The 51957-nt window shown below is 56.9% G+C and carries 72 protein-coding genes (2 of these 72 only partly in view); 23 read left to right on the top strand and 49 right to left on the bottom strand.

Going from position 1 to position 51957, the window contains the following annotated elements:
- On the bottom strand, positions 1-333 hold the beginning of the coding sequence (locus tag JOE39_RS04795) for a GntR family transcriptional regulator (RefSeq protein ID WP_003423803.1). The gene continues 390 nt to the left of window position 1, outside the view; only the first 333 of its 723 coding nucleotides appear in the window; the start codon lies at positions 331-333; its stop codon lies beyond the left edge, outside the window.
- A 309-nt stretch (positions 334-642) separates the two neighbouring features.
- A complete protein-coding gene (locus JOE39_RS04790; RefSeq protein ID WP_003319072.1) occupies positions 643-921 on the bottom strand; it encodes a hypothetical protein in 279 nt (92 codons plus the stop codon).
- An 877-nt stretch (positions 922-1798) separates the two neighbouring features.
- Here JOE39_RS04790 and JOE39_RS04785 point away from each other — a divergent pair.
- The 3 genes from JOE39_RS04785 to JOE39_RS04775 all read left to right on the top strand — a co-directional run bounded on the left by JOE39_RS04785 (position 1799) and on the right by JOE39_RS04775 (position 4173).
- On the top strand, positions 1799-2746 hold the full coding sequence (locus JOE39_RS04785; protein ID WP_210077760.1) for a DUF2971 domain-containing protein: 948 nt from the start codon (positions 1799-1801) through the stop codon (positions 2744-2746).
- 205 nt (positions 2747-2951) lie between these two features.
- Positions 2952-3566: a hypothetical protein gene (locus JOE39_RS04780; protein WP_210077762.1), complete on the top strand. Its 615-nt coding sequence runs from the start codon at positions 2952-2954 to the stop codon at positions 3564-3566.
- Between the two features lie 235 nt (positions 3567-3801).
- The gene (locus JOE39_RS04775; RefSeq protein WP_210077764.1) at positions 3802-4173 is read left to right on the top strand and encodes a hypothetical protein; all 372 of its coding nucleotides are present in this window, start codon (positions 3802-3804) and stop codon (positions 4171-4173) included.
- A 36-nt stretch (positions 4174-4209) separates the two neighbouring features.
- Here JOE39_RS04775 and umuC read toward each other — a convergent pair whose 3' ends face one another.
- A complete protein-coding gene (gene umuC / locus JOE39_RS04770; protein WP_210077766.1) occupies positions 4210-5490 on the bottom strand; it encodes a translesion error-prone DNA polymerase V subunit UmuC in 1281 nt (426 codons plus the stop codon).
- Positions 5477-5908 (bottom strand): translesion error-prone DNA polymerase V autoproteolytic subunit, encoded by a 432-nt coding sequence (umuD, locus tag JOE39_RS04765; RefSeq protein WP_032661965.1) that lies wholly within the window; start codon positions 5906-5908, stop codon positions 5477-5479. Before umuD ends, umuC begins: the two co-directional genes overlap by 14 nt.
- Positions 5909-6029: 121 nt before the next feature.
- On the opposite strand from umuD, the gene JOE39_RS04760 reads away from it, so the two are divergent.
- On the top strand, positions 6030-6719 hold the full coding sequence (locus JOE39_RS04760; RefSeq protein WP_210077769.1) for an SOS response-associated peptidase family protein: 690 nt from the start codon (positions 6030-6032) through the stop codon (positions 6717-6719).
- A 28-nt stretch (positions 6720-6747) separates the two neighbouring features.
- On the opposite strand, the gene JOE39_RS04755 is transcribed toward JOE39_RS04760, so the two are convergent.
- The 12 genes from JOE39_RS04755 to JOE39_RS04700 all read right to left on the bottom strand — a co-directional run bounded on the left by JOE39_RS04755 (position 6748) and on the right by JOE39_RS04700 (position 19327).
- On the bottom strand, positions 6748-7992 hold the full coding sequence (locus JOE39_RS04755) for an SGNH/GDSL hydrolase family protein (RefSeq protein ID WP_210077771.1): 1245 nt from the start codon (positions 7990-7992) through the stop codon (positions 6748-6750).
- Positions 7989-8207: a hypothetical protein gene (locus JOE39_RS04750; protein ID WP_210077773.1), complete on the bottom strand. Its 219-nt coding sequence runs from the start codon at positions 8205-8207 to the stop codon at positions 7989-7991. Before JOE39_RS04750 ends, JOE39_RS04755 begins: the two co-directional genes overlap by 4 nt.
- 47 nt (positions 8208-8254) lie before the next feature.
- On the bottom strand, positions 8255-9049 hold the full coding sequence (locus JOE39_RS04745; RefSeq protein ID WP_096136982.1) for a DNA adenine methylase: 795 nt from the start codon (positions 9047-9049) through the stop codon (positions 8255-8257).
- Between the two features lie 288 nt (positions 9050-9337).
- Positions 9338-9868, bottom strand: coding sequence for a DUF2514 domain-containing protein (locus JOE39_RS04740; protein ID WP_210077775.1), 531 nt, complete (start codon positions 9866-9868; stop codon positions 9338-9340).
- Complete coding sequence (locus tag JOE39_RS04735) at positions 9865-10398, bottom strand: glycoside hydrolase family 19 protein (RefSeq protein WP_210077777.1); 534 nt, start codon at positions 10396-10398, stop codon at positions 9865-9867. The genes JOE39_RS04740 and JOE39_RS04735 overlap by 4 nt, the downstream gene beginning before the upstream one ends.
- A gap of 59 nt (positions 10399-10457) precedes the next feature.
- On the bottom strand, positions 10458-10688 hold the full coding sequence (locus tag JOE39_RS04730) for a hypothetical protein (RefSeq protein WP_046235158.1): 231 nt from the start codon (positions 10686-10688) through the stop codon (positions 10458-10460).
- 35 nt (positions 10689-10723) lie between these two features.
- Complete coding sequence (locus JOE39_RS04725; RefSeq protein ID WP_210077780.1) at positions 10724-11404, bottom strand: hypothetical protein; 681 nt, start codon at positions 11402-11404, stop codon at positions 10724-10726.
- A complete protein-coding gene (locus JOE39_RS04720) occupies positions 11401-11745 on the bottom strand; it encodes a hypothetical protein (RefSeq protein WP_210077782.1) in 345 nt (114 codons plus the stop codon). Before JOE39_RS04720 ends, JOE39_RS04725 begins: the two co-directional genes overlap by 4 nt.
- Positions 11745-17204: a DUF1983 domain-containing protein gene (locus tag JOE39_RS04715; protein ID WP_210078656.1), complete on the bottom strand. Its 5460-nt coding sequence runs from the start codon at positions 17202-17204 to the stop codon at positions 11745-11747. Before JOE39_RS04715 ends, JOE39_RS04720 begins: the two co-directional genes overlap by 1 nt.
- A gap of 55 nt (positions 17205-17259) precedes the next feature.
- The gene (locus tag JOE39_RS04710) at positions 17260-17847 is read right to left on the bottom strand and encodes a tail assembly protein (protein ID WP_210077784.1); all 588 of its coding nucleotides are present in this window, start codon (positions 17845-17847) and stop codon (positions 17260-17262) included.
- Positions 17844-18626, bottom strand: coding sequence for a C40 family peptidase (locus JOE39_RS04705; protein WP_210077786.1), 783 nt, complete (start codon positions 18624-18626; stop codon positions 17844-17846). The genes JOE39_RS04710 and JOE39_RS04705 overlap by 4 nt, the downstream gene beginning before the upstream one ends.
- Positions 18627-18628: 2 nt before the next feature.
- Positions 18629-19327: a phage minor tail protein L gene (locus JOE39_RS04700; protein ID WP_210077788.1), complete on the bottom strand. Its 699-nt coding sequence runs from the start codon at positions 19325-19327 to the stop codon at positions 18629-18631.
- A 157-nt stretch (positions 19328-19484) separates the two neighbouring features.
- Here JOE39_RS04700 and JOE39_RS04695 point away from each other — a divergent pair, with 157 nt between their 5' ends.
- Positions 19485-19739 (top strand): protein L, encoded by a 255-nt coding sequence (locus tag JOE39_RS04695; protein ID WP_072365915.1) that lies wholly within the window; start codon positions 19485-19487, stop codon positions 19737-19739.
- 81 nt (positions 19740-19820) lie between these two features.
- A complete protein-coding gene (locus JOE39_RS04690) occupies positions 19821-20051 on the top strand; it encodes a hypothetical protein (protein ID WP_005747036.1) in 231 nt (76 codons plus the stop codon).
- A 134-nt stretch (positions 20052-20185) separates the two neighbouring features.
- Here JOE39_RS04690 and JOE39_RS04685 read toward each other — a convergent pair whose 3' ends face one another.
- The 13 genes from JOE39_RS04685 to JOE39_RS04625 all read right to left on the bottom strand — a co-directional run bounded on the left by JOE39_RS04685 (position 20186) and on the right by JOE39_RS04625 (position 29701).
- Positions 20186-20530 (bottom strand): phage tail protein, encoded by a 345-nt coding sequence (locus JOE39_RS04685; RefSeq protein WP_210077790.1) that lies wholly within the window; start codon positions 20528-20530, stop codon positions 20186-20188.
- Positions 20530-23103: a phage tail tape measure protein gene (locus JOE39_RS04680; RefSeq protein WP_210077791.1), complete on the bottom strand. Its 2574-nt coding sequence runs from the start codon at positions 23101-23103 to the stop codon at positions 20530-20532. Before JOE39_RS04680 ends, JOE39_RS04685 begins: the two co-directional genes overlap by 1 nt.
- A gap of 47 nt (positions 23104-23150) precedes the next feature.
- Positions 23151-23297, bottom strand: coding sequence for a hypothetical protein (locus JOE39_RS04675; protein ID WP_164989735.1), 147 nt, complete (start codon positions 23295-23297; stop codon positions 23151-23153).
- Between the two features lie 56 nt (positions 23298-23353).
- Positions 23354-23791 (bottom strand): phage tail assembly chaperone family protein, TAC, encoded by a 438-nt coding sequence (locus JOE39_RS04670; protein ID WP_046832799.1) that lies wholly within the window; start codon positions 23789-23791, stop codon positions 23354-23356.
- A gap of 9 nt (positions 23792-23800) precedes the next feature.
- Entirely contained in the window at positions 23801-24301 is a 501-nt protein-coding gene (locus JOE39_RS04665) for a phage tail tube protein (protein ID WP_060707622.1), read from the bottom strand.
- A 63-nt stretch (positions 24302-24364) separates the two neighbouring features.
- Positions 24365-24733, bottom strand: coding sequence for a DUF3168 domain-containing protein (locus tag JOE39_RS04660; RefSeq protein ID WP_046832800.1), 369 nt, complete (start codon positions 24731-24733; stop codon positions 24365-24367).
- Positions 24733-25218 (bottom strand): HK97-gp10 family putative phage morphogenesis protein, encoded by a 486-nt coding sequence (locus tag JOE39_RS04655; RefSeq protein WP_210077793.1) that lies wholly within the window; start codon positions 25216-25218, stop codon positions 24733-24735. The genes JOE39_RS04660 and JOE39_RS04655 overlap by 1 nt, the downstream gene beginning before the upstream one ends.
- Complete coding sequence (locus JOE39_RS04650; RefSeq protein ID WP_210077795.1) at positions 25211-25552, bottom strand: phage head closure protein; 342 nt, start codon at positions 25550-25552, stop codon at positions 25211-25213. The genes JOE39_RS04655 and JOE39_RS04650 overlap by 8 nt, the downstream gene beginning before the upstream one ends.
- Positions 25552-26028: a head-tail connector protein gene (locus JOE39_RS04645; protein ID WP_210077797.1), complete on the bottom strand. Its 477-nt coding sequence runs from the start codon at positions 26026-26028 to the stop codon at positions 25552-25554. The genes JOE39_RS04650 and JOE39_RS04645 overlap by 1 nt, the downstream gene beginning before the upstream one ends.
- Before the next feature lie 3 nt (positions 26029-26031).
- Positions 26032-26448 carry a hypothetical protein gene (locus JOE39_RS04640; RefSeq protein WP_210077799.1) on the bottom strand — a complete coding sequence of 139 codons (417 nt, stop codon included), beginning with the start codon at positions 26446-26448 and terminating at the stop codon, positions 26032-26034.
- Between the two features lie 50 nt (positions 26449-26498).
- Positions 26499-27692, bottom strand: a complete 1194-nt coding sequence (locus tag JOE39_RS04635) for a phage major capsid protein (RefSeq protein WP_046719587.1) — start codon at positions 27690-27692, stop codon at positions 26499-26501.
- Complete coding sequence (locus tag JOE39_RS04630; RefSeq protein ID WP_210077801.1) at positions 27689-28552, bottom strand: head maturation protease, ClpP-related; 864 nt, start codon at positions 28550-28552, stop codon at positions 27689-27691. The genes JOE39_RS04635 and JOE39_RS04630 overlap by 4 nt, the downstream gene beginning before the upstream one ends.
- 3 nt (positions 28553-28555) lie before the next feature.
- On the bottom strand, positions 28556-29701 hold the full coding sequence (locus JOE39_RS04625; protein ID WP_245227513.1) for a phage portal protein: 1146 nt from the start codon (positions 29699-29701) through the stop codon (positions 28556-28558).
- On the opposite strand from JOE39_RS04625, the gene JOE39_RS26260 reads away from it, so the two are divergent.
- Entirely contained in the window at positions 29700-30011 is a 312-nt protein-coding gene (locus tag JOE39_RS26260; protein WP_235668560.1) for a hypothetical protein, read from the top strand. The two genes, JOE39_RS04625 and JOE39_RS26260, sit on opposite strands and share 2 nt — an antisense overlap.
- A gap of 8 nt (positions 30012-30019) precedes the next feature.
- On the opposite strand, the gene JOE39_RS04615 is transcribed toward JOE39_RS26260, so the two are convergent.
- From JOE39_RS04615 to JOE39_RS04600, 4 genes are all read right to left on the bottom strand, one after another.
- Entirely contained in the window at positions 30020-31753 is a 1734-nt protein-coding gene (locus JOE39_RS04615; protein ID WP_210077805.1) for a terminase large subunit, read from the bottom strand.
- Complete coding sequence (locus JOE39_RS04610; protein WP_074806320.1) at positions 31754-32239, bottom strand: phage terminase small subunit P27 family; 486 nt, start codon at positions 32237-32239, stop codon at positions 31754-31756.
- Positions 32240-32406: 167 nt separating this feature from the next.
- The gene (locus JOE39_RS04605; RefSeq protein ID WP_210077807.1) at positions 32407-32802 is read right to left on the bottom strand and encodes an HNH endonuclease signature motif containing protein; all 396 of its coding nucleotides are present in this window, start codon (positions 32800-32802) and stop codon (positions 32407-32409) included.
- Entirely contained in the window at positions 32793-32972 is a 180-nt protein-coding gene (locus JOE39_RS04600; RefSeq protein ID WP_031596451.1) for a hypothetical protein, read from the bottom strand. Before JOE39_RS04600 ends, JOE39_RS04605 begins: the two co-directional genes overlap by 10 nt.
- Positions 32973-33114: 142 nt before the next feature.
- Between JOE39_RS04600 and JOE39_RS04595 the strand changes: the two genes are divergently transcribed.
- Entirely contained in the window at positions 33115-33543 is a 429-nt protein-coding gene (locus tag JOE39_RS04595) for a hypothetical protein (RefSeq protein WP_031596453.1), read from the top strand.
- Between the two features lie 11 nt (positions 33544-33554).
- Here the strand turns inward: JOE39_RS04595 and JOE39_RS26255 are convergent, their stop codons facing one another.
- The 10 genes from JOE39_RS26255 to JOE39_RS04550 all read right to left on the bottom strand — a co-directional run bounded on the left by JOE39_RS26255 (position 33555) and on the right by JOE39_RS04550 (position 39302).
- Positions 33555-33746, bottom strand: coding sequence for a hypothetical protein (locus tag JOE39_RS26255; RefSeq protein ID WP_050512914.1), 192 nt, complete (start codon positions 33744-33746; stop codon positions 33555-33557).
- The gene (locus JOE39_RS04590; RefSeq protein WP_210077809.1) at positions 33703-34089 is read right to left on the bottom strand and encodes a hypothetical protein; all 387 of its coding nucleotides are present in this window, start codon (positions 34087-34089) and stop codon (positions 33703-33705) included. The genes JOE39_RS26255 and JOE39_RS04590 overlap by 44 nt, the downstream gene beginning before the upstream one ends.
- Positions 34086-34409: a phage holin, lambda family gene (locus JOE39_RS04585; RefSeq protein WP_080718930.1), complete on the bottom strand. Its 324-nt coding sequence runs from the start codon at positions 34407-34409 to the stop codon at positions 34086-34088. Before JOE39_RS04585 ends, JOE39_RS04590 begins: the two co-directional genes overlap by 4 nt.
- A 488-nt stretch (positions 34410-34897) precedes the next feature.
- A complete protein-coding gene (locus JOE39_RS04580; RefSeq protein WP_010439553.1) occupies positions 34898-35281 on the bottom strand; it encodes a hypothetical protein in 384 nt (127 codons plus the stop codon).
- Positions 35282-35283: 2 nt separating this feature from the next.
- The gene (locus tag JOE39_RS04575) at positions 35284-35640 is read right to left on the bottom strand and encodes a hypothetical protein (protein WP_210077811.1); all 357 of its coding nucleotides are present in this window, start codon (positions 35638-35640) and stop codon (positions 35284-35286) included.
- A 219-nt stretch (positions 35641-35859) separates the two neighbouring features.
- Positions 35860-37140, bottom strand: coding sequence for a site-specific integrase (locus JOE39_RS04570; RefSeq protein WP_032662035.1), 1281 nt, complete (start codon positions 37138-37140; stop codon positions 35860-35862).
- Positions 37137-37568 (bottom strand): VRR-NUC domain-containing protein, encoded by a 432-nt coding sequence (locus JOE39_RS04565; RefSeq protein WP_032662037.1) that lies wholly within the window; start codon positions 37566-37568, stop codon positions 37137-37139. Before JOE39_RS04565 ends, JOE39_RS04570 begins: the two co-directional genes overlap by 4 nt.
- Complete coding sequence (locus JOE39_RS04560; protein WP_032662039.1) at positions 37565-37861, bottom strand: DUF1364 domain-containing protein; 297 nt, start codon at positions 37859-37861, stop codon at positions 37565-37567. Before JOE39_RS04560 ends, JOE39_RS04565 begins: the two co-directional genes overlap by 4 nt.
- Entirely contained in the window at positions 37858-38529 is a 672-nt protein-coding gene (locus tag JOE39_RS04555; RefSeq protein ID WP_137983606.1) for a replication protein P, read from the bottom strand. The genes JOE39_RS04560 and JOE39_RS04555 overlap by 4 nt, the downstream gene beginning before the upstream one ends.
- Positions 38526-39302: a helix-turn-helix domain-containing protein gene (locus JOE39_RS04550; protein ID WP_050511491.1), complete on the bottom strand. Its 777-nt coding sequence runs from the start codon at positions 39300-39302 to the stop codon at positions 38526-38528. The genes JOE39_RS04555 and JOE39_RS04550 overlap by 4 nt, the downstream gene beginning before the upstream one ends.
- Before the next feature lie 204 nt (positions 39303-39506).
- Here JOE39_RS04550 and JOE39_RS04545 point away from each other — a divergent pair, with 204 nt between their 5' ends.
- Entirely contained in the window at positions 39507-39926 is a 420-nt protein-coding gene (locus JOE39_RS04545; RefSeq protein ID WP_032662044.1) for a hypothetical protein, read from the top strand.
- Between the two features lie 376 nt (positions 39927-40302).
- Here JOE39_RS04545 and JOE39_RS04540 read toward each other — a convergent pair whose 3' ends face one another.
- A complete protein-coding gene (locus JOE39_RS04540; protein ID WP_003364215.1) occupies positions 40303-40542 on the bottom strand; it encodes a hypothetical protein in 240 nt (79 codons plus the stop codon).
- 83 nt (positions 40543-40625) lie between these two features.
- On the opposite strand from JOE39_RS04540, the gene JOE39_RS04535 reads away from it, so the two are divergent.
- Genes JOE39_RS04535 through JOE39_RS26505 form a run of 4 tightly spaced genes read left to right on the top strand, consistent with a single transcriptional unit; the run spans position 40626 to position 42182 of the window.
- Complete coding sequence (locus JOE39_RS04535; protein WP_032662046.1) at positions 40626-41333, top strand: S24 family peptidase; 708 nt, start codon at positions 40626-40628, stop codon at positions 41331-41333.
- A gap of 45 nt (positions 41334-41378) precedes the next feature.
- On the top strand, positions 41379-41618 hold the full coding sequence (locus tag JOE39_RS04530) for a hypothetical protein (protein WP_016567843.1): 240 nt from the start codon (positions 41379-41381) through the stop codon (positions 41616-41618).
- A 34-nt stretch (positions 41619-41652) separates the two neighbouring features.
- Entirely contained in the window at positions 41653-41964 is a 312-nt protein-coding gene (locus tag JOE39_RS26510) for a hypothetical protein (RefSeq protein WP_032662048.1), read from the top strand.
- Positions 41961-42182: a hypothetical protein gene (locus JOE39_RS26505; protein WP_210077813.1), complete on the top strand. Its 222-nt coding sequence runs from the start codon at positions 41961-41963 to the stop codon at positions 42180-42182. Before JOE39_RS26510 ends, JOE39_RS26505 begins: the two co-directional genes overlap by 4 nt.
- Positions 42183-42374: 192 nt before the next feature.
- On the opposite strand, the gene JOE39_RS04525 is transcribed toward JOE39_RS26505, so the two are convergent.
- The gene (locus tag JOE39_RS04525; RefSeq protein WP_129112388.1) at positions 42375-42920 is read right to left on the bottom strand and encodes a hypothetical protein; all 546 of its coding nucleotides are present in this window, start codon (positions 42918-42920) and stop codon (positions 42375-42377) included.
- Between the two features lie 268 nt (positions 42921-43188).
- A complete protein-coding gene (locus tag JOE39_RS04520; protein ID WP_032662050.1) occupies positions 43189-43797 on the bottom strand; it encodes a hypothetical protein in 609 nt (202 codons plus the stop codon).
- A gap of 347 nt (positions 43798-44144) precedes the next feature.
- Here JOE39_RS04520 and JOE39_RS04515 point away from each other — a divergent pair, with 347 nt between their 5' ends.
- From JOE39_RS04515 to JOE39_RS04495, 5 genes are all read left to right on the top strand, one after another.
- Entirely contained in the window at positions 44145-44546 is a 402-nt protein-coding gene (locus JOE39_RS04515) for a helix-turn-helix transcriptional regulator (protein ID WP_003364229.1), read from the top strand.
- Between the two features lie 62 nt (positions 44547-44608).
- Positions 44609-44815: a hypothetical protein gene (locus JOE39_RS04510; protein ID WP_057407353.1), complete on the top strand. Its 207-nt coding sequence runs from the start codon at positions 44609-44611 to the stop codon at positions 44813-44815.
- A 295-nt stretch (positions 44816-45110) separates the two neighbouring features.
- A complete protein-coding gene (locus JOE39_RS04505) occupies positions 45111-45449 on the top strand; it encodes a hypothetical protein (RefSeq protein ID WP_032662052.1) in 339 nt (112 codons plus the stop codon).
- Positions 45449-46039, top strand: a complete 591-nt coding sequence (locus JOE39_RS04500; protein ID WP_210077816.1) for a hypothetical protein — start codon at positions 45449-45451, stop codon at positions 46037-46039. The genes JOE39_RS04505 and JOE39_RS04500 overlap by 1 nt, the downstream gene beginning before the upstream one ends.
- 1 nt (position 46040) lies before the next feature.
- The gene (locus JOE39_RS04495) at positions 46041-46352 is read left to right on the top strand and encodes a hypothetical protein (RefSeq protein ID WP_210077818.1); all 312 of its coding nucleotides are present in this window, start codon (positions 46041-46043) and stop codon (positions 46350-46352) included.
- 4 nt (positions 46353-46356) lie between these two features.
- Here the strand turns inward: JOE39_RS04495 and JOE39_RS04490 are convergent, their stop codons facing one another.
- Positions 46357-46551 carry a hypothetical protein gene (locus tag JOE39_RS04490; RefSeq protein ID WP_210077819.1) on the bottom strand — a complete coding sequence of 65 codons (195 nt, stop codon included), beginning with the start codon at positions 46549-46551 and terminating at the stop codon, positions 46357-46359.
- A 105-nt stretch (positions 46552-46656) separates the two neighbouring features.
- On the opposite strand from JOE39_RS04490, the gene JOE39_RS04485 reads away from it, so the two are divergent.
- Positions 46657-47265, top strand: coding sequence for a hypothetical protein (locus JOE39_RS04485; RefSeq protein ID WP_210077821.1), 609 nt, complete (start codon positions 46657-46659; stop codon positions 47263-47265).
- Between the two features lie 60 nt (positions 47266-47325).
- Here JOE39_RS04485 and JOE39_RS04480 read toward each other — a convergent pair whose 3' ends face one another.
- Positions 47326-48075, bottom strand: coding sequence for a hypothetical protein (locus tag JOE39_RS04480; protein WP_210077823.1), 750 nt, complete (start codon positions 48073-48075; stop codon positions 47326-47328).
- Positions 48076-48157: 82 nt separating this feature from the next.
- On the opposite strand from JOE39_RS04480, the gene JOE39_RS04475 reads away from it, so the two are divergent.
- Both JOE39_RS04475 and JOE39_RS04470 read left to right on the top strand, forming a co-directional pair.
- Positions 48158-49288: a site-specific DNA-methyltransferase gene (locus tag JOE39_RS04475; protein ID WP_210077825.1), complete on the top strand. Its 1131-nt coding sequence runs from the start codon at positions 48158-48160 to the stop codon at positions 49286-49288.
- Positions 49289-49763: 475 nt separating this feature from the next.
- Complete coding sequence (locus JOE39_RS04470; RefSeq protein ID WP_198701164.1) at positions 49764-50543, top strand: DUF2786 domain-containing protein; 780 nt, start codon at positions 49764-49766, stop codon at positions 50541-50543.
- A 26-nt stretch (positions 50544-50569) separates the two neighbouring features.
- Here JOE39_RS04470 and JOE39_RS04465 read toward each other — a convergent pair whose 3' ends face one another.
- Positions 50570-50782 (bottom strand): hypothetical protein, encoded by a 213-nt coding sequence (locus tag JOE39_RS04465; protein ID WP_060409817.1) that lies wholly within the window; start codon positions 50780-50782, stop codon positions 50570-50572.
- Positions 50783-50963: 181 nt separating this feature from the next.
- Between JOE39_RS04465 and JOE39_RS04460 the strand changes: the two genes are divergently transcribed.
- Entirely contained in the window at positions 50964-51290 is a 327-nt protein-coding gene (locus JOE39_RS04460) for a hypothetical protein (RefSeq protein WP_198701165.1), read from the top strand.
- Positions 51287-51957 carry the 5' portion of a hypothetical protein gene (locus tag JOE39_RS04455; RefSeq protein ID WP_210077827.1) on the top strand. It continues 40 nt past the right edge of the window, so the window shows 671 of its 711 coding nt (coding positions 1-671); its start codon is at positions 51287-51289; the stop codon falls past the right edge of the window. The genes JOE39_RS04460 and JOE39_RS04455 overlap by 4 nt, the downstream gene beginning before the upstream one ends.

The following is a 51957-nucleotide window of genomic DNA, read 5'->3' as shown; positions in this document are numbered from 1 at the left end:
GATCAGAACCACGGCTTTCTCGGCCAACAGACCTTCCAGCGCAACCCGCGCATCGCGAATCTCGCGCAGCCGCTCCGGGGTCATCATGGGCACGCGCAACCGGGCGGTTTCGGTGACTTCGAAGGCGTTCTCGGCGCTGAGGCGATTCAAGGCTTCGCGAACTGGCATCGGACTGGAACCCAGCGCCTCGGCAAGACCACGGATCGTCAGCTTCTGACCCGGCTGAAAGCGCCCGCTCATCAACGCTTCACGGATCTGCCGGTAGACTTGGTCCTGGAGGGTATCGCGAGAGACCTGCCGCATGGCGGGCAGGAGGATGGGACGATCTGTCATGGGGAGTGACTCATATTGGCGTTCTTATAGAGCAAATATGTGATCACAAATAACATATGTCAAATTGTTTTTTTGGAGGTGGTGAGCACCTTAGTCGGAGCTCGCGTCGCAGGCACACGCGCAAAGCGTTGGTGCAGGGGAACGTCGCCACGGCTTTTAGGTAACAGCTATTGGCTATTCCGAGTGGCTGGATTAGGACGCTGGCACGGGGCTGTGCCTGTTATAAAAAGCGACAGGCCTTTTATGTGCAAGCAAGCAGCGCGAGAAGGTTTCAGCCCTCAATACCGCGTTTTACATAGGTCGTAAGGTTCAAAGCCAAGCGAATAAAAACTTGATATTGATGCCGATGATAATCAACGCCGTCAGCAGACCGGGTAAACGCCAAAGGCCAAGCAGCAGAAACAGGAAAGGATTTAAAAGGCCTATCAGAATCAGGACAACCGTGTGGATCCCCGAGCCTTCCGAACCAAGCAGGTCCCAAATCAGCACCCCCACCCATATCGCCCAACACGCATACATGGTTATACCATCGACCCGGTAAAAGGCACGCTTGAAAGCACTTCCCACGGTATCGGAATCATTGAGCATCAGTGCATCCATGCATAAATTGATCTGCGCGATAGTAGCTGAACCGAATCGCGAAGCTCCAATACCCTTCTCAAACTGAGTCTCAGCGGCGGGGCAACGTCATGCCAATGTGTGAAAAGTGGGAGCGTCAGATCAGCAGGGAAATGTGATTGACTGGGCCTGACAGCACCGCCTAATCGTTCCATGAAATGGTTTTCGAACGGGACCAAGCTCGGATACTGGATATCTGATGGATGCTGCAAACATGGTGTCAGCAATTGACTCGCGTGGGCCGGGTCTGACATTTTTGAAAAGGAGGCAGGCATGAAAAACCAACGAGTCACGCAAAAGTCACGCGCATGAAAAAGGCCAATGCTGCGAACATTGGCCTAAGTCATTGAATTATATGGTCGGGACGGAGTGATTCGAACACTCGACCCCTAGCACCCCATGCTGGGGACCATAAAACAGTAACCATTTGATTTACATAGAAAACCGACCTTCTTAGTGCCTACAAAATACGGCCTTTCTTGGAATCTTGCAAACGGAAACACGCGGGCTCCAGAGGGGGTTTTGCGCAAACCTCGGCGCTCTGCCAACCTCGGTCAATCCCCTCAGTAACATTTCCCTACTTCCGGTCCGCCGGTTCCGTGAAAGCTACTGGGAAGCGCAACGCAACAACGGGAAGTCCGTATCCGCCGGCATTTTGGGCCAAAGTCGGGTCGAGCAATGGAATCCGAATTGGCGGACCTTTCTCAAGGAAGTCGCGGCAAGCCTACCGGAGGTCACACCAGAACTCGCCTTATTACGGACTCCGTCCAAGCTTCACATTTACTCAAATACATCTCAGTGGCATGATGCCAGTAACGAAGGATTACCCACCGCATCGGAGAACCGCATGGAACGCAAGCCGGGCAACGTCTATAAATACTTTGGCCCCGAAATTGCCAGCGTCTTCCTTCAAAAGGATGGCAGATGCAGTTTGAAGCTTTCATACCTCAAGGATTATAACGACCCTTACGAGTTTTTCTTGACCATAGACTATGATCAAGGCCCTGAAATACTGGCGTATTACAACGAAATGATATCTATGGTGATTGAGCACCCCGTAACTTGCTTTTCTAAATCACCTATAAGCACGCCAATGTGGGCGCACTACGCAGCAAACTCTCAAGGATTTGTTGTTGAAATCGACGAAGTAGGCCTGTGCAACTGGCTTGAAGAAGAAATGAATTGGCAAGGAGCGTTTGGTGATATCGACTACCAAGACACACCGCATAGTTACATGCAGGAATTATTAGATAAGGCGTTCCACATTTCCAAATTTAGGCACATCGGGTGGTTGCGAAACGCAATTAGCAGTGCAGCGTATTTTACGAAGCAACAATGCTGGTCCTATGAACAGGAGCGCAGACTAGTCACATCCAAGGCGGCAGAAGTGGTAATAAGCCCTACGCTATCCCTGTTATATTTTCCGTCAGAACTCGTAAAAGCTATCATTGTAGGCGCAAAATCCACTAGTACAACGAAGGCCAACCTTCGCGAAACGGCCGCTACAATCGGCTGCAAATTCTATGAAAAGCGAATCGGAAGAAGCACCACCACTCCATTCTTTGTCGACGACGCTAATAACACCTACGTATTCACTCCGGATGAAATTGTTCAGACTGAAGAACGGTGTGAAGACTGTCTAGAACCATCAAAAAGCACAAAATGTTCATGGTGCAGCATCTCAGAAAATGACAAGCGCGAAGCCGCCCATCGAAATACCTTTCACATTCTCCATCGTGCCGGGATACTTGGAGATTACTTAGAAACGTTTAACAAAGTAGGGAAAGACAAATAAAAACTTACGGCACGAGCCGAATGATACACACATTACTAACTGGAATACCCCGATAAATTAAATACATCCTATTCCAATCTAAGATTCACGAATAAAAATGCACTTTTTATATTTCCGCTTGCCGTCTTTAATACTCCAATAAAATCAGATGACTGTGGTAGTGTTTTGGGAAAGAATTCGGACTCATCCGTATCGAGGAGTTTCAATGGCGAGCGTAGGAAAATCAGTTCGGGCAGCAATTGATGAGTGGGAGCGTGGCGAATTCGAGTTCGCGATGCTCCATGCGTGTAATGCCGTTGACGGTACAGCAGCAAAGGTATTTCCAAATAAAGGGTCCAACGCCAGGTTTACAGGACTCTTGCGAGAGCAATACGCGATTTTTGGCCCCATGGCGCTTCCAGGCATTGACTTACTGGCGACTCGCTGGCCAGTCAAAGTCGACCACCCAAAAGCTACCGGTGGCCTGCCGGACATCGCAGACGTTATATATGGAGTGCACAGGTGCAGCCATGGACACGGCCGCGAACTACCCGACGGGTTTGAGCTTTGGCCCGACGCCGCGGGGCCTGACAGGCATACTCGGTTTAGCGTTGAAAAAGGTAAACTTCAGCTGTCCGACCGGGTTATCTTCGGGCTGCTCGGAGTAGCTGTGTTCTCGCCTGCCAACATAGGACAAGAGGTTCCCGAAGGTTATCACCTTACATTTGCGGGAACAATAATGCTCATCAATGACTGGTGGGGACGCTCCGCAGATTTTTTAGATTTAGCAGCCTCCGAGCCCTTACCATCTGTACTGCTGGATTTTAGTAATTGGCAATGATGCAGTAGTATAGGAAAATCTCGGTCAAAGGCCTTTCATACAAAGGCTCAAGCCAAGAAACTGTCTAAAACACATCAGCTTTTTTTGGCCCGGTTTCGCCCAATTAAACCGATTTGTCATGCCCAAGTATTAGACATAAATCCCATCCCCCGGCGTCCTGCCGACGAACACCACTCCCCAAATCCGAACCACTCAACTACTGTATACACATACAGCATTTTGAGAATCATCCATCATGAACATCGACTACGCCGAAGACTGGCCGTTTTGCCCCTCCGAGGAACAGATGCTTAAACAGCACGCGCATCTGTTGGTGGAAGAAAACAGACTGCTGCGCGACGAGGTCGACCGATATCGCAAGCACGTCACGAAGCTCATCGACATGCACAACGATGCGGCGCTTGAGCGTGACAAGCTCAGGATAAAGCTGAGAGACGCGGACAACCGGATATCTGATCTGCTGCGCGAGGCTTGCGACTCTTGGAAACAGAGCAACTCTTTAGAGCAGGTCATAGAGCAACACCGCCTTTTGCTCAGGAACGCCAATGTCGATCCGGTAATGTGGGGGGACTGTCGGATTCAGGTTCCCAGGGTTAGCGGCACTTGAGCACGCGCTGCATCCTTCACCGCAAGGGGCGCACGGTCAGTTCGCCCTGACTACCCACAGTTGATCCAATCGAGTCGTGTAGCTCTGGCTCATCATGTCCCTGCGCATTGCCCAGTCTGGATCGGACGGTACGCTCCCGGCCCTCAATGTCCCCCTCCCCCAGCGAGCATTGATTTCGTCGAGCACGCCCATCACCTTTTCTACCGCAGCTGGCTGCGACTCCGCAAACAGGTCATCCGTAAACTCGCCAGGTTGGCGAAGATCCAGCAGTAGCACTTCGGCCTTGCTGTACTTGTACCCTGGGCGGAAAAGTCGGTTGACCGCCTCAGTTGCACCCTTCGTCAGCAAGCGCACGTCATTGGTGGGATACGGCAGCTCGACCAGCGCACCATTCGCATATTTAGGTTCATCCGGGTTGAACATACCCGTGCGGATACTGACGCGCATCTTCTTGCACAGTGAATTCTGGGCACGCAGTTTTTCAGCAGCGCGCTGCGTGTAGGTGGCCACCGCTTCCTTGATCGGCTCGATAGTGGTCAAGCGCTGCCCAAACATTCGACTGCTGCAGATTTCCTGTTTGGGCGCATCAGCTTCGCTCATTTCCAAACACGACGTGCCGGCCAGCTCTCGCGCAGTCTTTTCAATGACGACACTGAACTTGGTGCGTAGGGTGCGCGCGTCAGCATTGGCCAAATCCATTGCGCTTCGGATGTTCATGGCCTCCAGATGCGCTTTCATCTTCTTTCCCACTCCCCACACCTCTGACACACACGTATTGCGCAGCACCCAGTTGCGCTTGTGCAGGTCGCAGATGTCTACGACTCCACCTGTTTGGGCCAGCAGTCTCTTCGCGGTGTGGTTCGCCAGCTTGGCAAGCGTCTTGGTAGGCCCAATGCCAACGCCAACTGGTATACCGGTGCATTTGAGGATTTTCGACCGGATGCGCCGGCCAAATTCGGTCATGTCGCCCGGTATGCCCGTCAGATCGGCAAACGCTTCATCGATGCTATAAACCTCCGAGGCGGGCACCATCGACTCGATGATAGTCATGACCCGCTCACTCATGTCGCCATACAGGGCGTAATTGCTGCTGAAGGCAATCACGCCGTTCTGACGCAAAACGTCCTTGATCTGAAAGTACGGTGCGCCCATCTTCACAAACGGTTTTGCGTCATAGCTCCTGGCGATAACACATCCGTCGTTGTTACTGAGCACTACGATGGGAGTCTTTGCCAGGTCGGGACGGAAAGCTCGCTCGCAGCTCGCATAAAAACAGTTGCAGTCGATCAGCGCGAAGACATTCTCATGACCGGCCATGATCGCGCACGCTGTAACGAACTACTCCCAGGATGGACAGCTCATCGCCTTCCATGATGTGTCGAGGTGCGAAATGCGGATTTTCTGACTGAAGAATAACGACCTCATTACGCATGTGCAGCCGCTTGCAAACGGCCTCGGCGTTGAGCGCAGCAACGACGATATCACCATGCTCGGCCTCAAGGCTTCGATCTACGATCGCAAGATCACCACTATGGATGCCTGCCCCCTGCATGCTCTCACCCAAGACAGTAACCAGGTAAACATGCGGCGCCCGAATGCTGAAAAGCTCATCGAGCGAAATATGCTTCTCGATGTGGTCTGCTGCTGGCGAGGGGAAACCTGCTGATACCAACGATGAGAACCATGGGAGCTTCGCCCCCTCTTCTGCCAGGGTGCCGAGGTAAGTGACATTCATGATGTTCGCCGTTTTTCGTGGGTGAGTGATTTACTGTATGCATATACAGTTAACTCTTTGCCCTTACCGTGGTCAATCGTAGAGACGGGCATTTTCGACGAGTGACATTACGGGTGACATCATGTGCGGACGCTACTCGATCTACGAATCCATGGACCATTACCTAAAAGAGCTTGCGCCAGAGCAGCTGGTTATCAATGGCTATGACCTCTGGCCCATTGGGCGTTACAACGTCGCTCCGACGACTCGCGTTGAGATCATCCGACCGACGGAGACCGGCCTGAGTGTCGACAAGGTTCGCTGGGGATGGGCTCCGTTCTGGGCCCAGGGGAAACGTCCGGCCCCCATCAATGCACGCGTCGAAACGGTGATGACGGGAAAGTTCTTCAAAGAGCTGTGGCCGCACAGCCGTGCTCTTGCACCTGCAAATGGCTGGTTTGAATGGGTCAAGGATCCTGATGACCCCAAGAAAAAGCATCCTTACTTCATCCGACTTAAAAGCCAAAAGCCGATGTTTTTCGCAGCGCTCGCGCAAGTTCATGCTGGGCTGCAACCTCACGAAGGCGACGGGTTCGTGATTATTACTGCGGCCAGCGATCAGGGAATGGTCGACATACACGATCGGCGCCCGTTGGTCCTCAGCCCCGAACTGGCGCGCGAGTGGACAGACCCGTCCACTGCCCCATCGCGCGCCGCCGAGATAGCTCGGGAATGCTGTACTCCAGTCGATGAGTTTGAGTGGTATACGGTTGGCAAGGCCGTGGGTAACGTCCGGAACCAAGGGGCAGAACTGATAGAGGAAGTCGAATAAATTCATACGCCCAAGGCAGCCCATGCATTTAAACCTTGCGTATCCCGAACTGAGCGGCCTTGACCGTCGAGTCCTGCGGCACACCTGCAGCCAGGTACAGGCCCATGCGTGAAGTGATCACGGTTTCGCTCATGTCAATCGTGCCGCGCTGTGTTTCCAATGCCCCGGAAAAGCTGGCCGGCATGGGGAACGCCTCTTGGTACTTGTCCATCGACCGATAGTAGAACGTGGACGACGCACCGTTGACCGTCTTGGTGATGGTCAACTCAGCCTCCCAAGCCAAAATGCCGCGCGACGACCCCATGATTTCCACCGCCGACACCATTTCGATAACGTCGCCGGCCGCCAGGTTGGTCTGTACCACGTTGGCCGTCGGTTGCATGTAGATGTAGCCGCCCGCCGCAGCCATGTTGCCACGCAGCTCGATGCACTGCGCCTCACCATAGTCGGCAGGCTCCTTGTACCACCGCGTGGTGATCCCGGCCAGACCAGAGCCCACAGCCTTGTAGCCGTCCGCCAGCACCGACCCGGCCACAGCGTTCACGCCAGCAGGCAGAGAGCCGCCAGTGCCCGCCAAAAGCGGGTTGGCATTGAGGCAACCGAACGGGCGGATGGCCGAGTAAACGTCGCCAACGTCCGTGGGTAGCGGAATGCCGGGGAATTCGAAGTTGGCGGTGATGATCGGCACCACCCGCGAACTGATGAACTCGGCACCCAGGAGATTCGGGTGCAGGCCTTCAACGGTCATGGCTTCGGTGAAACCGTCCCAAATGTTCACGACCGGCACGAACTGGCTGACGTAGTTCAAAACCCAGTCTTTGTAAGCGATCGCATCGGCCAGCGCCTGCCCGGTCAGCGCCCTGTTACCGAAGCGCGGCGTGCCGGTACCGACGATCAGATACTTGCCCGGCGTGTTGAGGAAAGCCATCACGATCTTCGTCACGTTGGCTTTCGTGTCGGCCAGGCTCATACCTGCCGTGGTGCTGTCGTTGGTGCGCGACAGCAGCAGCCACAGGTCGGCAGTGGACGACGCAATGCAGGCCGGAAGCCTCGCCAGAAATTGCCCGGTGTGGTCGCCGAGCTTGCCCTGGTTGTCGGCATAGCTGGGAAACAGGCCGGTGCGCGCCGCGATCCAGCCCGCATAGCCGTAGGCCTCGGTGCCGAACGCTGTCGCGGCGATGGTATGACAGTTGCCCGAGAAGCTATCGCCGAGCAGGCCCAGGCCACGCCGGATCGGTTGGCGGCGTGGGATCGGGTTGACTAGAAGGCTCATGCGTATACCTCGAATTCAGCGCCACCAGCTGGCACGTAGCGGATCGCCGCTGGAGGAATGCTCAGCTGATAGGCACCGTCGCTCCAGAACGTGTCGGTGATGATCCAGTTGTCCCCGGCCTGGATCTGGACCGTCACGGACCCGCCGTTCGCCTTCACTGCCAACGTCACTTTCATCGTGCGGTCGTAGGTCTCTTGTTTAATCGATGTCTGCATTTTGCCTCCAGGGCTGATTGGAACGGATAGAAATACGGCGCGAAGCCTTAGAACAAGCCCCCAAGCGCAGACGGCTCCCAATTCATTATCACGAGCTCCCCACTGACCTCGCTCTTGCCTTGTCGCTGATTCGAGGTGGTGTAGCGAATATCCACTTGCTCGAAATGGAAGCCGTCGAAAACCTTCCTGATGTCCGGATGATCATTGATGCTCACCATCACCTTGCCTTTACATCTCCGCATGAAATCAGCCATTCGCTCGTAATTTTCGAACGGGAAATCCACGCCATAGCCAGCGGTTTTCCAGTACGGGGGATCCATGTAGTGAAAGGTATGCGCGCGGTCGTAACGCTCGGCGCAGTCCAGCCAAGGAAGATTTTCGACATACGTGCCAGAAAGCCTCTGCCAAGCTGCAGAAAGGTTCTCCTCGATCCTCAGCAGATTTATGGCAGGGCCGGTGGTCGCGGTCCCAAACGTCTGGCCAGTAGTCTTACCTGCGAAAGCGTGGTGCTGGAGATAGAAAAATCGGGCGGCGCGCTGAATATCAGTGAGAGTTTCAGGGCGTGTCGTTTTTTGCCACTCGAACACTTGTCGGGAGCTAAGCGCCCATTTGAACTGGCGTACAAATTCCTCTAGATGGTTCTGCACCACTCGATACAAGCTGACCAACTCACCATTTATGTCGTTCAGAACCTCAACAGGGGCGGCCTGCGGCCGCATGAAATACAGGGCAGCTCCACCAGCGAAAACTTCGACATAGCATTCATGTGGCGGGAAAAGAGGGATAAGGCGGTCGGCGAGGCGGCGCTTGCCACCCATCCAGGGAACAATCGGGTTAGTCATATGCAAGCCTTTACTGTATGGATAAACAGGTGCTAGGCTCGCCGCGCTTTGTGCACAGAGCGGGGGCCTTGGCTGGACTTGCAGGAATAGTCTGCGGTTCGGTGGCTGGAACGGATGTTGACGCATCCTTACCAGCCGCTCCTTTTGTGCGTGAAGCACTAATTCTAATCAGGCCTCCAACGTGTCACGCCAGAGCCTTTAGCTCGGACGTACAGCGTCTGCCGATCTTTCATGGCGCGGGTGTAGGCTTCTTGCTTTATGGTCGTCTGCACAGTGCTTCCCGGCGGCCTAAGGCCTGGCTTGGTTGGTGGTGTTGGATAGCTCATCGGCAAAGCGGCTACACGCCAGCCCGGCTATTCGGGCTGAGTCAGCGTATTTAGCGAGCTCTCCCGCTCGCGCGTCAGACCTGCTGAGCAGTTCGGAGAGCACCATGGCGGCGCGGCTGGCTGCCTTGCCTCGTTCGGCAGCGCCGGTATCGCCGGGGGCGCAACTGGTGGCGGCTGCCAGCTTTCCGGCTTCGACACGCAGCCGGTCCCCAGCAGCGTCAGCGACAGCAGCATCAGTAAGCGCAGCGGTCTGTTCTTGTCTTGCATCGTTTGCCACCTGGTTGGCCGCTTTCTGGCGGCGTTGCTCTTCGGTTCGGTACTCGGTGGTCGTGTTGGCCACCGCCTCGGATTGGGTGCTGACTTGCTCGGCCCACTTCGCTTTCCAGGCCAGATCGGTAACGGTCACGCCGTGCCGGTATGCCCCGTACAACGCACCGGCCAGCGCCAACAGGATCAGCAGCAGGCCGCATGCCTTCCACGGCAGGGCCTTCACGCCAGCACCTCAAGCGCCCGCTCATAAAGCGCCTGCCGATCAGCCAGGCCATTCGTGCCGCCGTTGATACGCTTGGTGATGGTCACGAACTCGCGCTTGTCGGCCAGCGTATTGAGCGCGGCCCGGTGCCAGAACCACGCCGCCGACATCGCGGCGTGCTGTGCCAGCTCGAGCAATTCGGGGTGGTCGATCAGGTCCAGGCCGAGCGCTTCGCCGCACTCTTCGTAATTGGCCCTGCCCGTCACCTGGATCAGGCCACGGCCACGGTATTTCGAGCCGTCACCCGCAACGGTGTTGCCAAGGTCCTTGCGGCCCTCGTACCCCAACTGCTGCGTAGTCGGCCCCCAGATCTCGCGCACGTAACGCAGCTGACCGGACTCATGGCCGACCTGGGCAATGAATGCCGCGATGCGCAGCGGTGTAACGATCTGGTACTTGCTCATAGCGGTGTTCAGGACAGGTGCGAAAACGCCGGCTCTCTGGCCGGCGTTCGGGAGTATCTGCAGCAACTGCTGCGCTGTGATGGACATTCGTTTTTCTCCGGGCAACAAAAAGCCCGCACTGGGCGGGCCGGAATCTTGCGGTGCGGTTACGCCGACGCTGTATCCGCGCTTGCTTCGCTGACCGGGTCAGCAGATGCCTTGGCGGTCACGGTGACTTTGGCGCTGTAGTCCTTGAGCAACTGAGCGGTGAACACCTGGGCGGTGGGGAACTGGTTCAGAATCTCGCGCGCACGGCTGTCAGCCTCGGCCTCGGTCGCGTATCGGGTATTGTTGGCCATGTCGAAACCGTTGCTGCTATTGACTGCGATGAAAGGCATGGTGAATCTCCGCATTGGATTAGGTTTGTAAAAAGTTAGGCCTGCATCTTGGCGAACAGCGCCGGAAGATAAAAGGCAAAAGGGTTGCTGGAGCCAGTTGTCAATGCATAAAGCTTGCGTGCAGAGAAATCCCACATACAGCTGAGCACCCGCCCTGGCGTGTTTGCAGCCACCATGTTCATAGAGAAGCTGTTGATCATGATGTATTCATTTTCTGGAAAGTCGAACGGAACTGAATAGAAGTTCGTAGAGCCAATCGTAAGCTGCTGATTGAACTCATAGGTCCAGTTTTGAAACGATCTTGTGAACTGGGCGCATGGCACGCCCGAATCAAATATCAGACCAGTCTGCGCATTGAAAAGTCTCATCCCGAATTTGGCAACGGGCGTCGACTTGAACACTCCAGCAAACCAACGTCCGTTGGGCTGTAAAAACTCCGTGCTTCGAGTTCGAATTTGAAAGCCTGTCCAGTTACCCGGAGAGCCGTAGATGATCACTGATGCGATTACGGCCCGGCCAGATGCCGAAGTATTTGGACGGGCAAAAATCAATGGCGGCTCTTGTGTCGTGATTGCTGCCGGGAACGTGACGATGGACGTAAGGCCGTTTTCAGCGTTTGGTGAATAGGTGCCGGACGCAGCAACAGCAAGCCTTGCGAATTCGCTGTCCAGTGTCACGACGTTGCTGTCATTCACAAATCGAAGACCGAAGCTCATGCAAACCTCACGACAAGAAGGCGCATGATTGAAACGTTTGCCAGTACCTTGCCGGCAGGAAAACCACGGTTGTAGTTATAGACTCGCACCACGCCATCAAGCATCTCCGTCTCATACTGAGTTGTGTTGTCACTGAATGAGCCAATTGGTATGAGGCAAGCGGTACAGTTGCCGGGTTTTCCATCCACCGCCCACTGCCTGTAACCTGAACCAGTAAAGGTGCCATCTAATGTCCAGCCTGACCTATCCACTACAGTGGTAAACACAACGCGCATCGTAAAGGAGTTTTCATTTATCTGCAGGGCGCCATCGGCACCGAATGTTCTAAGTCCAAATGCCATTATCCTAGATTCCCAAGCTGAACGCGTAGCACGTTATTTTCGTCGTAGATGTAAACCCCATTCCCATTAATGAGGACTCTGCCCGCTCCTGGTATCGTGCTGTTAATCTCGAAAACTCCATCCTTTTTAAGAAGCCAGCCCGCCCGTTGAGGCTGATAGTTGCTGGAATACAACATGTCTCCGATCTTGGCGTTATCAATTGATCCGTTTTTGATAAACACTTCGTTTATGAAAACCTGCCCACCAGTAACAGCAAACGGTGAAAACACTGCTCCGTCATTCGGGTTGGCGTTCAAGATGGCAAATGAGTCAGCACTCACTACAAACCTGGATTGAGTAGGTCCGGCAGAATTGTCGAGCCCCAGTCCAAAACCTGATGCGTACTGAATGCCGTTTGCCGTCACTCCCAATTTTACGGTGTAGGAACCGGACACTTTCCCATCGACGGATGCAGCAGTGTTGATCGCCTGCTGTGCGTATGCATTCGCATTGCCAGCGGTTGACTGCACATCATCGACCCTACGCGACAGAGCACCATCGGCATCGGCCCTGGTGACTGATTCGCTCTGTATCGCTGCGTAAGCCGTGCCAACGGATGAGCTCAGACTATCAATGCTTCTACCAATTGCTGCGTCGGCACTTGCCCTGGTCGTAGCTTCGCTTTGAATGGCGGCGCTTACATTGCCAACCGTTGAGGTCACCCCATCAATTCTGGACGCTAGAACGTTATTCACGTTCGCTAGCGCTTGATTGACGCTACTGACATTCGCGTTCGTGTCACCCAAGCTCGCGTTCAGTCCTTGAATTTGGGTTGACTGTGCGGTAAGCGTCTGGCCTTGTTGGCTTACAGCTGACTGAGTCGAACTCAACGCTGACGCAGAGGCTTTGGTCGCCAGACCATTGGTGGAGCTGTTGACGGTATTTTCGAGGCTGGTCGTTCGGCCGCTCACGCTGCTGATCGAGTTGGCCTGTTGTGTCACCGTGGAGCTAAGCCCCGATACCGCGACAGAGGTCGCCGACTGCTCTGACGCGAGCACAGCCGTGTTGTCCCTCCAGCCGGTGACTGTGGTGCCCACCTCGAGCTGCGCCCGTGTGTACTCGGCAAAACCGGAGCCAACCGTGTCCGACCCGTACAGACGGAAATAGGCTTGCACAGAGGCAGTTCCGGCCGGCAGGTTCGGGTAGTCGTAGACGATTCGCTGAGTGCCACCAGTGGCCACAATTAGAGGACCCGAAACGGTCACGGCGTCGGTGCCAGCGGCGTTCACGCCCTGAATGAATATCTTGAACACCAACCCTGCAGTGGCGCGCACGTAGCACGACGCAACCACTGAGTTACCTGCCATGACTTTTGGCCGGTAGTTCGCAGGGGATACCCGGATGCCTCGATAACTGTTTGAGAGGTTCAAGCCAGTAACATCAAGGCGCTGGGCTTTCTCGGAACTGACCAACCAAGACGGCACGATCGAAGGCACACTGGTGCCACCTGACGCACCTGAATCAGTGATCCAACCCTCGGCAGTGCCGGCGGACGCGCTTTCCTTGCTGAACGTCGGGTTGAAGAACAGATTCTGCCCGCCCGATGTGCCCACGCTGTTGCTCAGCGAAGACAGCTGGCTGCTGGCGCTGGTAATGCTCGTCTCATTCTGCGTAACGCGGGCGGTGAGCGCGCTGGTGGCCTCGGCTTGTCCGGCAAGATCAGTCTTGACCGTATCGGCATTGTCCTGCCAACCACTGACCACGGCGGCCAACTGTGCCTGCACCCGATCAACCTCAAGGAAGCCGGCAGTAGCCGAGTTCACTGTGACTAGCCTGGTGATGCAGTGGACGGTTGCGGTATTGGCTGGCAGCGATGGGATGGTCAGCGTGTGGCGCTGCCATTCCCCGGTAGCAATCAGGGTGCTGGAATTCACCGTCACAACTACCGCACTGGCGGAGTTGAGCGGCTGCAGAAATATCTGAATGCCCAGTCCCGGCGTCGCCCGCACGTAGCAGGAGAAAGTGAACGGCTGACCCTGCCCGGCAGATGGTCGCTTTTCAGGCGCTGGAACCACATCGATGTAGCGCGACGGGTTCAGATTCGTCACGTCGGCCCGCTGCGCTATGCCTTTCGAATCGATGCCCGATTGAACATAGCTGGTGCTGGCAAGGGTGGCTGGTCCACCGATCTGCCAGCCGTCACCGATAAGACCTGCACCGATGGTGCCGCGCTTCTCGAACGACGGGTTGTAGATCAGATTCTGCCCGCCCACTGTAGAAATTGACGCCGCGATGTTGGTCAGCGACTGGCCTTGCGCGGTGATCGCGCCTCCCTGCTGGTTCACCGTGTTGGTCAGTGCATCGACGGTCGCAACGTTGGCCTTTCCTGGTAAAGCATTGGTCAGTCCGGTGATGGCCGAGCTCTGGCTGGTGAGTTTCCCCTCAGCGTCGGTTACCCGGTTGCCGATGGACTGCACGCTGCTGGCCGAGGCCTTGCCATCCAGAGACGTCTGCAGGCCGGTGAGCTGTTGTGCCTGCGCAGTGTTGACGCCCTCAATGGACGTGACCTTTGTTTCGACGGTCTGCACCCGGGACGCCAACCCCACAGCCGTGGCCACCGCCTGGCCAACGTTCAGCCAGTAGGTGGTGTTCGGCGGCGGAGTGTTGACCGGTACGTTCTGCGTGGCCTGGTAGATGATGCCGTCCGAGCCCAGTACGCCCTGCCCGGCCTTGTAAGTCCCGTCTGGCTTGTATGGCATGGAGTCGGCAAGGTCGGCTATGTTGTCGATCTGCTGTTGCAGCTCTGCCCGGACATCCGCCAGATTGCCGTCTACATCAGCGATCTGCTCGTTCAGCGCTGTTCTGATGATCGCTAGGCGCTCATTAACCGAGCCAGGTCCGTTACCCTCGATTTTTTCCAGCTTGGAAAGCAGATCTTTGCCGAACGCGCTTTCAGTGATTTCACCGGCGATCTGCTCAAGAATTGCAGCCGCATCGGCGCTGGCGGACCCCATGACGCCATCGACCAGTGGGAACCACGGACCGATGTTGCCGGTGCGATCAACCAGGCGCGCCCAGAAAAAGAACGTCTGCCCGGCGCGCAGCCCCTGCATGACGTAATCAGCCTGCGGGTAAGCCAGGTCGGCCAGTTTCGTGGCTGCTTTCAGATCGTTCGCCTGCGCGTACCAGAGTTCAGTCCGCTGGGCGTCTTCTGCGCCTGGCGGGAAAGACCACTTGAGTCCGATCCCGAACAGCAAGCTTTCGGCGGCCAGGCTGGTAATTGCAGGAGGCAGCCCCACCTTTCCTTCCAGATTGGTCAGCTGCGAAGTGGTAGGCAGCGACGAAACATTCAAGGCGCTGACAGCGCGCACTCTGGCCATGTACTGGCCGGAGTAAATGCCAGTCACCTCAACCGACTGTTCACCCGTGCGCGGTACTTTGACCCACTCACGCGAGCCCCAGCGCCATTCCACGTCATACGCAACCGCGCCTGGCGCAGCGTCCCAGCTGATCGTCATATTGACGACTGCGATACCCTGCTCGACCACGACGTGCTGTGTGACAAACACGCCAGCGGGCGCAGCCTGCACGCCCACCGGAATGCCGCTGATTGGGCGGATATCCACAACGGCGCCGAAGTCGATGGCGTCGAACTTGCTCGGTTCGTGCTGGATGCACTCGAGCTGGTACTGATGCCATTCCGGGCGCGTGATGTTACGCACCAGAAACTGCATCGTTTTCAGGTCGTCATACTCGAGTATCCAGCCGCACTCAGCTTCCGGCACTTCGCTGAAGCTGGCGGCAACGGTAACGCGCCGACCATCAAGCGAGCTGATAACCCGTGCCTCGGTCTTGCCGCTTGGCAAGTTCACCCGCAGCTTGGCACCGGTCGGAAGATCGATGTCCCGGTCAACGGTGATGACCCGCCCCGCCACTTCGCTGATACGCCCGCCGTTAGCACGACCGGCCAGCATGGGGTCAGCCACGGCAATGATCTGCCCTGTTTTCGGAATGCTACCGTCCAGGCCAACACGAAAGGTCCCGCCCCTCGTCTGCGTCTGTTCGGTGATCAGCGCGTACTGGCCCGCTCGCTGCGCCTGGGCGAGCGACGTGCAGCCATAGGCGTCGACGGACAGTTCGTTGACTGATCCGCTTTCGGCAAGCGCCACTTCATCGAATACCGGCTCTTTGTCCGTCGCAAAACTCTGGTCGGGATTGTCCCACGTCACCAGCGCCAGGTTGTGCCGGTCGCGCGCCCGGGTGCCCGAATACTGGATTTCACCATTGTTCAGGATCTGCGACGGGTTGTAGGTGTAGACAGGGTCGCCTGGCATGTCGGCATTGAACGTGATCTGACTGCCGTCCCAAGTGCTCATGCCATGGAAGATGGACGACAAGTCTTGCAGCACTGCGTAGGCATCCGCCTGCTTCTGCAGGTAGATGTTGCAGGTCATCCGGGGGTGCATGCCGCCCATGCCGTTTGGCACCATCTGGTCGCAATACTGCGCAATGCGGTACAGGTTCCAGCGATCCACCATCGTGGCATCGATCCGGTGCCCGAGGCCGTAATACGGGTTCAGCGCAATGTCGTAGCACACCCATGCGGGGTTGTTCGTGTAAGCCTCTTTGAACGTACCGTCCCATATCCCGTTGCTGGTACCCGCGCCAGACGTGGCATAGGTCCGCGTCTCCGGGTCATAGTTGGTCGGCACACGCACGATGCGCCCGCGCATCAGCACCGCAATCTTGGCGATATCGCCGCCGAACTGCTGGGCGTCATATTCAACGCAGCCCACGGCGGTGAGCGGAAATTCCTGATCGCTGTCTACGACCTCGGCCACCGCCTCGATGAACATGCTGTCCTGAATCAGCGAGCTGTTGGCTTCGGGTGTGATCCGGCGCACGCGCATAGTCCAACGGCTGCCCGCTGGCAGGTTGATGCGGTGACTGCGTTCGTACTTGGTGACGTTCTTGCGGTCTACGAAGTCCGCCAGCATCTGAACGAACGGCCCGCCATCAGTGGCCAGGTCAATCGCATAATCGACTCGCACGCCGTTGATGTTGCCGCTCTGGTCCTGCGACTGGAGTTGTGGCCAGCTGAGCCGGATGCGCAGCGCATCCAGAACCGGGTTATTCACGGTGCGCAGGTAGGGCGTGGTGCTGAGCAGCTGCTGGTTTACGTCAACTTCGTTGCTGGACTCGGCAATGCCCTCAAGACGCTGCTGGTTCAGCTCGCCATTGCGGAACTGCCACTTCACGCCCGGGAAGTTGACAGTGCCGTCTTCGGCCACCAACGGGGTTCCGTCGAGCTTCACGGAGCGCAGGCCGTCGACCGGGCCTACGATGGGTCCCCAGCTCCACAGATAGACGATCCGGGCGGTAGCGATCGAAGCCGTGCTGTTCGCTGCAATCGTCGGCTGCTTCTGGGTCGACTCGCCCCCTTTGGAACCTTGAACGACGAGTTTGCGTGCTGCGCCCATGCGGATCTCCAGGCAATAAAAAACCCGCCGGAGCGGGTTGGGTGTTTTGCGATAGTTAAAGTTGATCTTGGGTGTAGATGCCGCCCGATTCGACGGCACCGCCGATCTCTCGTTCGCCGTAGAGCACGGGATAAGGGTTGCCCTGGGCAACGGTGGTCACCGCGCCCCCAAAGCCATAGCTGGGGTTATTTCCGTCGTCATTGTTGCTGCCGACGCTGGCGGTGGTCGTCGGGGAAAGCATCTGCACCACGCCGCCAAGCCCCGTCGCAGCTCCTGCGCCGAGCAGGCCCAGGCCGAGCGCTGTACTCGTACCACCGGAGACAAGGCCGCCCACAACCAGCGCGACGCCCAGCACCACCTGGAACAGGCCAGCCTGCTTGCTGCCTTGGATCAGCGGCACGATGCGGATATCGGTGTTGTCGCTGCCCTGCATATCGAACTCGGCCTCGACGGCGTTGCGCTTGCCGCAGAAGACGCTGAACACCAAACCACGCTCTTCGCCGGTCCGCAGAAACTTCTCGAAGCCAGGCTTCATCGCGCAAAGGGCATTCACGGCATCGCGCACGCTGTGTACATCGATGCGGTACTCCCGGCCGAAATGCTTGCGCAGAACGCCGTAGAGCAAGATGGTGCGCATGGTCATGGGGTGTATTCCTTGTGGCGCAGGATCAGTTTCACGCGGTTGGCCATCGACCAGCCGTAGACCTCACGGGCAGCCAGGCGACCGGGCATGTGGTGATAGATGAACGGACCAGACCCGCCCAGTGCCGGCGCGTCCTCGCTGTGCAGGCTGGCATCGGCCCCGAGGTAGATCGCGGCGTGGTTCGGGAAGTGACAAGGCCTGCCCACGGTCGGGATCTGGAACACCAGCAGGTCGCCTCGCTGGGGCTGCTCGACCCGGACGAAGCCACAGGCCTCGAAGTTCTCTTCGTAATGGCTCGGGCTTTCCGGATCTTCCCACCACAGTTCCTTGCGTTCGAAGTTCGGAAGCGACAACGACGCCTCGCGGGCGTACCAGTCGCGGCAGGCCGACCAGCAATCGAGCAGGCCATGCGAGAAGTCCCGGCCCAGCAAAGGGGCTTGGAACCCGCTCGGCTTGAACCACTGAATGTCACCGCCAGGCCAGCCCACAATCGCCCAAGGCAATTCATGCAGCTCACAGCTGACCAGATCGGTCATGCTCGGCGTTGCGGCGCGGTCCGGGTGGCTGTGCACGATGGCTAGCACCTCGCCCCTGTCTTCTGCCGCCGCAGCGTCGTGCTTGTCGATCAGGAAGTGCTGCAGCGGGTTGGTGGCCACGTTGCCGCACGGCACGTATTCGCGGCCGGCGTCGGTCTTGATAAGCAGCCCGCAGGCCTCGGCCGGGTGTGACTGCTCGGCGTGCGCCCGCATGGCGTCCTGAAGCTTTTGATTGATTCGCATGGTTACCCCTTGGCGATCAGGCTTGCGCCCATGGAGCCGCCGAACCGGCGGGTATTGCCGCGCAACTTGCAGCTGCTCCACCAGCCACCGCAGCGGTCCAGCGCCGGGTTGTCGGTGGGTTCATTCTTCTTGTCGAACATCGCGGTACCGGTGTAGGCGCAAGCTTCCTGCCTGTACTGACCGCGCATCGCCCAGCGGCACAGCTTGGTGATTTGCTGCGCAGGCAGCTGCTGGCCTTCCATATCGATGGGGCTGGAAAGCTCGAAACCGACCGCCGAAAAGTTCTCTTCCGTCTTCTGCTCGATCCTCCAAAGGCTGGTGCGGCTTTGATCTGCGGCATCTGGGTTGCCGCCGTCGAAGTTCGCGGCATCCAGGAAGTGCTTGAAGGTTTCGATCACCTTGAAGCTCGCCCCGGCCAGATCCTTGAACTGCAGGCAGAGAGCAGAAACAGCTCGCGGAATGCCCGACAGCTCGTTGGCCAGCCTGAGCTTGGGTGTGGCTGGGCGGCCATCACCACGGATATCTAAGCCGGTGACCTCGATCTGAATAGGCGAATACAACTGGCCCTGCCAGATGATGTCGCCCTCATGCTCATGCCCGTGGAAGCGCCAGAGCGTGGCTCCCAGCCTCGTCGCATCCAGCTCGTACAGACGAATCTGGTTGCCGGGCTCCAGCTTCTGGATGTCCGAGCTGTAAATCATGGTGGTTACCTACGAGAAACCCCGCGCTCGGCGGGGTCAGGGTTTGAAATATTTAATTAGGGCCTGTCCGCCCATACAGCATGGCCAAAAAGCCAGTAACTGGATTGGATCCAGTCGTAGTAGCGTTGCGCCTTCACAAACCATGAAAGGAATGAAAATGGCACACGTAGTAGAAGAGACAGTGCAGTATCTAAAAAAGACGCCGAAGTCTGTGTTGGGTGGCGTGGTGTGGGACACGCTATACCAAATTGCCAGCAAAGTTCCGGTGTCAGGAATCTACCGATGCGAAGGCTGTGGAGATGAAATCACTTCAAACAAGGACGACATATTCCCTCCTCAAAATAAGCACCAGCACGCCAATAAAGCGAAAGTCGAATGGCGCTTGATCGTCGAAACTCAAACAAAGGGGTAACTCCTTCCCTGGCCCGCTGCATGCGACCCTTTGGGCCAGGAATACGCCAGTATCGGCGGGTTTATGACCAGGAGGTCAAATATGCAAACTATTGATCAGCGCATAGTCGCGCTTGAGCAAGCGACAAACTCGGTGTCTGCGGTAACTATCAATGCGCTTCTGGCAATCATCACATCCATCTCTAAATTGGATTCGTTTGACAAGAATGCTTTGAAAGCGGAGCTGGAAACGCTGAAGCTGGTACAGGTCCAAAACGGCAATCAAGCCCAGTACTCAGAAATACTCACGTTATTTCAATCACGCATTTCCTAATCGAATGGGCGGTGCCGCTGCTGTGGGCGGCACCAATCCAATGCCCAAGCCAACTACCACCGTCAATCCAGCCTCTGTCACCGCTGTCTGTAGCGCCATCTCATCCTCCTGCGGCTCTGCCGCATCATGTTGTTTCATGGTTTGAATGTTTGTTTGAAGTTCGTGGACAACAAGTGAAGGCCGTTGCCGAGGGTCGACAACTTGTAGCCGTTGGCGGCGTACCGGCCCTGCCCGCTGCCAGGCGGAGTCCAGAGGAATGACTTGAACCCCTCATGTCGGTCAAGAAAGTCCTGGACCTGCTGGAGTTTTTGGCCCACGCCGAACCGTCCGGTCACCGTCACGTCCCACGCCTGCGACTTGGTGTTGATACCGACGCCGCCAGCCTGGGTGTAGCCGTCACCAAAGTCGTTCGACCATGTGCGTTGCTTCACATCGCCGGACGCGCCGACCTGTACATCAAAATCGAATGTCTCAGCCATTACGCGCGTCTCCAGAGCAGGCCGCCCTGCCTCATTTCTTGCTGGAGCACTTGGCGGATCTGCGCCGCAGCACTGTCGCCTATCGCCTTGCCCTGACTTGCAGCTTCAGCAGCGCTCATGCCGGGCTGTGCCTCGACCGTGACAGGCGCGTTGATGGTGAAAGACGGCGCCCCGCCAGTACCACTCCCGGCCTTATCAGCCAGGTACTTCGTCAGGTCGCGGTTTTGGTTCGGGTTGAGCACGCGCTCACCGCCATCGAGCAGCCAGGTGCCTTCCTTCGGGATGTTGTCCAGGCCGTTGTGGGCCATACCGGCGAGCGCCGATGCAGATACTGCGGCGACCATTGGGGTGGTTGCCGCCGTAGCAGCGAGGGCTGCGGCAGGCGCAAGCTCCGGGCCGATCAATGGAATGCCAGCAGTAGATGCGTAAGCGTTCAGCGCAGCCTGCGCAGACGCTGCCTGCGCGTTGGCGATCAAGCCGGTGGCCGCCGCCGATTGCCCGCTTTTACCAACGAGCAGTTGAATACCCTGATAGACCAACCACTGCGCCGCCATGTCGCCCAGAGCGTTGATAACCGACTTGGACATGTTCCCAGCGAAGTCAGCGATAGCGTCTCCAGCGTCCTTTGCACCGGTGACCACGTCGGAGAACACGTTGCCCAGGCCGCCGGTCAAATCATTCAGGCTGCCGGAGACGAAGTCGGCCGCGATCGCCGAGTAGTTTTCGGCGGCGTCTACATAGTTTTTCCAGGCATCACTTACGCCCGCCATCCAGTCGGACTGGGCCTTGTCGACACGATTGTAATAGTCCTGCTGCTTAACCATCCGCTCAGCCAGCGCTTCGGAGAGCATGCCGGTCTCTTTGGCGTACAGCTCGGCGCTTATATCGCCGGAGTTGCGTTGCGCCTGGAGGTCTGCGGCCTTGCGCGCGTAATCCTCCTGAATGGCCATATCCTGCTTCAGGCGGTCACGGGCCTTGTCGCCCATCCCTGCACCAGCAAGCTCCATATCGAAGCCAGCGCCGATGGATGCGTTTTCATCTTTGAGGGTGGCCAGGAAGCTGACGGCCTTGGCCTCTTCCTCGTTCGCAACCTTGAGTTTTTGGAGAGCATCCAGTTCAGATGCCAGACCCTCGAGGCGCTTCTGCTGAACAGCGTTGATCCCGACCAGCTTGCCCGATGCAACTTCGAATCGGATCTTGTCCACTTCCGTGGCGTTTTTCTGCGCATCCGTGCTGGTATTGATCAGCGCGATCTGGCGCTGCAGATCAGTCTCGGAGCCTTTGAAGGTATCGCTCAGTTTCTTGGCGGCCGATGCAGCGTCTTTTGCAGCCTGCTTGGCCGCTTCCAGAGCTTTCGGGTCGACTCCACTGCCCTTTCCACCCTGATCACTGAAGCCGGTACCACCAAATAGGCGCTGGTACTCCCCCGCAGCAGCCCGCGCATCCGTGATGTATTTCTTAATCGTATCGCCCGCGAGTGGCGTTTCGAGACTTGCCTTGATCCCAGCTGCCGCCTCAGCGGCAGCGCCAAAGTTCACTTTGGCCTCATCGCGCAGGCGCACACTGTCTGCTATGAACTGTGTGGACACATCACCGATGGTGAACTTTGCCAAACCCGCCGCCACATCCGCCATCATCGAAGATGTGTAGCCAACTGCCGTCGCGTACATACCTACAAGGGTATCCGAAACGATCTTGAATACTCTCGTAACTCCATCGCCAGCACTAACGACAAATGCAGTTGCGGTGACGAGCTTGTCGCCCATCTCCCCCACGACCTTTGTTACACCGCCACCCGCTTTGACGCTGTCATTAAGGTCTTTTGTCAATTGCTGAACCACTGGCATGAAATCATCAGCGATCTTGTTTTTTGTCCCCTGCAAGTTCTGCATGAGCCCCATAAGCTCGCTCGAAAACTGTTTCGAGACGGCTATGGTTTGAACGCTGAGAATGGCGCCGGCGGACTCCGCAGCATCGCCAAGCTGCTTGAACTCTTTCCCACCGTTGCGCAATAAGGGAACGAGCGCACTGGCCTCGTCGGCAATGCCTTCCATATAGAAGGTCATTTCAGCCTGGGAGACATTTGCTTTCTCAAGGGTCGAAACATACAACTGAAGAGCTTCGGCGCTGTTGAGCTTTTTGAAACTTTCCGCTGTCACACCTACCTTCGGTGCGATGACCTCGAAGAAGTCTTTCAGCTCGCCGCCGCCGGTGTTGAAGAAGTCGCCCAGCTTGTCGTTGGTATCCTTGAAGATGTCCGCGAGCTTGTCCTGCTCAACGCCAACAGTTTTCGCGCCTGCCGCGTATTTCTGGAACTCGGTTGTTCCGAGACCAGCCAGCGCTGCAAGGTTGGAGATTTCCTTAGCGCTGCCGGCCGTGTAGGCGACCAGCCCTGTCAGAGCGGCAGGGACAGCTGCGATGGCTACGCCCACCCCCTTGGCCAGGTTTTCAAAAGACTTAGCGATTTCCGCGTTGCGTTTCTTTGCCTCTTGGCTTGCCCTGTCAAGAGGGCCAGTGAAGGAACCGATCCTGGCCACCAAATCCAGCGTGAGCGTGCCCAGTGACTTGCTCATTCAACTCGCCTCCAAAGGTAAAGCCCGCTGTGCGGGCCTTTTAAGTTTTATGCCCAGCTTTCCATAGCCTGATCGAGACTGATGGGCGGCTCGACCTCGTGCTGCATGAAGTCGAAAATCTTGTACGGACCGTCCTTGTAATTCACGTTGGCGTACATCATTGCGAGCAATGCCGATCCGCGTTCCACCCGCATGCCGATGTTCAGAGATCCACGTAGCGCCCGGTACTTCAGCCATGACCTGAACTCGTTCAGGCTGAGGTTTTCCTTGGCTTCCGCGATCGTACGCCCGCCGATGCCGGCGAGGACGAGCTCGTGCCAGAACTCTTCGTCGTCGGAGAGGGCGCCGTCTTTCCCAAGTTGTTGACCTGGGCGATGACTGTCAGCAACGCGAAAGTCAGGCTGGGGTCGAGCGAGCCACGCGTTGGATCAGCTTCTCCGGTGATGTCTTCAACCGTGAAGACGGGCTTTCCCTCTTCGTCGCAGATACTTGCGGCAATTCGGCCCGCGTGAACCTGCACCTTGCCAGCGGCGGATAGTGCATCGTTGATCGCCGTTTGAAACCCCAGCGGCCTGACGTAGACCGTGGCAACGAATTCTTTTTCGCCCTGCTGCCATTTGATTTCTTTCTCGACCGGGCGACCGGTGAACGCACCCACGCCGCGCAAGCTTTCAAGACTTAATTTCATCACGATGCCTTATGCGTTAGCCGACTTGCGAATCCAGGCGGAGCCGCCGGAGCGCTGGATGGTGCCCGCAGTCTTCACGACTGTGTTTCCTGCGAAGTCGAATGGGAAGTCGGCGACATAGCCGTCGAACACGAACCAGGTGCGTGTCGGTGGCAGCTCGAAATCATCGCCAGCCGCATTTAAGGTGGGCTTGATATCGAAGCCGTCAGCCCAGCCAATGACCCACGACGTATTTTCGACCGAGTCATCCTCGGAAAGCTGGTAAAGCCGGACGTGTGAGGCGTTTTTCGGATCAGCGTCTACTGAGAACGAAGCCTGTCCAGGCGTGCGCAAGCCGCGCAGGTATCGCCTTACCTTGTCACTCAGGCACGTAATTTCAACTTGGTCTGCTGGGTTGCCGCCCGGGTTGAACGCTGTAATGCATTCCACCTCGATGACCTCCCGCTTTGTCGGGTCTGCGGTTGTAGGCACCAGCGCATACATCTGGGTGCCTTGAGTCAAAATCGCCATTGTGTTCTCCAAATGTCGGGCATAAAAAAACCCGCTCATGGCGGGCTGTAAAGTTGGTTGGGACTACCGGAGCACTATCCAGTCGACATCGAAACTCGACCGGTACAACTTTGTTTCGGCGTCTTTGCTCTCGCCCCCCCAGCGGACCACGTAAGCTTGCAGCTCAATGGCGTGACTGATTGCGTCAGTCACTGCCCTTGCCTGCGCGCCTGTAGCGGCATACACGTCGACCTGCAGCGTGAAGCTGTCAGCATCAGGACGGCCGGCGAGGTAGTTTTCTGGACTGCCGGTGATGAGTTGCCAGACTGCATACGGCTTCGCCACGCCTTCGGGCGCATCATCGAACGGATAAAGCCTGGTGGGGCTGACGCCCAGTAGTGCCGTTACCCCGGCGTCAGCAGCGCATACGGCGAATATGGGTGCATATGACATCACGCGCCCCCTGCGGCCTTGGCCGCTTTTTTAATCGCGCGGTCAACGGCCTTCTCGTATTCATTGATGAATGTGTTGGTTGCCTCGGCTATGTTGTCGGCCAAGGCTTTTCGCGCGAATGGATCCGCACGCATTTTGGAAGTACCGAATTCGATCAGGCGCCAATGAGGCGTCGCAGCGTTCGCAGATTTGTCGCCGCCCTTCTTGAGGACAGCGCCTTGCAGAACACCAACCCGGAAACCGAGGTCCCCGCTCGACTTGAACAATTTCCCGTTCCAGCGAAGCGCGACGTTGTCCGCGATAGATCGGCCTGTTTCAGGGTCGTCTATCCGCTGCGCGCCTTCTTTCATCTTGTTGGCCACCAGCTGGGCAGCCTTACGTAGCGCCGACCGCCCACCCTTACGCTTCATGTCCTGAGTGATCGATTCGAGTTTTCCAACGAGAGAGTCAATCCCCTCCAGCTGGAAATCCACTGAGTCAGCCATCGTTGACCCCCTCGGCCACCAAAATGGTGAGATAGTCCAGACCTGAATCGGGATCGGGCAGCGCCGGGCCTTTTATGTCGTAGACATCCCCTCGGTAAAGGATCCGCATCGTCGGCAGGACGCCGGCTCGGTATCGGATCACTATCCGCGCGGTGGCCTCTGACTGGCTGGCCTGGGCCGCTATAAACTCCCTGGCGCTCAGCGGCTCGACCGCTGCGGGGACCTTGTCCCAAACTGTTTGCCAACTTTCACCCTGCTCTTCACCAGTCACGGGGTCCTGCTTGCGCACCATCGCCTGGAACGTAATGCGATGTCGAAGTCGACCGGCACGCATTACACGCCCATCCCTATGCGGTATGGCATAAGCAGCGACTTGGAGGCCAGTGGGAGCTCCGTGGCAATAGTGCCGATCACCACTTCCTCGCGGTTGGCGAAGAGGTTGCCCAGCTTGAGCAGGCATGCCGCCTGTATAGCCTTGTTGATCACGATGCCGAAGTCGTCCATATCTATCTGCTCAAAGCTTTCAGACAATGACTGGCGAGCGCGCTCGCGAAGACGGCAGCGAATGTCAGCGTTTTCTGGGTCATCGGCCAACTCCAGCGCGGCCCGGTATGCAGCTCTCGCGGCTTGGGTTCGCTGAACGGTGTCAGCCTTCGCCTTATCCACATCAGCCTGATCGGCATAGAACCGGCGCTGCAAAAACTGCATAACAGCTTCCTCAGCCGCGCCCAGAAATTCCTCCACGAGCGGCTGATCCTCGGATTCTGCGTGCAGGTGATGCATGGCCGTTTCTATACTGATGACGGGCATGTGTCACTCCTGAGGCGGTTGGTGCTGCTCGGTTTGCGGAGGCGGATTCTCACCCTGAACCGGCGGTCCTTCGCTAGGAACATCAGCTTCAGGATTGCCGGCGGGATCCGGTGTGGTGGCGGTCAAAAGTTTGGCCAACTCGCTTTCGGCCTCTTCTTTCTTGCCGATAAAGTCACCGACCTGAGCGCCCTCAGCATCGACAACAATCCAGCGCTGCCCCTTCTTCGCTATCGTTAGCGCCGAGTGGTCACTGGAATCGTTGGTCAGCGCTGCGCCAGCCTCGCCTACGATCTTGCAAAGCTTGAGTTGCTCCAGTTCCTTGGCCAACCATACAGGCGCGGCATAAGGCTCGTTGTCGGTATCACGGATGATGCCGCGGTCCTCGTAAGCCCGCAGCGGCTTGATCAATACATCTGACATGTCTCACCTCGGTGGGCCGGCGGTGCCGGCCACTTTAGGGGTTGGGCAGCTTAAGCCGCAGCGGCGGGAGCCGTGAGCTTGCCAGTGACGAAGGCTTCGGTACGGTAGATGGAAAACGCCAGACGCTCTTCGGCGCGAAGCGTGACCATGTTGTTTTCGAAGTCCTTGTCGTTCTCGGTAGAAATCAAAACTTCAACTTCCATCCGGTCGAAGATCTGCGCACCAAGTTTGAAGGCTCCCACCAGGAAGTCGTTTGGCTTCATGGCTTGGGTCGCGACTACCGGGCGATTCCACAGACGAGCCGCAGTGCCTTCCTGCGGCTGACCGATCAGATAGCGGCCCTGGCTGTCTTTGATCAACTCGATCAGCGCCCAGTCAGTTGGGTTGAGCACGATGCCATCCGAAGGGAACTCTGCCAGCTCGGATTGAAGAAGGGCCAGACGAATCCGGTCGATGCGCTGTTCGCCGGTTACGGTCCAGCCAGCTGGAGACGCGTATTGGTTTGCAACCGGAACGAGCCCTTGCAGATTTGCACCTGCTCCGCTGCCGTACAGCAACTGAGCTTCTTCAGCGAGCAGCAACCCATAACGAGCGCGCGCGTCGATGTAGCTCTGCAAAGCCTTTGCGTCATCCAAAATCTGACGCGAGGCTTTGAACAGATGAGCGATGGTACGAACCGAAGCCGTGACCAAGGCGGTCTCAATTTCGGAATACGGTTTTGCAGAGCCCTCCGCTACGGTCGCGGCATTGTTTGTAAAGCCTGTTTCGCGGACATACTCAAGCGAGCCCGCCTCAGTCTCTCCGGGTGCAATCAGATCGCGAATGGTGGCCCGACGCATGCCCGGCAGCGCGACAGTGTCCAGGCGCTCCGTGGCCGCCAAGCCACCGGCGGATGTGGTGGTGATAGCGGCGCGGGGTACGGAAACGCGACGGGAGCCACGGAAAGACGAATTGACGCCTTCCATGTGTTCGCTGGTAACAATCAACTCGCCAGCGGACTTCGGGCTCTCGATGCGCTGAGTGTCACGGTTGGCATTGACAAGCTTTTGCTCAGCTTCCAGAACGCGAGCCTGCAGTTCGCCCTGTTTCATCAGCAATTCGTCAACCTTGGCACGAGTCTCGGCGTTCATCTCACCGTGACGGGCGATTTCCTTGTTGCTGGTCTCCGCCTGGGATTTGATCTGGTCGCCAATGGTCTTAAGGCTGGCATTCAGCTCGGTGTATTGCTTTTCGAAGTCGCTCATTGCGATGGTCCTTGGAAAGATTTGAGGATGTCGGATGCCGCGCTCAGGGAGGCGGTGAGGTCTGGCGCGACAGCGCGGGGCTTATCGGACGAGGCAGCGTATTGCGTACCCCCGCCAGCAGCGCGCGGCGTGCTGGACTTGAAATTGGCGAAGAGTTCGCGGCGTTCGCTGCGGGCCATTCCGGCTTTTGCCAAAGCGATATCCATAGCCTTCAGCGCGTTACTCTGCTGGGCCTGCTCGTCTTCACGCTCGGTGATTTCGTCAGAAGAGAGAACGGCCGTTGCAAAGCCGAGCTCAACTGCTCGTCGCCCGCGTATGAACGTCTCGTCATCCATCATCTCGGCAATGTCAGCAACTGCCTGGCCGCTGCCTTCCGCGTAAAGGTCGGCCATCGCAGCGTCGAACTCTTCCATCGTGTTCGCTACATCGCGCAAGTCATGGCGGTTGCCGACTGCCAGAGTCCAGCAGTTGTGGATCATGAGAAACCCACTGCTGGCCACCTCGCGCGTTGCACCGGCCATGTAAATCACCGACGCAGCCGAGGCGGCCAAGCCCAGGACCTTGGTTGTGATCGGCTGGCTGTGCTCGCGGAGCCGGTTGTAGATGGCCAGGCCCTCGAACATGTCGCCACCTGGCGAATTGATGTACACGGTGGCTGGCTTGTCGCCGATTGAGCGAAGGGCCGCGTCAATACGCGAGACGGTAACGCCTTCCCCGTACCAGTCCTGGCCAATAACGCCGTAGATGGTGATGGTATCGCTGGTGGACTCCACGGCCGCTTTGATGGCCGGATTCCATCTGTCGAGCGCGCGCGGGCTCAGCTCGCAGTTAAAACTGCCAGCCTTGGATTTTGGTTGCATGATTTATTCCTTCGAGTTTGCCGGCTGATCCAGCCAGTTCTTTAGAGCTGCCCTTGCGGCTTGCCCGTCATCGCCCTGACCCAGTTTGTCGATCGGCGAAAGGTTGGTTTGCACAGTTAATACACCGGCATTGCCGCCCATTTTGGGCAGGTTCTCTTTCATGCGGCATTCGTCGCGCGTGTAGATGCCGTTTTGCACCATCCCCGAATACAGCGTTGCCCGTGCGGCGCTATCAGCACGCATCAAGCCTTCAATGGAAAACTCGGGGTAAATCTGACGGCGCTGTGCAGGCGCCAGCAAACTGCGACTGATCCCTTCCTCGATGCGGCGCATGTAGCTGCGCAGCGTGAAGGTCAGGAATCGAAGCAACTTCTGCTCAAGGCCGGTCCCCCAATTCGATGCCTTATCGCTGTAACCGACCAACGTCGGGTCCACCATGTAAAAGCGACAGATCTCTTCGGCGCTGTACTCTCGAGATTCCAACAGCTGAGCGTCCACTGGATTGATACCAATCACCTTGGCGGAAACACCCTTTTCCAAAACCGGTGATTTACCGGCATTCATCGCCCCGCTGATGCGTTGGACATAGTCGCGAAAATCGTCGCGCTGCTGCTTGTTCAGCGTTGCATCAACCTCAAAGGCCACGGTTTGGTGCATGCCGTTTTTGAACGTGGAGCTCGCAACATCCTCGGCCGACATTGCCGCGCCGAATACGTCTGCGCCGTAGGCGATGGGTGAGAGCCCGATTTGCCCATCCAGAGAGAACGCAGGGATATGCATCATGCTGCTGCCAGCAATATCGCGGAGCTGCCCGTTTTTTTCCCGGTATCGGTAAAGAATCTCGCCGTTGTCCGCGACATCCAAATCCATGCGGTTGGGCAACAGGAATTCAAGCGCTACGATCCGGCCGCTTATACGGATGATCTCGACAAAAGCGTTACCCCGAAGCAGCATCGAAGCCACTACGGCCTCCCAAAACTGCACAGCAGTCATGCGGCTGTTCGGGTTGGTGTTAAGAATCCAATGCAGGTCATTGTCACCGGCCACCTCACGACCGCCATCAGGCATGCGCCGGTATAGGCCGAGCGGCAGCGTTGCGATCGTTTCGGAGATAAGGCGCACGCAAGACCAGCAAGCGGCCAGGCGCATGGCTTTGTTGATCGTCACGGTTTTGCCATTGGCGGATGTGCTGCCCACGGTTTGCGCCCAAATTCCGGAAGCGCTGCCGGAGAGCGACCTGCCCACCCAATCGATTATTGATGACCGAGGCGCGTTGATTGCACCGCTCAAAACGGATTTGAAAGACTTAGCCACCGGTCAGTCCCCTTCGAATGAATGCTGCCGCTACGAAGCACGAAGAAGCAGCGGCAAGAAGCGCCCAACCCACGCCAAGCAGTACGTAAACGCCTGCCACCGCAAGGGCAAAGCCCAGCACTGCAGTCAGCAGGTAAATGATTGATGCTGTGTTCATTCGAATATTGGGTCCCGGATTGAATCCATGAATCGGTCCACGCCGCCATCGCCAGCAACGACTTGCATCATCGCCCGCCCGACCGACATGATCAGAGCAACAGCGCCATCGATCTTGTTGTCATCGCCCTGTTTGATGGGCCGTACTACGTCGTCGTTACCGGGCATGTTTTTGCCGATCACGTTGCCGATACACCAGGTCATTATCGGATTGCCGTCATGGTGGAACCTTCCAGCGGTGATAGCCGCTTCCAGCTCTTTCATGGCGTCAGACATGTTGGTGTAGTTCTGGGTGATGGTGATCGGGTTGAAACCTTCGTCATCGAGGTCATGGCTCAAACCAGTAGCACCGTGTGGGTCAATCGGCGACTCGCGTAGCGGTGCGTGCTTGTTCGCCTCTTTGGTGTCTTCGAGGATTTCGCGGTAATCGATTTCGGCACCATCGGTAACCTCCAGATGTTTGGAGTTCAGCCATGCCTGAAAGCGCTCTGACATGCGCTTGTTGTCGCTGTCATAAGCCGTGTCGTATGGCACCCAAAACTTGGGAGCCACGCTGTAATAGTGAGTCTTTCCGTCGATCACCCTCCAAAACAGGCGAGCCCTTGAGTTCATGTCCAGCTTTCGCGCAAGGTCGAAACCGGCGATCCACTCTTGCCCCTCGAATTGATCAAGCGTAAGGGAGGTGTCCTCGCAGGCCTTCCAGTCCTGCATGTTGAAGAAGCCAGACTTGGCGCTCACCCACAGGTTGAGGTGCTTCGTTTTGAAGGTGTTGGTGAACCGAGCCGAGCGGATCGCCCGCGCCTGCTGGCTTTCCAGATACTCCTGGAACACTGACACACCGTGGTTAGGGTTTGCCTTGGCCAACATCTTGGGGTCGGTCCAGTCGTCGCCCTCATCAAGCGTCCAGATCCAGCCGAACAGCTCATCGTCTGGGACAGTGCCCTCCAGCATCTCAATGACCTGGCGACGCTTGTCGTAGCAGGGCCCCTCGATATCGGCGCCGGAAGTGGTGATGATGAACATCAGCGGTTGCCGGCGGGCGCCCATACCGGTGAGCATGGTGTCGTACTGAGCCGAGGTGCGGTGCTCATGATATTCGTCCACGATCGCGCAACTGGGTGATGCGCCGTCACCAGGGTCACCTATAAGTGGCTCGAAGCGACTGAAGTCAGACGGAATATTCATGTTCGAGGCGTTGACCTCGATGCCCGCCGCTTGGACCAGCATGGGTGACTTGGCCACCATCAGTTTCGCAGGGCGGAAAACCTCCCAAGCCTGCTTCTCAGTGGTAGCACCTGCGTACACCTCGGCGCCGTACTCACCATCCGCAACGAACATGCTGATGCCGACACCGGCCGCAACTACCGACTTTCCGTTCTTGCGGGGAATCTCCCAATAGCTCTCACGAAACCGGCGGTACCCGCCCTTCTTCTTGACCCACCCGAAGGTGACGGCGAGACCGAAAAGCTGCCATGGCTCAAGGCTGATTCGCTGACGCTTGAACGCCCATTCACCCTTGGTATGCGGCAACAGCTGAATCAGCTTGAGTTTTTTCTCAGCCTTCGCCGGATCGAACTTGAATCTGAACCCGCGCTTGCGGCTGGCTGCCATGTCGTCGAAATGGCGCTGCACTGCCTGATGGATGTAGCGACAAGCTGGCACCTTCCCGCGTAGCAGAGACCTACCCCATACCATCGCTTTATCAACGTTGGGGTGGGCAGACTTGGCCATTCAGGATCTCAATAGTTCGGCGAATTCGTTGGTCTCTTTTTCCTTGTTTCCTCCGATCAAACGTGTGCGGTTGGCCGGGTCAAGGCCGAGCATCGCCCCGAACGTCACCATTTGCCGCATCGTTTCGTTCGCGGCGGTCAGTGCCGGGTTTTTCATCGGTCCACCGGTGGCACCAGTAACCACGATGCCGTGGGCCTGGACTGACTCCTGTGCCATTCGCCAGTTGTCGTACGCAACGCAGAACGCTTCGACGTTGTGTAAATCAGTTATCGCGACCACGTTTTCACGCAGAAGCTCGGGAACAATCATCTTCCACATCTGCGAAGCGCGGTCGCTGAGCCATTCGGGCGGATCAACATTTGTGATTTTCGAAAAAGCGGGCTCGGCCTTATTCAGCGCGCGTTTGCCGGGATTTCCGGCTAGTGCTTTCTTGGCGGTCGGCTTGGGTTTGCGACCACGGCCGGCGACCGTGGCGGTACCTCCCATCGCGCAACTCCAGAATTTTTAATTTCGCGGGTGTAAAAAAACGGCTGAGGGCGCGGTCTAGAAGCCAAAGGGACCAGACTTTTGACCCTCCCCCACCGCACCAGACTGGTGCGCGCACCATATAGGTGCATTTTCGTGAAATCTGACGAGAATCGTTCTCGTTTCGGTCAGCGCGGCCGGGAAGCCTTTGTGTTGCCCCACCCGCCGTCCTCTGTCGCCGTCTTCGTGCTGTGGCATGGATGACACATGGCCTGCCAGTTGGATCGATCCCAGAACAGGTCCATGTCACCCTTGTGAGGAACGATGTGATCAACGTCTGTCGACGCTGTGACACGTCCAACGCGATCGCACTCTACACAGAGCGGATGCTTAGCCAAGAAGCCCTTGCGCGCCTGTTGCCACTTGTAGCTGTAGCCGCGCTGGCTGCTGGTCTCGCGTTGCTTCTCCCGCTGCTTCACTTCGAACTGCTTGCCTACATCCTTATGGGCGTCACAGTACCGAGGGTTCCGGGTCAATGTGTTGCAGCCCTGGGCATTGCATGGCTTCTGCGGCCTCAACGGCATGGTGTACCGTCCAGGTAGGTGCGGGGCTGGGTATCGGGGTCTTCCGATTCTTCTTCACTCAGTGCGTCGATCAGCAGCGTCTGTTGCTCTGCCATCCGCTGTAGCAGTTGGGTCTGCTTCATCTGCTCCGCCAGGATCTGGCTTAGCAAGGAGTTGCTGTGCTCGTTCATATGCCACCTTGCTCCACTTCTTGATCCACTCGCGCCGAGCGGCGCAACCGTCACAGCTCATTTTTAGCCCGCGGGTAATTGGTTGGTAGTTAAATTGCTACTGGATAGCGTAATATTTTGATTTTTGGCTTTAGGAAACCCAATGGACAACACACTAAAATGGATAGGTGCGATAAGCGGCATAGCGCTGGGATGCGGTAGCGGTGCGTTCGCTTACCTACAATACTCACAACAACAGTCGAGAGAGATTGGCCGCATTGAGGCGGAGAATAGCTACCTCCGAGATCAATCCACTCAGCTAAAACAGGAAAATGCCAGGCTGCTGAGCGAATACAAGGAATTGAACACTGCATATCGTAATAAAGAAGTAGAAATATCGTCAGCAAAATCCGAACTTTATGCAGTACAAAATAACGAGTGTGGCAAAATCTGGAACAAAATCTTGGGCTTAGAAAACAGCCTCAGTTGGGCGGGCATTAGAGGTTACTCACAAGAACAAAGGCAGGAGTTACGAGCAGGGATAACAGAGTATAAAAAAACGCATGAGGTGTGCCTCGCTTCACGAAAGTAACCGCCACGTTCTTATCGACTCTTGCTGCGCTGGATCTGGGCGTCGACCTGATCTGCGCACGTATCCAGCAGTTTGATGGCCTGATCCTTCAGCTCCCACACATCACCGTTCGAGCGGAGATCAGGCTCATCAGCGTTGATGCGCTCGCAAGGGACCAGTTCAGGGGGCTCGATTCGAACCGCTGAGGTTTTTGTTACTACCATTGGCTTTGCCGCGCAGGCCATCAGGCAAAGGCTGAGCAGCCCAATCACGAACGGGCTTGCTATTGCGCTTAAGGCTTTCAAATTCTTTCCTCGCCTGTTTAGCTTTGGCTTCGCTGGCCTTGATCCGCTGGTTCAAGTCCTTCAGATATGCTGCGTTGCGCTGGGCTTCTGTTCGCAACGTGGTGATGGTGGCTTGGCTTTCTGTATTGGCCGCGATGGCTTCGTTCTTTCTCTTCGTCTCAAGCTGCATAGCACCGCTGAGGGCGACGACGCGGTACTGCTGGATACCAACAAGCAGCAGGCCAACGAGACCGATGATGATTGCAGCAGCGATAGCCTTCATACGGAGTCCACCTTACGGCCAATGAACCGTGTCACCAGTTCGCGTATGGCGGTAACGCCAAGAAAGCCGATGGTTCCACCGGCGGCTACTGACAGGCTGGGAGGCCATGCCATCCACTCGATCAAGCTCGAAGCAACAAGACTCAACGCACCGCAGATCAACGCTTCAAAGAAGATCCGGCGTTTGCTGGTTTCTTTCGCGTCGTAAAGGATGCGCAGTAGAGAGACGATGATGGCCATGATCGCGCCCTGCCATAGCGGATTTGATAGGGCCATCCAGAGCTTGGCCCAGGTGTCTGGCTTGTCGGGCATAGTGCGCATCCGGTCTTGGCCCTTTCGGGATCTATAAACGAAAAAAGGCCCGCCTTTATGGCGAGCCTAATATCAGACTGAGTAAGTTACATCGCTTACTAATGAGGAGTATGCACCCGGCTATGCAAGTGCTTAAGGCTTGGGCCTATTTGGCTTCTTACCACCATCTGGGTTGGTGATAGGGTCGTTCGTCAGTTTTGGCTTTTCCACCTTGCGGCAAGGATCTTTTTTCTTAGCAGCTTCTACAGCGTCATCTTTCGAAGAATACTGCTCTGGAAGTAATTTTCCGCGACAACGTAGCCGCCAGAAGTCCCCTACTTCCTCAATCACATATCCATTTACTAACACAGAAAACCTCCCTAGTTCTCGAAACTTTTACAGCAACTAATATACGGTGCTTAGGACACGTTTTGCTCATGCCTAACGTAGGGTGCCGCGCTGGAACAGCTGAACACCGTGCCATGAAAACAGAGCTATTCCATATGGACAACTCTTTTTTACGCTGCCGAGCGAACACCCTCCAAATAGCAATCCACCCAGGCTGCACCAGCCTTGATCAGTTCGCGCGCCTTACCCTCGCTCATCGCGAAGTGACGACCGACCCGGATCGCTGGCCACTTCGCACCGTAATAGAACCAGACCATATCGCCCATCTGCTGATGACGAGCGCACAGACCAGCAACGGCGGCGTCCACAAGGCCGGCCAGCTCGTCGGTGATCACATACGACTTACCGGGCATCGGCATGGCATCCCGCATCAGGGCGAGCGTGGGCGAGGCGTAGCTGGGCACGCCCATACCATCCATCCGCCAGTACCCCCACTGCTCGAGCATATTTTCAGTTTCACCCAGCGGGCGGTGCAGCGTGTTGCGAGTCATCATGGTCAATCCCCTGTGTAATTCGATCCACCGGCACCGCGGCGGTTATTTCGTTCGTACTGCTCGGACTCCGCGCTGTAAGGCTTACAGAGATGAATTCTCCGGAATCGGTCAGCTGGATCCTCATGCTCAAGAAACTTTACCCGTGCATCTGAGGCCTGCAGGCGCATGCTCAGTTGCGTCACCAGCTCGTCCAGCGGCAACGCTTCACCCGTCTCGGCGGCGACCCAGCCCGAGGCGTTGCACTGCACGCATGCCAGATCGTGGAAAACACCCTTGATTACTGCGCGACCTCGGCAGGCCGAGCACTGGGCCATGTCCAGTCGGGCGGCACGGAAGGCAGGTCCATGGCTCTTTTTCATAGGCGTTCACGACCCTCACTCGCAGCGGAGAAACCTTCGGCGTAGCCCTCAACAGCCGCACCGACCAAGAACATAACGACGACGATAGTTGCGGCCCCCCCCGAATCGAACAAGACCGCCACGCCCATCCCGCCAACGCTGAGAAGGGTGACGTAGTGCTGCCAGAGGCTGACGCTCGGCCTAAAAAGGTCATGACTTATCATTTTTAAACCTCGCCTTTTATGGATTCGTGATCGCGCTGGAAGCCGCGCCGTTAATGGCCTCGACTGCATTCTGCGAATTTTCGTTTCTAGTCAGGGTCGAGCGGTGAATGCGGCTAAAGCCTTTCCCGTCTAACCATTCGTGCCACTTGTTCAGCGCGTCACGCTTGAGCAGTTCAGCCGAGGTGTGGATGTAGGTCTGCACGTTGCGGGTCAGCGTGTGGTTCACCAGCATCTCGCCTATCAGGAAGTCGACGCCCAGATCAGTCCAGCCGGTCCGGGCCACTTTGCGCAGGTCGTGGCTCGTCCACTCACCCTTGCCCAAGCGGGCGAATACGGCACATGCCTGGCTATCGCTGATCGGCCCACGGTTGCGAGCCGGGAACATGTAGGCGCCTTTGTAGCCCTTCGATGACTGCCAGTCCCGATACCGCTCCAGCAGCGCGCAGGCTTGATGGGTCAGCGGTAGCCGATGCTCACAGCGGGTCTTGGTGTTCTCGGCAGGAATGAACCATTCGCCCTGCTCACCCAGAGTGAGGTGCGACCAGCGGGCCTGCCTTGTCTCGCCAGCACGCGTGCCGTGACACAGCATCATCAAGGCCAGCATGCAGTCCTGCGGGTGCTGGTCGAATCCTGCAGCAAGGTCACCAAGCACCTCTTCCAGCTGAACGGCCCGCAGGCGCGATGGTTTCGGCAGGATGCGGGCCTTGGTGAAATCGGTGAACTTGAAACCGGCAACCGGGTTCTGGGCGATCAGACGAAGCTTTTCGGCCTGGCGGAAAGCGACCACCAGCACGCCCCACATCAGCCGGACGTAGGAGAGTGACATTTCGGCCTGCATTGGCCACATCACCAGCTTGTCCAAGGTGGACCGGTCCACATCGGCAATGAGCAGTTCGGACAGGCGCGGCTTGAGGTGGCAGGTGATGATTGAGGTATTCGTGGCGCGGCGCTTTGCCGACAGGCTGCGCTCGGTGGACTGGCGGACCATGAACCACTCCAGCAACTGGCCAACGGTCTGCAGCGTGCCGGCAGCGGCAGAAGCTTTCGGGTCAGTCGCAAGGCGCTCCCGGATCTTCGGCAGAGCGTTGATCAGGCCTTTCACAGGTAGCTCTGGGAAGCCGGCGATTTTCTCCCACTTTTTGCCCACCACCAGGTGCCAGGTGCCGCGCTCACGATTCTGATGAAACCGGAAGTAGACGCCCGGATAGCGAGCATCGCGCAGGTCGCGCACTTCTGAATTCGCTGCCTGCCGGCGGATTTCCGCATCCGAGAACGAAGTAAGCAGGGTCTGGCTCATGCGGCCACCACAGTCTGAGGAAGTCGGAGGTATGCGCGGATTTGCTCCATCGCGTCGAAGTGACCACGGCAGATGATCGCCAGATAGCCTTGCAGGTTGAGCTGACGTATCCACTCGTACTGGCTGCCCGAGACAGCGGCATCGTTCGGCGGCGTGGCCTTAAATTCGATGTACAGGCCGAAGTACCCACCGCGGGCCATCGGAAGCACAAGATCGGGCACACCGGCGCGCACACCCTGCTCTTTCAGCTTGATCGCCACCAGCTTGTGCCGGTGGCCACCGTTGGGAACGTGGTAGATCAGAGCCGCCACCAAGGGCATACGCAGCTTGATCTCGCGCAGCAATGCGGCCTGCTCCAGGCCCTCACGGTCGACCGACTTGGCGCGGGTACGCTTCGGTTTGAACAATGTCATTTCGGCGGCCTTCATGGTTTCACCATCCCTTCACGAATCAGCGCGTCCTGGGTGCGCATGACTCCCTCGGCGTGGAACAGGCGGACTTCGTTACGACTCAGCACCGCCGGGGCTCGCAGTCGGCCATCAGCGATGTCGTGGCAGTACGCGCACGCCCAAGCGGCCTGCAGATCGTTTGGCTTGATGCCCATGCCGCAAGTACCAGCGAGCCGGTAATGGGCCAGCACCGTGGTCGAGGATTCGCTCGAGCAGCCTGGGTAACGGATCTGGCATTCGCGGTCGCGCGCCGCCTTGGTGAGTTTGCTCATTGCGTGTCTCCGCTGCGCCTGGCACGGAGTTCGGCCAACGCCTTGTTACCCACTTCGGGAGTTATTGATTTGCCGGGCGCTGCGAGCTGCGCCACTGGCACGGGCGGCAGTGCTTCACCACGCCAGATCTTGCGGCACTGCTCGAGGTATTTCTGCTCAAACCGGGTCATGCCCAAGTCGCGAGGAAGCGTTTGCAGGCTAAGGAACCCAGCGGCAGCAGTGGCGTGATAGATCGCTGGGTGAAACCACTTACCGCGCCCCTCCATGCCTGGGTGTGAGTTGCGCAAGGCCTGCGAGTAAGCAACCTCAACGCTTGGCAAGCCCAGCCCTTCGGGGGCAAAACACCAGCCCACAAACACACCTGGCGCTGGAACAAAAGCCGATTTGCTCGCGCTGACCATGCGCATACCGTGGCGCAACTGATCCATCGAAGTGATGCCGGAGCGCATGAACTCGGCAATCCACTCGAGCTTTGAGGCATCCATGATTTTCTGGTTTGGCCAGGACTGGCGCCACGCGCCGCACGCTCCCTGCAGCCGAAGGAATAGTTCGTCGATAACCTGCTCGGTTGCAGGATCAATTTCGACGGCCACGGCTGGTGCTGGGCGATAGGCTGGATCGGTTGTCCGGTTGTGGACCAGATAACCAGCTCGAACAGGACCGTTCACAGGATCACCCCCTTGGACGCCCAACTGCTGGTTCCCTCGGCACCTTCCTCTGACTCTGGCAAATTCCCCTTGGCCCGCTCCCTCACGTACCAGCCCACCAAGCGGTTACACCAGCCGGCGGACGTATCTACGATTTTATTCCTGGCCACAAACCAGCCGATGAAACTGCGGATCAGCGCGTCAGAGATATCGGTTGGTTTGACTCCAGCGATCTGAGCCTGGGCGATCAGGTAGCGGCTATCCGGTGTCCAGTCGGCGAACATGGCGAAGCGCTGGCGATCGTCGGTCGACTCCAGGGCCTGCTTGCCCTGTTCGTCGATAACTTCCGAAATATCGCGCGGCTGCTGCTGTTCGGTTAATTGATGGTTAAGTGACGTATTGGGTGCAGATTTCGCACCCCGCTCTGCCGAATTCTGCACCCCGTTCTGCTGTAATTTGCACCCCGTGCCGTCATCTGCACCCCGTTCAGTGCGGGGTGCAGGATTTGCACCCCGCTTTATCGGCAAGTCATAGACGACTGGGCGTCGGTCATGACGTTCGATGTACACGGCGGCCAGCGCCTGATTGCCTGGAACGATCAGTTCAGACGCCCTCAACAGCTCAAGTTTGGAACGGACTGTGCGCTCGGAAAGGCCAGTGTCTTCGCTCAGAGTGGTGGCCGAAGGGAACGCCCCGCGTCCGTCAGTACTGGCGTAGTTGGCCAGGCACAGCAGGACGTGCCTGGCGCTGGAATCGGAAAGGGTCACGCGCGGGATCTGTAGCGCCCACGACATTGCTTGAACGCTCACAGTGCTACTCCAATCGTTCTGCCTGTGTTGCCTTGCTCAGGTCTGATGTGCATAATCCGTCTCGCAAAGTTGTGAAGAAGCCGGTCTAGCCACCGGCTTTTTTTTGCCCAAAATTCAGGCGTTGTAGGTGTCCGGCGCATCCGTGGTAGCTTTCTGCTTCCACACAACAAGGTCACGGAGACCGGACATATGGGATTTTCAAAGATCAATTACCAACGGACATGGATTGACAAAGTTGACCAGTTTGAAAAAGAACTCCGAGAAGACCCCGAAAAACGCTGGGGCGGGCGAGTAAACGGCCAGGAGTTTCGGCAGGCACTGGGGAGCTACAAATTGGTATGCTTCGCAGAGCGGCTTCGAAACGGGGACATTGCTACTTGGGATCAACAGCCCCAAGCCGAGCTTCTTCGGCTCTACCTCATCAACAAGCATCACTGGACCCTGGAGCAGGCTCGCCAAGTACAAGACGAGAAGGATTTTCTTCTTGTTCTACGCAATGAGCTGGAGCAGCTAAAGCTGAATGCTGCTGAGGCAGATCCGGTGAAAAACTCCGTAGGATATCGGGAAGGGTTTCTTGACTTCGCTGATCACTACGAGTCGAACTCATAACCTCCGAAAAACGCTTGGCTGACTCTCGCCAAAAGTCGGCCTCTTTGTCATGCCAAGCGGCTTTTTCTTCGCGCGTAACATCTTCAGGCCATAGCAGGATGGGGAAACGGAGACCATCAAGTACCGCGATACCAGCAAGAATTTGAGCTGCAGCCTCCGTTGTGGTGCCTGTTGCTCGAGCGCAAATCGCCTTCACCGCAATCTCACGGTCGCCGTAAGTGAGCTCGGTAGCTTCCGTGCGATCGCATGGGTGCTCTGATGCTTGGGTGTGATCTAAATTGCTTTCACTCATGCCTTACTCCAAGATTTTTACTGGATGAATCAACAGCCCATCCGCTGTACTACCTGCCCTACCCGCCTGAGCGGATAATTGCCGTCACGCCGCTGACTTGTTCGGATGCGCTTCGGCGAGAAGCCAAGCGGCCTCAAAAGGCTTTCCTCTAGCCGCTGCGAGCGCTGAGATTCGCTCGGCGTAACGCGTTTCGCCGGTGTACTCGGTACGGGGCAGGCATTCGGCGGTGAGCCATTTGTAAACGGCACGCGGGGTCTTCCCGCAAGCCAAGGCCACCAACGGAACGCCGCCGGCGTCATCAATCGATTTCTTTAGCGGGCTCATGTGGCCTCCGGGTCAAATATGAACTTACAGTACATATTATGTCGGAACTGAAAGTACATGCAAGCGCGTGCAAAACTGAACCTATGGTTCAGATAGAAGAATTAAGAGCTGCTTTTGCGGCTCGCCTAAAGAAAGCGCTGGCAGATAACCACGTCGAAACGTGGGGCGCTGGTGTTCGCCTGTCAAAAATGACAGGGGTCACGCCTAAAGCGGCCAGTAAATGGCTGAACGGAGAGGCAATTCCAGGCCCTGCAAAGATGAGGGCGCTGTCTGAGGGGTTGAATACGCCCCTTGGCTGGCTTCAAAACGGTGCTGATGAGGCTTCAGTCGATCGCAAAGCAGTTGCCAGCGAGCCATCAAACGTCGCCATGATTCATCAGCCTGCGCAGATGTACCGCTACCCCGTAGTGAGCTGGGTCGCTGCCGGCGGCTGGTCGGAAGCTGTTGAGCCTTACGCGCCAGGTGCTGCTGATGAATACGACGTGTCTGACTACCAGGCCAAGGGCCCAGCTTTCTGGCTGGAGGTCAAAGGGGACTCTATGACGGCTCCTACTGCCCCTTCGATTCCGGAGGGCTCGCAGATCCTTGTGGACACCCGCGCAGAGGTGCGCCCAGGCAAGCTGGTGATCGCGAAGCTGGCCGGCAGTAACGAGGCGACGTTCAAGAAGCTGGTAGAGGACGGCGGCGTCAGATACCTGAAGCCGCTGAACTCGGCCTACCCTACGGTACAGTGCGCGGACGATTGTAGGATCATCGGTGTGGTGGTCAGATCGCTGACGAAATTTGCATGAAAGCCGAGCCATATGGCGCGGCGGGAATTCGTAGGAGTACCAGTCATGGGATTGACGAAGCCAAATCAACAATTGGCACGCGACCTACAGGGCCTCGCCTCTGACTTGAAGTGGTCGGCCGTGGAGTTGCTGCGGATCGTCGAGCGATTGAGCCTAGCGGGTAACGAGCCTGATGCCCAGGCCATTCTGAAGATGATCATTTTGTTCCAGGCCGACGAGGACAAGCTGGCTGGGTATGTAGATGAGGTTAGGCAAGGACGGATTGTGCGGGAGCGATCTGAGTAGCCGGGTCATCTGGTCCATCATTATGGAATGTGAAATGAATGTCTTTAGAGTCGCGGTCCTGATAGTCGTTTCCCTTATTGTCTCAAGCTGCGCCAGCAAGCCAAAAACTGAATACGAAAAAAAAATCGAAGCGATCCCAATGCCAGCGACGGAAGCCGAGAGAGCTGAGCAATGTCGAGCAGTTCAGGATCTCGCAAGATCGGCTTTTGTGGACGACGCGCTTCACCGCGCCCAGCGCGCAGACCCCGGCCCTGGCCTCCCGATTTACGATGAGTCTGTATATCCAGCGCTTATGCGACGCCATCATGCAATGAATTGCCCTAGCTTTAATTTTCTAAAGTGGTGAGCGCATGGCGAGAACAGGGTTTCTGGAGCAAGGCCGGGGCCATCGCCTGGCTGGCGTTACTCATGATGATTCCTGGCGCTTCCGACTCGGCCTGGTTGGGCGAAGGATCATCCGGCCGCAAGCGGGTCTTCAGTTCGGGCTTCGTCGTATTGTGCGTTTTCGTGGCTGTGGTTGAGCTGATAGCGCTGGATCACTTCTATGGTATGCGAGTGCGGTGAAGATACGGCGGATAGTGCGTGTGCGGCCTGGGTAGGCCGGGTAATCTGGTATGGCGTTCCGTTAGTAGCACCCATTCAGGAGTCTTTATGAGAAACAGGATGTTGGTAATTCTAGCGGTGGCAGCCATGCCAGCCCTCGCCTCTGACAAAGCTGGCAGGTCCCTAAGATGTAAAGGCTCCGTATGAGGAAATCTATTTTTTTTCGCAACTACTCGACGGGACTTCAGCGATAGGGCCGGGCGTCTCTAAAGCGGAGAGCAGTCGAATCACTCCGCCGCATCTCCCGTCATGCCGGTCAAGATACGCCTCATAATCTTTACCTGCCTCAGGAGTAAATACTCGGGTAGGTGGCACACAAAACGCTTGGTCGGTGACCATTTTCATCAAGACCACAGAAGGGGCTCCTGCGGGGATAACAAACTCTGAGTACGACTCGCCATAGCTCAGATGATCGCTCCTCCATGACGCAGGCATTCCTATGCTTCGTTTGGTGTGTTGTCCTATGGTGGAATTGACCTTATCTGCAACGGTATAGCCGTAGGCAAAAAGAGGTTCTTTGCTCGAAGCGCAGCCTTGCCCAGGATTGATTGCGACGGGCAAACCGTTGTTTCCGAAAAGACGGATCCTTGCAGAGGTTGCCTGATCGTAGGGCTGCTCTTGTATAGGCTGCTCATAATTAGTAGAACCGCAGCCACTAAGCAACAGCGCAGAAAAAAGGGTCAGCAATCGGATGTTCAAAAACAACTCCTTGGTTCAGATATCAAACCGTTATCGGCAAGTTTTTGAATACCTAAATGTCCCTGCCGAAGCAATCGGAAAGCAATCTTTAGAGGATGGCTTTGAAGGGGGGGCTCTGCGCCTCCCGATGCATCAGGCGAGCAAAAATTGCAAAGCTGCCGGGGCAGCATGGACGGGTGCCTGTTTAACACCACAAGTTGCGTTGTGCAGACGCGTGCTTTCGTTCTACCCCTCCCACGCCGCCACTGCGCGGACTTTGCTGTCACAACTACAGCGACGCTGCGTCTATCCCTGCCAGCCTTAGCGATTCGGCCAGAGAAGGATCGAGCGCGACCTCGCCAGTTGTCGACGCCGCCTGATTGATTCCTACAGTTCGGTACTTGAGAACCTTCCCAGCAAGCATCTGCTTGAGAATCTTCTTAGCCTTATCGCCGCCCGCGATGGTATATGGGCTCATCATCTGTGTGGCATTGATCATGGCCTGCTCTTGTGCGTTTTTGACGATGGCAGCCTGTTCGGGGGGCAGGTTCAGAACGTACTGCGGCGCAGCAGGCATTAGGCTCACTGGCGTTTCCTGGGGCGTGATAGTCCATGCTTCGTTTTGATCTATCCGCAGCTGCACTGTGCCTACCGGGATCTTGAACCTGCCGCCAGACATGACACCTACATATACCTCCCCGCCCTCTTTTCGCACGACCGGATAGAATTTCAGTGTGCTTGTAATGATGCTGCTACCTGCAGAAAAGTCCCCGGTTGTCACCATCATGGTGGTCTTGTCTGTGAATTCGTCAGTGCTGCCAGTGGCTTTCCATACAGCCCCAGAGGCGCATCCGCCGAGGGCAAAAGCGAACACAGACAAAGCGATAATCCCTTTCATTTCCAGCTCCAAAATTTGAGTCGGTCGATTGTAACAGAGAGCCATTAATTCACAGGGCCCGCCACCAAGCGGGTTTTTTGCACCCACATGAAAATTATGTACTTTTGGTACTTGACCAAATATGAACTTGTAGTTCATATTCTGCCTATCGCAGCGATTAACCGCAGCGACACAAGACTGGTGAAGCCGCCAGATAGCACGGGATCAGCGAAGTGATCTCCCAGCCCCGGATAACGGGACCGACTGGACGAAGCTCTTTACAGAGAACGGAATCACCTGTTGGACAGCATCACTGAAGCACCTGGCTTGCCGGGTGCTTTGGGATGACAACCACCGAGTAAAACGTAATGGACACCACCATCGTATGTGGGGCATGGAGAGGCCACCTCGGCCGTGGTCTTGCGCCGCGAGAGTTGCAGTTTTTGTTGTCAGCCGCCCAGGGCTGCACAGCCAAGGAAATCGCCCGCACGTTCGGCATCGCTCCGGGCACGGTCGTTAAGCGGCTATCAGTCGCCATGTTCAAGCTGGGCGTGAATCGCCAGACAGCGATGATCGCCGAGGCCATGCGCCGGCAGATCATTTCTCCGCTCTGCCTGTTGTTCATGTCGGTGATCGTCCTGCACGCGGTGCTGGGCGATGAATCGATGAGGCGCGAGCGCAGAGCCCCCGAGTCACGCCGGGGCGGGTACGAACAGAAGATCAGCCGTAAGGGCTCGGACAAGCTGAGGCCAGTGGCGGCGATCTGCTGAGCATGAATTCGCTGGCTGGCCTTGGCGACAAAGCAAGACGGGAAATCAATAGGAGGCAAAAAATGGCTCAGTTCAATATTGATTCACACTTGAGCAATGGCAAGCGTTTGGAGTGGCTTGCACTTGCTGATGCCGGTGAGCTACCAGAAGCGGTACTGCAGCAGGTCAAGCAAGCGGCAGTAGGAAAGTTCGGCGAAATCGTATCCTCCAAGCGCTGGGGACACGCTGAGAAGAGTAATGGCTACGTTGTCGTGATCATGGAGGCCTGAACAACCAGCTACACGTCAGCCTGACGAAAACTGCCCGAACCCTGTCATAGCGCCAGGCTGCATCGGAGTGTGATCTGAAATCGGATCGGAATGCACGTTCAAGTCGCGCCGAGACCCTGAGCGCCCGGACAGGCAGATCACACCCCGATGCGGATGAGTTCAAACCGTTAAATCGGCCCCCTGCATCACCCTCCCCCAAATCAAAACGACCGCATCGGCAGGTGCCAGGCCAGTCTCACGGCTGGGTTTGGTCACCCGCGCCTGGCATCTGGCCAATGCGGTCAAGGAGCCTCACATGCATCAGACAATCAGCCAGCGTCGTGCAATCCTCGAAGGCCTGCGCCAGCGCTGCAACCTTTCCACGGCCGAGTTTTACGACAAGGTCGGCCGCAAGAACCCGGCAGCTCTGCCGCGCTTCACGGTCGTGCCGAACGGCAATAACGAGTTCGGCATCGTCGAGCGTTCGACCGGTACGGTGCGCGGCGTTCATCGCGGCCACAGCGCGGCTTGCAAGGCCGCTGATCAACTGGAAGCCCAGCCTGTACGTCAGCGGTCGTTCGCCACTCACATGCTGCGCTGGACTGCTGCCATCGCTACCGGCCTGGCGCTGTTCGCGCTGTACGGTGCCAGCTGATGATCAGTCCAGAGCTGAGCACGATTCAGCGCAACAAAGAGCGGTCCGCCGTCCTCGAAGCTGAGGTGGCTGCATTCCTGAAGCGCGGCGGCGTGATCGAAACAAAAAAAGGCTTTCCGTCGAAGCCCAAGCCAAGGCAGTACGGGCGGATGACTCCTCCGCCCGCTCGCCCGCCTGCGCCTAAGCACCGAACCAAGGAAGCTCTCCGCGCAGCGGCGCCGAAAGACGCTATTCAAGACAGGTGCCACGCCCGCGCCGAGCAAGTGGAAGTCGTCCGCAAGCTTGCCGAGACGATGACGATCACCGATGTCATGCGCGAAACCGGCCTGAGCATCTACAGGCTTCGGAAAATGGCCCGCGTGCATGGCTTCGAATACAAAGCGTTCAGCCCGGCTTCCAACCTCATTCCGTATCAACACGATCCGGTAGCAGACGCGTTGAACGTGGTCCGGATCAAAGCCGCCCGCGACCGCGGTATATCGCGGAAGGCCGCCGTCGTCGAACTCGGACTGAGTAACACGATGATCAATCGGCTGATTCGTGAATTCAACATCGACTACCCGCTGCAAGGGCCAAGCCTAAGGAGCTGATATGGCACTGACCCCAAAGCAGCGGAACGAGCGCGCGGCGCTTAAGCGGCAGAAGGCCGGGGAAGAGGAATTGCGTCTCAGGGTGCGGCCCGGCACCAAGCAGGCGCTGGCTGAGCTGATGAAGTGGGCTGGCATCGAGGAACAGGGCGAGGCGCTGACCCTGATGATTCACCACCTTCATGCGCTTGGTCCGGTTGAAGCGCTGCGTTTTCTTCAGGTTCCGCGCCACGAAATCACTGTATCTCCGGTTGTGGCGCGGAAGTTGGAGCTGGCTTATCAGCGTGAGGCTTTGCGTATCGGGCGTGATGAGTAGCCGGTTAAAGCTGTGATTTCAGATGACTCAGATAGTCGACCGCTGCTGATTTCTCGTTAGGGCCGCCCGGTCCATTGCTGCCAAGCAGTGACGATTGTGCATTTTCAAACGCCTTGAATGAATTCATGGTCATTGGTGATGACTTCAAAACAGCCATAAGCAGATGTTCCAAAGCATCAATTTGTGCCTGATTACTCATGTACCACTCCTTTATCCGGCTCTATGCCGGCCAACATCTATAGCTCACCCCCAACCAATTTGCCACCACCGGACACGGAGGGCGGCGCATGCATGGAGAAACGCCATGAGCCAGTTCTACCTGCAGGACAGCCGAAGCCATGTTGGCGACGGCCTGACGTTCTGGGCGCTGGGCGGCGGTTATACGACCAATCTGGACAAGGCTGAGCTGTTCACCGCCGAGCAGGCAACCACACACCGCGACACCGACATCCCATGGCCGAAAGCCTATATCGACGAGCGCGCGCATCTGGGCGTCGATCATCAGTACATCAGCAAGACCGACTCGGCAGCACAGCCGACTGAGGGATGCCAGTGCGTTTTGCAGATCCAGCAGCAATGGAACGGCAACGACATTTTGTTTGCAAAGTGGCCCATCAGCGGCACTGACCGGCTTGAGCGCGCGCACCGAGTGACCCTCGAAGCGGCTATCGCTATCGGCGACGATGAGCTGACCATCTGGCCGCTGGACTACATCGTCGCGCGCGCCCGGCGCCTGGTGCATCGGCAAGACGTAGACCTCAAACAGGCTCTGCGCGGGACCGGCATCAAACCGCCCAAGCCACGCCGCGTACGCAAACAGGTATTTAACTGTCAAGGCTGCGGACGCTTCATTCCTGTCAGCGAATGCTATTTGTCCGATTGCAAAAACTGCGGCGCGGACAACTGTCCCTAGCCCCGCCTTCAGCTATTGCGCTGAACGCTTCGGATGCAATGGGCAGCTAATAAACCGCTTCTACTTTACACGCGTTACGTATCTAGCAGCTCCAGGGCAGCTAATCACTAACGGCTGGGCATCATCTGCTGGTTCTTTAGACCAAAGAAATCGGTATTCGCGCTGAGTCGCGTACTTGTCTGGTGGCTTTACGAACCCTACAGGACCAGGCGTCGGTTCCACTCCAACCGTCATTCGGTCTTTATAAATTATGGCGCGGTGCATCCCGCAAAGCACGCCTACCCGGGCATGGAGACACAGGCTGATCGCGTGGAAAAACTCATGCACATTATCTATCTTCACGCAGTATTTCCCAAACGTATTTTGCAATGTATCAGATTCAAAACCGATCGTTGTGCATAATACATAAGCGTGACGAAGAACCATGGTAGCAGACCCTGAACTTATAGTTATATTCTTCGCGCCCGGAGGCATATTAATTCCTATCCTAGCAGCGATACTTACAAGGTCTGGATCGTCCCCATCTCCAGTAATAATAGGGCCAGTCGAATAAAAATCATGGCCTTCGTGAGGATCCCCCTGTAGCGGGTCTTCGTACTGTCGACACTTTTCTAAAGTGCTTATATAAATTTCACCTCGAGCAAAATCATCCGCATGCTTTTCCTCATCTAAATATCTATAAACCGAACCAATTTGGGGAGTAATTGGAGCGATCAAATTAGTCCCTAGTTTTGCCTTATCGTTTACTGACTCATTCTGCCCCGATATAGACCTAGCTTTCGTGTTCCACCATTGCCCCTTGCGTCCCATCTGTTACTCCTTTTCGGTCAAAATACCGGGAAACACACCAATACCCCACTTCAACGACTCACGCCACTCTTCGGAATCGATTATGAGCCAGCTCCACCAGATACTGGTAGGCGACTGCATCGACATGATGCGCACGCTGCCAGATGAAAGCGTGCATACGTGCGTGACAAGCCCGCCCTACTACGGTCTGCGTGACTATGGCGTAGACGGCCAGATCGGCCTTGAGGAAACACCTGCCGAGTTCATCGCTCGGTTGGTCGACGTGTTCCGCGAAGTGCGCCGGGTGCTCCGCACTGACGGCACGATCTGGGTGAATATGGGCGACACATACGCCTCCATAGCTGGGGGCTATGCACATGGTGGGTCAGCAGGCAAGCACGACATGGTTTCTCAGGCTACGCGTGGAGCTGTGCTGCGTGGCAAGCGGCGATCGCCACCGATGGGGCTCAAACAGAAAGACTTGATGGGTATTCCCTGGCGCTTGGCGTTCGCCCTCCAGGATGACGGCTGGTATCTGCGTCAGGACATCATCTGGCATAAACCAAACCCTATGCCTGAAAGTACCCGGGACCGGTGCACAAAGTCACACGAATACCTGTTCTTGCTGAGCAAGTCGCCTCGCTATTACTACGACCAGAATGCGATCAAGGAACCTGTAGCACTCAGCTCGATCGTGCGAATGGCTCAGGATCTCGAGCAACAACATGGCAGCGATCGAGTGCCAGGCAAAGCCAATGGGCCGATGAAGGCAGTGCGCAGCAGGCGGGACAGCTTCAAGCGGGAAGACTCGAAGCGGGAGCAGGTGATTCCAGGCCAGACAGTCGGAACTCATCGACCTGATAGAAGTGACAGCGACTACCCGCTGGATATGCGAAACAAGCGCAGCGTGTGGACGGTTCCAACGCAGGGATTCAAGGGCGCCCACTTCGCCACCTTCCCGCCCGACCTGATCAGGCCCTGCATCCTGGCCGGTGCACCGCGCGGCGGCGTGGTGCTAGACCCATTCGGCGGTGCCGGTACCACGTCGCTGGTTTCGATGCAGGAAGGACGACGCTCAATTATCTGCGAGCTGAACCCAGAGTACGCCGCACTGGCCCGCGCTCGTATCGACAAGGCCTGGCTGGATGGTGCGGCGCAGATGGATGTTTTTAGGGACTTTTTACCCGCTGCGAAAATTAGCTCCTTAGATAGTAGGAAACTAGGGCCACAGTGATACCGGCAAACAAACTTAAGAAAGCTGAAATTAACAATCTCGTATTGTCGGCCCGTCGTGTTTCAAAAAATTCGATACCTTTGGGCCCAATATAAAAATAAATACTCTTATCTTCTAGACCGCCCATCACATGTGCTGACTCGTAGACTTGTGGACCTGGCCCTTGCGAATAAGCCTGAAAAGTGTGAGCAATCTTTGTATCTCTGAAGAGCTCGTCTGCGGAGGGCATAGGACCGGTGTACCCGATATATGCCGAATTCATAAGTGCAATAAGCGGGTAGAAATCATGGTGATCATGGTGATGCCGTTTGACTGACTTGAACACTTCAGAACCCGGCAGGGAGTTTGAACCGTAAATTCGCTTCAGTAGTCCGCGATAAGAGCTTCTCATTATTTTCTCCCAATCCGACTCCATGTCGGGCAGCACACCAATACCCCACTTCAACGACTCACGCCACCCCGGCTAGGATGAACCATGTCCGAAAAAACCATTGACCCGAAAAAGCTCGAGCGGGCTATCCGCAAGATCAAGCACTGCCTGGCGCTTTCGCAAAGCTCGAACGAGAACGAAGCGGCCACAGCGATGCGCCAGGCGCAGGCCCTGATGCGTGAGTACCACCTGACCGAGACGGACGTGAAGGTGAGCGACGTTGGCGAGGTTGAATCCTCGATTTCGCGAGCTGCGCGCCGACCGTTATGGGATCAACAACTGAGCGCTGTTGTGGCCAAGGCGTTCAACGTCAAGGCCCTCCGTTACACACACTGGTGCGAGACCAAAAAGAACCGCGTTGAGCGGGCCAAGTTCGTGGGGGTGAGCCCTGCCCAGCACATTGCTCTCTACGCCTACGAAACTCTTCTTGCGAAGCTGACCAAGGCTCGAAACGGTTACATCGCTGGAGTGCGTGCTGGGAAGTTCCGGAGCTGCTATTCCGCCCCCACTGCCGGCGATCACTTCGCCATAGCCTGGGTATTCGCGGTTGAGAGCAAGTTGCAAGAGCTTGTGCCGCGTGGTGAAGACCCGACAACGCCAGAACACCAAAGCGCAGGACAGGGGCTGGTAGCAGTAGAAGCCCAGCACCAAGCGCTGATCGAGAGCTACCTCGCAGATAAGCAGATCGGCAAAGCCAGGAAGGCCAGAGAGGCAGAGCTCGACCTCAACGCCCAGATCGCCGGGATGCTGGCAGGCACCAAGGTCGACTTGCATGCAGGCTTGGCCAGCGGGTCGGAGCAAGCGGTTGCGCTCGCGTCCAGTTAGGTGCTGTCTGCGCACCGCGGGAAGGCTCAATGAATAGCGGGTATAGATTCTGTAGCGTCGTCGGAAGCCGCGATGAAGTCATGCCACGCTAAAAACGCTTGATAATGGCGGTTAGTTGCCTCTGCCCAAAAAGCGCCTTCAATTTCCTTCGCAGCAACCATCATCATCATTTTAGCGATTGATGCGTCCAGCTCCACCAAGAGCTCATGAGCCCTGAAGCGAAATTCATCATTTGGCACTTTAAATATCCCTTTAGATGGCCTGACCAGAAAGCACCGGTCTATTCCCCATCTAAGGGTGTGGACAGCTCAAGCAACGAGACGACCTGATCCATCTGACCAATGGTTAGAAGTCCGCGTTGTAGCCTCAAAATATTTTCACTCTCCTTAGATCAGCCGCGTGTGCGGCAAGGACGAAGTCATGCTCGAAGAAAAGCAGAAAGTCATTCAATTGCCGGTTGAGCGCGACCAGCATGGCCAATGGACCCACCCAGCTTGGCCGGATGACGGCGAAGAAAGTCAGCTCCCCTATAGCTGGTTCGCCGAGCACGGCCTTGAGTTCGGTATCGTTGAAATGGAAAACGATGCCACAGAAGACCTTGTAGCGGCGTGGTTTGGCGAAGGAGAAACCGATTGCACCCCCTGGAAGCCGACCAAGCCCGCTGGAGATGGCTGGTTTATTTTCTCCATTCATGACAATGAAGAGGGGCCTATCTGTGTTTGGGTCAGACCACTGGTGACGCCATGAGCCAAGCCAAGGAAAGACCGATCCTCTTCAGCGCGCCGATGGTGCGCGCCATCCTGGACGGCCAGAAGACGGTCACGCGGCGGGCGATCAAACCTCAACCAACTTGGAATGGGAAATGGTTTCAGTGGGATGGACATGCGCCGAACAGTAAGCACGGAGCCGTTGGTGGTAACAACATCGAGGCAGCCATCCTGATGGGCTTCAGCTCTCCTTACGGCAAGCCAGGCGACCGGCTGTGGGTGCGAGAGACGTGGGGCGTCATAAGCCATGATTTCGACGAGCACGGAAACATGATCGATTGGAACCCTGATCGACCGGCGTCGCCAATTCGCGAAATGCCTTTCGGCAGGGGCTACTACTCAGGGCACGTAATCTACCGCGCTGACGGCGAGGCAGTATGGGCTGGCGATGATGACGGTGGTGGCGATGATCGATCCGCCTGGAAGCCAAGCATCCACATGCCTCGCATCGCATGCCGAATCCTCCTGGAGATCACCGAAATACGTGTCGAGCGGTTGCAGGACATCAGCAAGGAGCAGGCGCTGGCCGAGGGCGTCATGAGCTGTGAGCAGGATATCGACCCAGACGGAATAGGCTACTCGCCGCTGGAGCTGTTCGGCGGGCTCTGGACGATGATAAATGGCGACGGTTCATGGCAGTCGAACCC

Source organism: Pseudomonas sp. PvP100 (genome assembly GCF_017833055.1).
In the GTDB taxonomy this organism is placed as follows: Bacteria; Pseudomonadota; Gammaproteobacteria; order Pseudomonadales; family Pseudomonadaceae; genus Aquipseudomonas; species Aquipseudomonas syringae.
This window is presented reverse-complemented; position numbering and strand designations above follow the sequence as displayed.

What these genes read in the sequence shown, in the direction of transcription:
- JOE39_RS04605 (WP_210077807.1), bottom strand. Translation starts at nt 32,802, where the DNA reads ATGCCGTTGAGGCCGCAGAAGCCATGCAATGCCCAGGGCTGCAACACA.
- JOE39_RS04755 (WP_210077771.1), bottom strand. Translation starts at nt 7,992, where the DNA reads ATGAGCCTTCTAGTCAACCCGATCCCACGCCGCCAACCGATCCGGCGT.
- JOE39_RS04720 (WP_210077782.1), bottom strand. Translation starts at nt 11,745, where the DNA reads ATGGCATTTGGACTTAGAACATTCGGTGCCGATGGCGCCCTGCAGATA.
- JOE39_RS04655 (WP_210077793.1), bottom strand. Translation starts at nt 25,218, where the DNA reads ATGGCTGACTCAGTGGATTTCCAGCTGGAGGGGATTGACTCTCTCGTT.
- JOE39_RS04575 (WP_210077811.1), bottom strand. Translation starts at nt 35,640, where the DNA reads ATGAAAAAGAGCCATGGACCTGCCTTCCGTGCCGCCCGACTGGACATG.
- JOE39_RS04625 (WP_245227513.1), bottom strand. Translation starts at nt 29,701, where the DNA reads ATGCGCCTGGCCGCTTGCTGGTCTTGCGTGCGCCTTATCTCCGAAACG.
- JOE39_RS04630 (WP_210077801.1), bottom strand. Translation starts at nt 28,552, where the DNA reads ATGCAACCAAAATCCAAGGCTGGCAGTTTTAACTGCGAGCTGAGCCCG.
- JOE39_RS04690 (WP_005747036.1), top strand. Translation starts at nt 19,821, where the DNA reads ATGCAAACTATTGATCAGCGCATAGTCGCGCTTGAGCAAGCGACAAAC.
- JOE39_RS04785 (WP_210077760.1), top strand. Translation starts at nt 1,799, where the DNA reads ATGGAACGCAAGCCGGGCAACGTCTATAAATACTTTGGCCCCGAAATT.
- JOE39_RS04660 (WP_046832800.1), bottom strand. Translation starts at nt 24,733, where the DNA reads ATGTCATATGCACCCATATTCGCCGTATGCGCTGCTGACGCCGGGGTA.
- JOE39_RS04565 (WP_032662037.1), bottom strand. Translation starts at nt 37,568, where the DNA reads ATGAAGGCCGCCGAAATGACATTGTTCAAACCGAAGCGTACCCGCGCC.
- JOE39_RS04570 (WP_032662035.1), bottom strand. Translation starts at nt 37,140, where the DNA reads ATGAGCCAGACCCTGCTTACTTCGTTCTCGGATGCGGAAATCCGCCGG.
- JOE39_RS04545 (WP_032662044.1), top strand. Translation starts at nt 39,507, where the DNA reads ATGGGATTTTCAAAGATCAATTACCAACGGACATGGATTGACAAAGTT.
- JOE39_RS04695 (WP_072365915.1), top strand. Translation starts at nt 19,485, where the DNA reads ATGGCACACGTAGTAGAAGAGACAGTGCAGTATCTAAAAAAGACGCCG.
- JOE39_RS04650 (WP_210077795.1), bottom strand. Translation starts at nt 25,552, where the DNA reads ATGCGTGCCGGTCGACTTCGACATCGCATTACGTTCCAGGCGATGGTG.
- JOE39_RS04745 (WP_096136982.1), bottom strand. Translation starts at nt 9,049, where the DNA reads ATGACTAACCCGATTGTTCCCTGGATGGGTGGCAAGCGCCGCCTCGCC.
- umuC (WP_210077766.1), bottom strand. Translation starts at nt 5,490, where the DNA reads ATGGCCGGTCATGAGAATGTCTTCGCGCTGATCGACTGCAACTGTTTT.
- JOE39_RS04495 (WP_210077818.1), top strand. Translation starts at nt 46,041, where the DNA reads ATGGCACTGACCCCAAAGCAGCGGAACGAGCGCGCGGCGCTTAAGCGG.
- JOE39_RS04610 (WP_074806320.1), bottom strand. Translation starts at nt 32,239, where the DNA reads ATGGGAGGTACCGCCACGGTCGCCGGCCGTGGTCGCAAACCCAAGCCG.
- JOE39_RS26510 (WP_032662048.1), top strand. Translation starts at nt 41,653, where the DNA reads ATGAATGTCTTTAGAGTCGCGGTCCTGATAGTCGTTTCCCTTATTGTC.
- JOE39_RS04640 (WP_210077799.1), bottom strand. Translation starts at nt 26,448, where the DNA reads ATGTCAGATGTATTGATCAAGCCGCTGCGGGCTTACGAGGACCGCGGC.
- umuD (WP_032661965.1), bottom strand. Translation starts at nt 5,908, where the DNA reads ATGAATGTCACTTACCTCGGCACCCTGGCAGAAGAGGGGGCGAAGCTC.
- JOE39_RS04780 (WP_210077762.1), top strand. Translation starts at nt 2,952, where the DNA reads ATGGCGAGCGTAGGAAAATCAGTTCGGGCAGCAATTGATGAGTGGGAG.
- JOE39_RS04725 (WP_210077780.1), bottom strand. Translation starts at nt 11,404, where the DNA reads ATGAGCTTCGGTCTTCGATTTGTGAATGACAGCAACGTCGTGACACTG.
- JOE39_RS04535 (WP_032662046.1), top strand. Translation starts at nt 40,626, where the DNA reads ATGGTTCAGATAGAAGAATTAAGAGCTGCTTTTGCGGCTCGCCTAAAG.
- JOE39_RS04485 (WP_210077821.1), top strand. Translation starts at nt 46,657, where the DNA reads ATGAGCCAGTTCTACCTGCAGGACAGCCGAAGCCATGTTGGCGACGGC.
- JOE39_RS04520 (WP_032662050.1), bottom strand. Translation starts at nt 43,797, where the DNA reads ATGAAAGGGATTATCGCTTTGTCTGTGTTCGCTTTTGCCCTCGGCGGA.
- JOE39_RS04615 (WP_210077805.1), bottom strand. Translation starts at nt 31,753, where the DNA reads ATGGCCAAGTCTGCCCACCCCAACGTTGATAAAGCGATGGTATGGGGT.
- JOE39_RS04585 (WP_080718930.1), bottom strand. Translation starts at nt 34,409, where the DNA reads ATGCGCACTATGCCCGACAAGCCAGACACCTGGGCCAAGCTCTGGATG.
- JOE39_RS04530 (WP_016567843.1), top strand. Translation starts at nt 41,379, where the DNA reads ATGGGATTGACGAAGCCAAATCAACAATTGGCACGCGACCTACAGGGC.
- JOE39_RS04760 (WP_210077769.1), top strand. Translation starts at nt 6,030, where the DNA reads ATGTGCGGACGCTACTCGATCTACGAATCCATGGACCATTACCTAAAA.
- JOE39_RS04635 (WP_046719587.1), bottom strand. Translation starts at nt 27,692, where the DNA reads ATGAGCGACTTCGAAAAGCAATACACCGAGCTGAATGCCAGCCTTAAG.
- JOE39_RS04550 (WP_050511491.1), bottom strand. Translation starts at nt 39,302, where the DNA reads ATGTCGTGGGCGCTACAGATCCCGCGCGTGACCCTTTCCGATTCCAGC.
- JOE39_RS04710 (WP_210077784.1), bottom strand. Translation starts at nt 17,847, where the DNA reads ATGACCATGCGCACCATCTTGCTCTACGGCGTTCTGCGCAAGCATTTC.
- JOE39_RS04790 (WP_003319072.1), bottom strand. Translation starts at nt 921, where the DNA reads ATGCTCAATGATTCCGATACCGTGGGAAGTGCTTTCAAGCGTGCCTTT.
- JOE39_RS04500 (WP_210077816.1), top strand. Translation starts at nt 45,449, where the DNA reads ATGATCAGTCCAGAGCTGAGCACGATTCAGCGCAACAAAGAGCGGTCC.
- JOE39_RS04680 (WP_210077791.1), bottom strand. Translation starts at nt 23,103, where the DNA reads ATGAGCAAGTCACTGGGCACGCTCACGCTGGATTTGGTGGCCAGGATC.
- JOE39_RS04705 (WP_210077786.1), bottom strand. Translation starts at nt 18,626, where the DNA reads ATGCGAATCAATCAAAAGCTTCAGGACGCCATGCGGGCGCACGCCGAG.
- JOE39_RS04715 (WP_210078656.1), bottom strand. Translation starts at nt 17,204, where the DNA reads ATGGGCGCAGCACGCAAACTCGTCGTTCAAGGTTCCAAAGGGGGCGAG.
- JOE39_RS04750 (WP_210077773.1), bottom strand. Translation starts at nt 8,207, where the DNA reads ATGCAGACATCGATTAAACAAGAGACCTACGACCGCACGATGAAAGTG.
- JOE39_RS04490 (WP_210077819.1), bottom strand. Translation starts at nt 46,551, where the DNA reads ATGAGTAATCAGGCACAAATTGATGCTTTGGAACATCTGCTTATGGCT.
- JOE39_RS26260 (WP_235668560.1), top strand. Translation starts at nt 29,700, where the DNA reads ATGGCTTTGTTGATCGTCACGGTTTTGCCATTGGCGGATGTGCTGCCC.
- JOE39_RS04480 (WP_210077823.1), bottom strand. Translation starts at nt 48,075, where the DNA reads ATGGGACGCAAGGGGCAATGGTGGAACACGAAAGCTAGGTCTATATCG.
- JOE39_RS04675 (WP_164989735.1), bottom strand. Translation starts at nt 23,297, where the DNA reads ATGCGGGTGGAACGCGGATCGGCATTGCTCGCAATGATGTACGCCAAC.
- JOE39_RS04735 (WP_210077777.1), bottom strand. Translation starts at nt 10,398, where the DNA reads ATGTCCATCACAGCGCAGCAGTTGCTGCAGATACTCCCGAACGCCGGC.
- JOE39_RS04460 (WP_198701165.1), top strand. Translation starts at nt 50,964, where the DNA reads ATGCTCGAAGAAAAGCAGAAAGTCATTCAATTGCCGGTTGAGCGCGAC.
- JOE39_RS04700 (WP_210077788.1), bottom strand. Translation starts at nt 19,327, where the DNA reads ATGATTTACAGCTCGGACATCCAGAAGCTGGAGCCCGGCAACCAGATT.
- JOE39_RS04510 (WP_057407353.1), top strand. Translation starts at nt 44,609, where the DNA reads ATGGCTCAGTTCAATATTGATTCACACTTGAGCAATGGCAAGCGTTTG.
- JOE39_RS04515 (WP_003364229.1), top strand. Translation starts at nt 44,145, where the DNA reads ATGGACACCACCATCGTATGTGGGGCATGGAGAGGCCACCTCGGCCGT.
- JOE39_RS04470 (WP_198701164.1), top strand. Translation starts at nt 49,764, where the DNA reads ATGTCCGAAAAAACCATTGACCCGAAAAAGCTCGAGCGGGCTATCCGC.
- JOE39_RS04590 (WP_210077809.1), bottom strand. Translation starts at nt 34,089, where the DNA reads ATGAAGGCTATCGCTGCTGCAATCATCATCGGTCTCGTTGGCCTGCTG.
- JOE39_RS04580 (WP_010439553.1), bottom strand. Translation starts at nt 35,281, where the DNA reads ATGATGACTCGCAACACGCTGCACCGCCCGCTGGGTGAAACTGAAAAT.
- JOE39_RS26255 (WP_050512914.1), bottom strand. Translation starts at nt 33,746, where the DNA reads ATGGTAGTAACAAAAACCTCAGCGGTTCGAATCGAGCCCCCTGAACTG.
- JOE39_RS04775 (WP_210077764.1), top strand. Translation starts at nt 3,802, where the DNA reads ATGAACATCGACTACGCCGAAGACTGGCCGTTTTGCCCCTCCGAGGAA.
- JOE39_RS04505 (WP_032662052.1), top strand. Translation starts at nt 45,111, where the DNA reads ATGCATCAGACAATCAGCCAGCGTCGTGCAATCCTCGAAGGCCTGCGC.
- JOE39_RS04475 (WP_210077825.1), top strand. Translation starts at nt 48,158, where the DNA reads ATGAGCCAGCTCCACCAGATACTGGTAGGCGACTGCATCGACATGATG.
- JOE39_RS04600 (WP_031596451.1), bottom strand. Translation starts at nt 32,972, where the DNA reads ATGAACGAGCACAGCAACTCCTTGCTAAGCCAGATCCTGGCGGAGCAG.
- JOE39_RS04685 (WP_210077790.1), bottom strand. Translation starts at nt 20,530, where the DNA reads ATGGCTGAGACATTCGATTTTGATGTACAGGTCGGCGCGTCCGGCGAT.
- JOE39_RS04665 (WP_060707622.1), bottom strand. Translation starts at nt 24,301, where the DNA reads ATGGCGATTTTGACTCAAGGCACCCAGATGTATGCGCTGGTGCCTACA.
- JOE39_RS04540 (WP_003364215.1), bottom strand. Translation starts at nt 40,542, where the DNA reads ATGAGCCCGCTAAAGAAATCGATTGATGACGCCGGCGGCGTTCCGTTG.
- JOE39_RS04645 (WP_210077797.1), bottom strand. Translation starts at nt 26,028, where the DNA reads ATGCCCGTCATCAGTATAGAAACGGCCATGCATCACCTGCACGCAGAA.
- JOE39_RS04595 (WP_031596453.1), top strand. Translation starts at nt 33,115, where the DNA reads ATGGACAACACACTAAAATGGATAGGTGCGATAAGCGGCATAGCGCTG.
- JOE39_RS04670 (WP_046832799.1), bottom strand. Translation starts at nt 23,791, where the DNA reads ATGAAATTAAGTCTTGAAAGCTTGCGCGGCGTGGGTGCGTTCACCGGT.
- JOE39_RS04730 (WP_046235158.1), bottom strand. Translation starts at nt 10,688, where the DNA reads ATGCCTTTCATCGCAGTCAATAGCAGCAACGGTTTCGACATGGCCAAC.
- JOE39_RS04560 (WP_032662039.1), bottom strand. Translation starts at nt 37,861, where the DNA reads ATGAGCAAACTCACCAAGGCGGCGCGCGACCGCGAATGCCAGATCCGT.